General features: G+C 55.3%; 53 protein-coding genes (2 of these 53 only partly in view). 50 read left to right on the forward strand and 3 right to left on the reverse strand.

The features are described 5' to 3' along the window. The 45 genes from DFP98_RS05540 to DFP98_RS05760 all read left to right on the forward strand — a co-directional run. Positions 1-1,560: the end of a PolC-type DNA polymerase III gene (locus DFP98_RS05540; RefSeq protein WP_116059555.1), read on the forward strand. Its footprint begins 2,754 nt before the window's first position; the window shows 1,560 of its 4,314 coding nt (coding positions 2,755-4,314); its start codon lies beyond the left edge, outside the window; its stop codon occupies positions 1,558-1,560. Between the two features lie 204 nt (positions 1,561-1,764). Continuing rightward, positions 1,765-2,226: a ribosome maturation factor RimP gene (gene rimP / locus DFP98_RS05545; protein ID WP_116059556.1), complete on the forward strand. Its 462-nt coding sequence runs from the start codon at positions 1,765-1,767 to the stop codon at positions 2,224-2,226. 71 nt (positions 2,227-2,297) lie between these two features. Further along, on the forward strand, positions 2,298-3,395 hold the full coding sequence (gene nusA, locus DFP98_RS05550) for a transcription termination factor NusA (RefSeq protein ID WP_116059557.1): 1,098 nt from the start codon (positions 2,298-2,300) through the stop codon (positions 3,393-3,395). 11 nt (positions 3,396-3,406) lie between these two features. Continuing rightward, on the forward strand, positions 3,407-3,727 hold the full coding sequence (gene rnpM, locus DFP98_RS05555; protein ID WP_116059558.1) for an RNase P modulator RnpM: 321 nt from the start codon (positions 3,407-3,409) through the stop codon (positions 3,725-3,727). Next, positions 3,711-4,043, forward strand: a complete 333-nt coding sequence (locus DFP98_RS05560; RefSeq protein ID WP_116059559.1) for a YlxQ family RNA-binding protein — start codon at positions 3,711-3,713, stop codon at positions 4,041-4,043. Before rnpM ends, DFP98_RS05560 begins: the two co-directional genes overlap by 17 nt. After that, entirely contained in the window at positions 4,036-7,242 is a 3,207-nt protein-coding gene (gene infB, locus DFP98_RS05565) for a translation initiation factor IF-2 (RefSeq protein WP_116059560.1), read from the forward strand. Before DFP98_RS05560 ends, infB begins: the two co-directional genes overlap by 8 nt. Positions 7,243-7,271: 29 nt before the next feature. Continuing rightward, positions 7,272-7,628, forward strand: a complete 357-nt coding sequence (gene rbfA / locus DFP98_RS05570) for a 30S ribosome-binding factor RbfA (protein WP_116059561.1) — start codon at positions 7,272-7,274, stop codon at positions 7,626-7,628. A 21-nt stretch (positions 7,629-7,649) separates the two neighbouring features. After that, complete coding sequence (locus tag DFP98_RS05575; protein ID WP_116059562.1) at positions 7,650-8,648, forward strand: DHH family phosphoesterase; 999 nt, start codon at positions 7,650-7,652, stop codon at positions 8,646-8,648. Then, complete coding sequence (truB, locus tag DFP98_RS05580; RefSeq protein ID WP_116059563.1) at positions 8,645-9,604, forward strand: tRNA pseudouridine(55) synthase TruB; 960 nt, start codon at positions 8,645-8,647, stop codon at positions 9,602-9,604. The genes DFP98_RS05575 and truB overlap by 4 nt, the downstream gene beginning before the upstream one ends. 15 nt (positions 9,605-9,619) lie before the next feature. Next, positions 9,620-10,594, forward strand: coding sequence for a bifunctional riboflavin kinase/FAD synthetase (locus DFP98_RS05585; RefSeq protein ID WP_116059564.1), 975 nt, complete (start codon positions 9,620-9,622; stop codon positions 10,592-10,594). 161 nt (positions 10,595-10,755) lie between these two features. Beyond that, a complete protein-coding gene (rpsO, locus tag DFP98_RS05590) occupies positions 10,756-11,025 on the forward strand; it encodes a 30S ribosomal protein S15 (protein ID WP_116059565.1) in 270 nt (89 codons plus the stop codon). A 221-nt stretch (positions 11,026-11,246) separates the two neighbouring features. Next, positions 11,247-13,346, forward strand: coding sequence for a polyribonucleotide nucleotidyltransferase (locus DFP98_RS05595; RefSeq protein WP_116059566.1), 2,100 nt, complete (start codon positions 11,247-11,249; stop codon positions 13,344-13,346). A gap of 161 nt (positions 13,347-13,507) precedes the next feature. Beyond that, entirely contained in the window at positions 13,508-14,500 is a 993-nt protein-coding gene (locus tag DFP98_RS05600) for a polysaccharide deacetylase family protein (RefSeq protein WP_246016425.1), read from the forward strand. 65 nt (positions 14,501-14,565) lie between these two features. Next, complete coding sequence (locus tag DFP98_RS05605; protein WP_116059568.1) at positions 14,566-15,846, forward strand: M16 family metallopeptidase; 1,281 nt, start codon at positions 14,566-14,568, stop codon at positions 15,844-15,846. Further along, positions 15,809-16,252, forward strand: coding sequence for a dUTP diphosphatase (gene dut, locus DFP98_RS05610; protein WP_116059569.1), 444 nt, complete (start codon positions 15,809-15,811; stop codon positions 16,250-16,252). The genes DFP98_RS05605 and dut overlap by 38 nt, the downstream gene beginning before the upstream one ends. 384 nt (positions 16,253-16,636) lie before the next feature. After that, positions 16,637-17,536, forward strand: a complete 900-nt coding sequence (gene dpsA, locus DFP98_RS05615) for a dipicolinate synthase subunit DpsA (protein ID WP_116059722.1) — start codon at positions 16,637-16,639, stop codon at positions 17,534-17,536. Next, on the forward strand, positions 17,533-18,129 hold the full coding sequence (locus DFP98_RS05620; RefSeq protein WP_116059570.1) for a dipicolinate synthase subunit B: 597 nt from the start codon (positions 17,533-17,535) through the stop codon (positions 18,127-18,129). The genes dpsA and DFP98_RS05620 overlap by 4 nt, the downstream gene beginning before the upstream one ends. A gap of 40 nt (positions 18,130-18,169) precedes the next feature. Then, the gene (gene dapG / locus DFP98_RS05625) at positions 18,170-19,402 is read left to right on the forward strand and encodes an aspartate kinase (protein WP_116059571.1); all 1,233 of its coding nucleotides are present in this window, start codon (positions 18,170-18,172) and stop codon (positions 19,400-19,402) included. A gap of 15 nt (positions 19,403-19,417) precedes the next feature. Then, the gene (dapA, locus tag DFP98_RS05630) at positions 19,418-20,296 is read left to right on the forward strand and encodes a 4-hydroxy-tetrahydrodipicolinate synthase (protein WP_116059572.1); all 879 of its coding nucleotides are present in this window, start codon (positions 19,418-19,420) and stop codon (positions 20,294-20,296) included. A 199-nt stretch (positions 20,297-20,495) separates the two neighbouring features. Next, the gene (locus DFP98_RS05635; protein WP_116059573.1) at positions 20,496-22,175 is read left to right on the forward strand and encodes a ribonuclease J; all 1,680 of its coding nucleotides are present in this window, start codon (positions 20,496-20,498) and stop codon (positions 22,173-22,175) included. 120 nt (positions 22,176-22,295) lie between these two features. Next, a complete protein-coding gene (locus DFP98_RS05640) occupies positions 22,296-23,045 on the forward strand; it encodes a ClpP family protease (protein ID WP_116059574.1) in 750 nt (249 codons plus the stop codon). Then, complete coding sequence (locus tag DFP98_RS05645; protein WP_116059575.1) at positions 23,042-23,341, forward strand: YlzJ-like family protein; 300 nt, start codon at positions 23,042-23,044, stop codon at positions 23,339-23,341. Before DFP98_RS05640 ends, DFP98_RS05645 begins: the two co-directional genes overlap by 4 nt. 64 nt (positions 23,342-23,405) lie before the next feature. After that, positions 23,406-26,201, forward strand: coding sequence for an FtsK/SpoIIIE family DNA translocase (locus DFP98_RS05650; RefSeq protein ID WP_116059576.1), 2,796 nt, complete (start codon positions 23,406-23,408; stop codon positions 26,199-26,201). 98 nt (positions 26,202-26,299) lie between these two features. Continuing rightward, the gene (sleB, locus tag DFP98_RS05655) at positions 26,300-27,085 is read left to right on the forward strand and encodes a spore cortex-lytic enzyme (RefSeq protein WP_116059577.1); all 786 of its coding nucleotides are present in this window, start codon (positions 26,300-26,302) and stop codon (positions 27,083-27,085) included. Between the two features lie 182 nt (positions 27,086-27,267). After that, positions 27,268-28,551, forward strand: a complete 1,284-nt coding sequence (gene yfmF / locus DFP98_RS05660) for an EF-P 5-aminopentanol modification-associated protein YfmF (protein ID WP_116059578.1) — start codon at positions 27,268-27,270, stop codon at positions 28,549-28,551. Between the two features lie 2 nt (positions 28,552-28,553). Further along, a complete protein-coding gene (gene yfmH / locus DFP98_RS05665; RefSeq protein WP_116059579.1) occupies positions 28,554-29,834 on the forward strand; it encodes an EF-P 5-aminopentanol modification-associated protein YfmH in 1,281 nt (426 codons plus the stop codon). After that, positions 29,831-30,565, forward strand: a complete 735-nt coding sequence (gene ymfI / locus DFP98_RS05670) for an elongation factor P 5-aminopentanone reductase (RefSeq protein WP_116059580.1) — start codon at positions 29,831-29,833, stop codon at positions 30,563-30,565. Before yfmH ends, ymfI begins: the two co-directional genes overlap by 4 nt. A 119-nt stretch (positions 30,566-30,684) precedes the next feature. Continuing rightward, complete coding sequence (locus tag DFP98_RS05675) at positions 30,685-30,939, forward strand: DUF3243 domain-containing protein (RefSeq protein ID WP_116059581.1); 255 nt, start codon at positions 30,685-30,687, stop codon at positions 30,937-30,939. A 226-nt stretch (positions 30,940-31,165) separates the two neighbouring features. After that, entirely contained in the window at positions 31,166-31,936 is a 771-nt protein-coding gene (locus DFP98_RS05680) for a DUF3388 domain-containing protein (RefSeq protein WP_116059582.1), read from the forward strand. Between the two features lie 30 nt (positions 31,937-31,966). Next, a complete protein-coding gene (locus tag DFP98_RS05685) occupies positions 31,967-32,830 on the forward strand; it encodes a RodZ domain-containing protein (protein ID WP_116059583.1) in 864 nt (287 codons plus the stop codon). A gap of 104 nt (positions 32,831-32,934) precedes the next feature. Next, positions 32,935-33,426 (forward strand): YajQ family cyclic di-GMP-binding protein, encoded by a 492-nt coding sequence (locus DFP98_RS05690; RefSeq protein ID WP_116059584.1) that lies wholly within the window; start codon positions 32,935-32,937, stop codon positions 33,424-33,426. Between the two features lie 85 nt (positions 33,427-33,511). Then, positions 33,512-34,840, forward strand: coding sequence for a 30S ribosomal protein S12 methylthiotransferase RimO (gene rimO, locus DFP98_RS05695; protein WP_116059585.1), 1,329 nt, complete (start codon positions 33,512-33,514; stop codon positions 34,838-34,840). After that, positions 34,837-35,415 carry a CDP-diacylglycerol--glycerol-3-phosphate 3-phosphatidyltransferase gene (pgsA, locus tag DFP98_RS05700; RefSeq protein ID WP_116059586.1) on the forward strand — a complete coding sequence of 193 codons (579 nt, stop codon included), beginning with the start codon at positions 34,837-34,839 and terminating at the stop codon, positions 35,413-35,415. The genes rimO and pgsA overlap by 4 nt, the downstream gene beginning before the upstream one ends. A 65-nt stretch (positions 35,416-35,480) precedes the next feature. Next, the gene (locus DFP98_RS05705; protein WP_116059587.1) at positions 35,481-36,740 is read left to right on the forward strand and encodes a competence/damage-inducible protein A; all 1,260 of its coding nucleotides are present in this window, start codon (positions 35,481-35,483) and stop codon (positions 36,738-36,740) included. Positions 36,741-37,515: 775 nt separating this feature from the next. Beyond that, the gene (gene recA / locus DFP98_RS05710; protein WP_116059588.1) at positions 37,516-38,580 is read left to right on the forward strand and encodes a recombinase RecA; all 1,065 of its coding nucleotides are present in this window, start codon (positions 37,516-37,518) and stop codon (positions 38,578-38,580) included. An 81-nt stretch (positions 38,581-38,661) separates the two neighbouring features. Continuing rightward, positions 38,662-39,606 (forward strand): regulatory protein RecX, encoded by a 945-nt coding sequence (locus tag DFP98_RS05715; protein WP_116059589.1) that lies wholly within the window; start codon positions 38,662-38,664, stop codon positions 39,604-39,606. A 267-nt stretch (positions 39,607-39,873) separates the two neighbouring features. Then, a complete protein-coding gene (gene rny / locus DFP98_RS05720; protein ID WP_116059723.1) occupies positions 39,874-41,415 on the forward strand; it encodes a ribonuclease Y in 1,542 nt (513 codons plus the stop codon). 96 nt (positions 41,416-41,511) lie between these two features. Next, positions 41,512-42,306: a TIGR00282 family metallophosphoesterase gene (locus DFP98_RS05725; protein ID WP_181917500.1), complete on the forward strand. Its 795-nt coding sequence runs from the start codon at positions 41,512-41,514 to the stop codon at positions 42,304-42,306. 172 nt (positions 42,307-42,478) lie between these two features. Continuing rightward, positions 42,479-42,739, forward strand: a complete 261-nt coding sequence (spoVS, locus tag DFP98_RS05730) for a stage V sporulation protein SpoVS (protein WP_027084382.1) — start codon at positions 42,479-42,481, stop codon at positions 42,737-42,739. Positions 42,740-42,883: 144 nt separating this feature from the next. Beyond that, positions 42,884-43,828, forward strand: coding sequence for a dipeptidase (locus tag DFP98_RS05735; protein ID WP_116059590.1), 945 nt, complete (start codon positions 42,884-42,886; stop codon positions 43,826-43,828). A 182-nt stretch (positions 43,829-44,010) separates the two neighbouring features. Then, the gene (locus tag DFP98_RS05740; protein ID WP_116059591.1) at positions 44,011-45,747 is read left to right on the forward strand and encodes a 2-oxoacid:acceptor oxidoreductase subunit alpha; all 1,737 of its coding nucleotides are present in this window, start codon (positions 44,011-44,013) and stop codon (positions 45,745-45,747) included. Between the two features lies 1 nt (position 45,748). Then, entirely contained in the window at positions 45,749-46,615 is an 867-nt protein-coding gene (locus tag DFP98_RS05745) for a 2-oxoacid:ferredoxin oxidoreductase subunit beta (protein WP_116059592.1), read from the forward strand. A gap of 102 nt (positions 46,616-46,717) precedes the next feature. Next, on the forward strand, positions 46,718-47,302 hold the full coding sequence (locus DFP98_RS05750) for a phosphate propanoyltransferase (protein ID WP_116059725.1): 585 nt from the start codon (positions 46,718-46,720) through the stop codon (positions 47,300-47,302). 231 nt (positions 47,303-47,533) lie between these two features. Next, on the forward strand, positions 47,534-49,126 hold the full coding sequence (miaB, locus tag DFP98_RS05755; protein WP_116059593.1) for a tRNA (N6-isopentenyl adenosine(37)-C2)-methylthiotransferase MiaB: 1,593 nt from the start codon (positions 47,534-47,536) through the stop codon (positions 49,124-49,126). A 59-nt stretch (positions 49,127-49,185) separates the two neighbouring features. Further along, positions 49,186-49,671, forward strand: coding sequence for a YlbF/YmcA family competence regulator (locus DFP98_RS05760; protein WP_116059594.1), 486 nt, complete (start codon positions 49,186-49,188; stop codon positions 49,669-49,671). Positions 49,672-49,836: 165 nt separating this feature from the next. Here the strand turns inward: DFP98_RS05760 and DFP98_RS05765 are convergent, their stop codons facing one another. Next, a complete protein-coding gene (locus DFP98_RS05765) occupies positions 49,837-50,445 on the reverse strand; it encodes a hypothetical protein (protein WP_116059595.1) in 609 nt (202 codons plus the stop codon). Between the two features lie 146 nt (positions 50,446-50,591). Further along, entirely contained in the window at positions 50,592-51,251 is a 660-nt protein-coding gene (locus DFP98_RS05770; RefSeq protein ID WP_116059596.1) for a biotin transporter BioY, read from the reverse strand. Between the two features lie 98 nt (positions 51,252-51,349). Here DFP98_RS05770 and DFP98_RS05775 point away from each other — a divergent pair, with 98 nt between their 5' ends. The 3 genes from DFP98_RS05775 (at position 51,350) to DFP98_RS05785 (ending at position 55,444) form a co-directional block, all read left to right on the forward strand. Beyond that, a complete protein-coding gene (locus DFP98_RS05775; RefSeq protein WP_181917501.1) occupies positions 51,350-52,375 on the forward strand; it encodes an energy-coupling factor ABC transporter ATP-binding protein in 1,026 nt (341 codons plus the stop codon). Further along, complete coding sequence (locus DFP98_RS05780) at positions 52,368-54,062, forward strand: ATP-binding cassette domain-containing protein (RefSeq protein ID WP_116059598.1); 1,695 nt, start codon at positions 52,368-52,370, stop codon at positions 54,060-54,062. The genes DFP98_RS05775 and DFP98_RS05780 overlap by 8 nt, the downstream gene beginning before the upstream one ends. Before the next feature lie 167 nt (positions 54,063-54,229). Then, positions 54,230-55,444: a TerD family protein gene (locus tag DFP98_RS05785; RefSeq protein WP_116059599.1), complete on the forward strand. Its 1,215-nt coding sequence runs from the start codon at positions 54,230-54,232 to the stop codon at positions 55,442-55,444. 19 nt (positions 55,445-55,463) lie between these two features. On the opposite strand, the gene DFP98_RS05790 is transcribed toward DFP98_RS05785, so the two are convergent. After that, positions 55,464-56,687, reverse strand: a complete 1,224-nt coding sequence (locus DFP98_RS05790) for an MFS transporter (protein ID WP_116059600.1) — start codon at positions 56,685-56,687, stop codon at positions 55,464-55,466. A gap of 243 nt (positions 56,688-56,930) precedes the next feature. On the opposite strand from DFP98_RS05790, the gene DFP98_RS05795 reads away from it, so the two are divergent. Both DFP98_RS05795 and DFP98_RS05800 read left to right on the forward strand, forming a co-directional pair. Further along, the gene (locus DFP98_RS05795) at positions 56,931-57,440 is read left to right on the forward strand and encodes a DUF1572 family protein (RefSeq protein ID WP_116059601.1); all 510 of its coding nucleotides are present in this window, start codon (positions 56,931-56,933) and stop codon (positions 57,438-57,440) included. A gap of 47 nt (positions 57,441-57,487) precedes the next feature. After that, positions 57,488-57,671 carry the 5' portion of a zinc-ribbon domain-containing protein gene (locus DFP98_RS05800; protein ID WP_116059602.1) on the forward strand. Its footprint extends 5 nt past the window's final position, so 184 of the gene's 189 nt are visible here — the first part of the coding sequence; it begins with the start codon at positions 57,488-57,490; its stop codon lies beyond the right edge, outside the window.

A 57,671-nucleotide genomic window follows, 5' to 3' on the forward strand; every position in this document is an offset into this window, starting at 1 on the left:
TGGTTTCTCGACGGCAGCGTGCCCAGCGGCTTCGACTTGCCGGACAAGGCGTGCCCGAACTGCGGCACGATGATGCGCGGGGAAGGGCAGGACATTCCGTTCGAGACGTTCCTTGGCTTTAAAGGGGACAAGGTGCCCGACATCGACTTGAACTTCTCGGGCGAGTATCAACCGAATGCGCACAACTACACGAAGGTCATGTTCGGTGAGAAAAGCGTGTTCCGCGCGGGCACGATCGGCACGGTTGCCGAGAAAACCGCGTATGGATTTACGAAGAAATACGAGGAAGAGCACGCCAAGTCGTGGCGCGGCGCGGAGGTGGGCCGGCTTGCAGCGGGCTGCACAGGCGTTAAGAGAAGTACCGGACAGCACCCGGGCGGTATCGTCGTTGTGCCGGATTATATGGAAGTGGAAGATATTACGCCGGTGCAGTACCCGGCCGACGATACAAGCGCGGAGTGGAAAACGACGCACTTCGATTACCACGCCTTCGACGCGAATCTGCTCAAACTCGATATTCTGGGACACGACGATCCGACGATGATGCGGATGCTGCAGGATTTGACCGGCGTCGATCCGACGACGATTCCGATGAACGATCCGAAGGTCATGAGCCTGTTCAATTCCGTCGAAGCGCTCGGCGTGTCGCCGCAGCAGATTCGTTCGCCCGTGGCGACGTTCGGCGTGCCGGAGATGGGAACGCGCTTCGTGCGCCAGATGCTGGAAGAGACGAAGCCGGCCTCGTTCGCCGACCTGCTGCAAATATCGGGGCTGTCGCACGGAACCGGCGTGTGGCTCGGCAACGCGCAAGAGCTGATCAAGAACAATACGTGTACGATCAAGACGGTTATCGGCTGTCGCGACGATATTATGCTTTTCCTCATTTATAAGGCGGGCATGGACGCCTCGCTGGCGTTCAAAATTACGGAAAGCGTGCGTAAGGGCAAGGGGCTTACTCCGGAGTGGATCGAGGAGATGAAGCGCTGCAAGGTGCCGCAGTGGTACATCGATTCGTGCTTGCGCATCGAGTACATGTTCCCGAAAGCGCACGCCGCGGCCTACGTTATTTCTGCAGTGAGAACGGCCTACTTCAAATTGTATTATCCGATCGAATATTATGCGACGTACTTCTCGGTGCGCGCGGGCGACTTCGACGTCGAGCTGTTCTGTCAAGGTTACGATGCGATTTTGAAAATGCTGCTCGAAATCGAGGAGAAGGGCTTCCAGGCGACGACGAAAGAGAAGAACATGATCTCGATACTCGAGATGGGGCTGGAAATGACCGCGCGGGGCTTCAAGTTCAAAACGGTCGATCTGTACCGCTCCGAAGCGACTCGTTTTATCGTAGACGGAGACAGCTTGATTCCTCCGTTCGGCGCCATTCCCGGCGTCGGCGAGAACGCGGCGCGCAATATTGCCGCTTCGCGCGAAGATGGCGATTTCCTGTCGATCGAGGACTTCCAGCAGCGTTCCCGGGCAAGTAAAACGATCGTCGAGCTGCTGACCGGACTCGGCGCGTTCCGGGGGCTGCCGGAGTCGAACCAGCTTAGTCTGTTCTAGGGACGATGGCGGGCGCTCAGGAAAGTTGTGGTTGCCAGAGGCTGTAAGGTTATGTTATATTATTTTTGGTAATCATGTGGATAACACTGTCTGCAGAAGAGTGGGGAAACCCACTCTTTCCGTTTTGTCTACGGGTCTGTAAGGCTGCGAGGACGTCGCGGAAGGCTGCGGCCATCCATTTGGAACATCGGGAGGTATACCTTTTTGAATTCACCGCAAATCAAATCCATCGTGGAAAACTGCGCGACCTCCTACCTGGAGGAGAACGGGTTGGAACTGGTGGACGTGGAATACGTGAAAGAGGGAAGCAACTGGTTTTTGCGTATTTACGTGGATAAGGAAGGCGGCATCGACATCGACGATTGCGGCCGTTTTTCCGAATTCATCAGCGTTAAGCTGGATGAGCTGGACCCGATCACAGACGCGTATTTTCTGGAGGTCAGCTCGCCCGGCGCGGAGCGTCCGCTCAAGAACGCGCAGGACGTCGTCAAGGCGGTAGGCAAGCACGTTTTCGTGACGACCTACGAGAAGCTTGACGGAGCCAAGGAGTTTGAAGGACGTCTAGAGGAATTCGACGGCACGACATTGATTGTGACGGTCGGACGCCGCAAGCAGGCGATCCCTTACGATAAAGTGGCTTCCGCAAGGCTGGCCATCGTTTTCTAATCTATTAACGAGGACGCGGGCTGCAGCAATAGCTGCGGCAGCCGCGTATATTGAGGAGGAATTAGGGAGCCATGAGCATGGAGTTTATCGAGGCGCTGTCCGAAATCGAGCGAGATAAGGGCATTAGCAAGGATGTCCTGATCGAAGCTATCGAAGCGGCACTTATCTCCAGCTACAAACGCAACTTTAATACGGCGCAGAACGTTCGCGTGGACATCAACCGGACGACGGGCTTGATTAAAGTGTACGCGCGCAAGACGATCGTGGAAGAGGTGCTGGATCCGCGCATGGAAATCTCTCTGGAGACGGCCAGAGCGATCAATCCGCACTATCAGATCGACGACATCGCCGAGATTGAAGTGACGCCGCGCGACTTCGGAAGGATTGCCGCGCAGACGGCGAAGCAGGTCGTCACGCAGCGCATCCGCGAGGCGGAGCGCGGATTGATCTACCATGCGTTCGTAGACAAAGAGCAGGACATCGTTACCGGAATCGTGCAGCGGATGGACTTGCGCAACCTTTACGTCGATCTTGGCAAGGTCGAAGCGGCGCTGCCGATCACCGAGCTGATGCCGACCGACAAGTTCAAGCAAGGGGATCGCGTCAAATCTTTCATTACGAAGGTTGAAAACACGAGCAAAGGCCCGCAGATCATTTTGTCGCGCACTCATCCCGGCCTGCTGAAGCGGCTGTTCGAACTCGAGGTTCCGGAAATCTTCGACGGCACGGTCGAAATTCGTTCGGTCGCGCGGGAAGCCGGCTTCCGTTCGAAGATCGCCGTATACTCCCGCAACGAGGAAGTGGATCCGGTAGGCTCCTGCGTCGGGCAGCGCGGCACTCGCGTGCAGTCGATCGTCACGGAGCTGAAAGGCGAGAAAATCGACATTGTCCGTTGGTCCGAAGCGATTGACGAATATGTGGCGAACGCGCTCAGCCCTTCCAAGGTGCTGGAGGTTATCGTGTTCGAAGCGGAGAAGATGGCGCGGGTAATCGTGCCGGACTATCAGCTTTCCCTCGCGATCGGCATTAAGGGCCAGAACGCTCGTTTGGCTGCGAAGCTGACCGGCTGGAAAATCGATATTAAGAGCGAGACGCAGGCTGAGCAGGAATACGGACGTCCGAAATCGAGCGGAGCTACGATGCACCAGGACAGCGTATCCATCGACTGAGGGGGATCGCCGTGAGACCAAGGAAAATTCCGCAGCGCAAATGCGTCGCTTGTCAGGAAATGATGGCGAAGAAAGAACTGATCCGAATCGTGCGCTCTCCGGAGGGAGAGATCCACATCGATCTGACCGGCAAAAAGCCGGGCCGCGGCGCATATCTGTGCGGCAAGGTCGCTTGCTTTAAGCTGGCGAAGAAGTCGAAAGCGTTCGAGCGCGCCTTGAAGACGCCGGTCGGCGCGGATATCTACGATCGTTTGGAAGCCGACTTCATTCAGGTGGAAGAGGAATTCCAGGCGAACAAGGAGCTGGTGGGCGACGATGAAGATGGCCAATAAGGCGTTGTCCCGGTTAGGTCTGGCGACAAGGGCGGGCAAGCTGATCAGCGGGGAAGAGATTGTGCTGAAGGCGATCCGCTCGGGCGAAGCCAAGCTTGTACTGCTCGCCGGCGACGCTTCGGATAATACGAGAAAAAAAGTTACAGATAAATGCAACAGTTACGGTGTACCATTGCTAGTCGGTTTTACGCGATTCGAACTGGGATCGGCTGTAGGCAAACCCGAACGCGTTCTGTTCGCGGTAACGGATCGAGGATTCGCCGATATGCTGGCCGCCGGTTGGAATCAACACTCGGAGGTGGAGAATATTGAGTAAGCAAGATCAAACGGATAACAAGGATAAGCTAAGGGTTTACGAATACGCCAAGCAGCTCAATATGAGCAGCAAGGAAGTTATTACGATTTTGAAAAGAATGAACATGCCGGTTAACAATCACATGAGCGTGATGGAAGACGGCATGACGGGCGCGGTGGAGAAGTTCTTCCGCGATATTAAAGCGAACGCGGCCGCGAAAATGGCCCAAGCCTCCGCCAAGCCGGCGGCGGCTCCCGCTCCTGAGCGGGAGCGTCGTTCGCAGCCGAGCGGACAGAGCGCAGCTTCTGGCAGCCAGCAGCAACAGCAACCGCGTCCTGCGGCTCAGGTTCAAGCTTCGACGCCGCAACAAAGTCCTGCGGCGCCAGCTCCGGCAGCTTCAGAGTCGGCAGCGCCAACGGCTAAGGTGTCTTCGGCGCCTGCGCAGGATACGAGCGCTTCTTCGTCCGCACAACAGCCGCAGTCTGAGTCGCGCCCACAAGGGCAAAGCGAGGGCGGCAGCGGTCAAGGCGGCTCCAGCAACCGCGATGGCAACCGTCCGCAAGGCGGAGGCCAAGGCGGCTATGGCAATCGCGATGGCAACCGTCCGCAGGGCGGAGGCCAAGGTGGGTACGGCAATCGCGATGGCAACCGTCCGCAGGGCGGGGGCCAAGGCGGGTACGGCAATCGCGATGGCAACCGTCCGCAGGGCGGAGGCCAAGGCGGGTACGGCAATCGCGACGGCAACCGTCCGCAGGGCGGAGGTCAAGGCGGCTACGGCAACCGTCCGCAAGGCAGCGGTCAAGGCGGAGGCCAGGGCGGCTACGGCAACCGTCCGCAAGGCAGCGGTCAAGGCGGAGGCCAAGGCGGCTACGGCAACCGTCCGCAAGGCGGAGGCCAGGGCGGTTACGGCAACCGTCCGCAAGGTAGCGGTCAAGGCGGAGGCCAAGGCGGCTACGGCAACCGTCCGCAAGGCAGCGGTCAAGGCGGAGGCCAGGGTGGCTACGGCAACCGTCCGCAAGGCAGCGGTCAAGGCGGAGGCCAAGGCGGTTACGGCAACCGTCCGCAAGGCGGAGGCCAAGGCGGCAGCTACGGCAATCGTCCGCAAGGCAGCGGTCAAGGCGGAGGCCAAGGCGGCTACGGCAACCGTCCGCAAGGCGGGGGTCAAGGCGGCAGCTTCGGCAATCGTCCGCAAAGCGGAGGTCAAGGCGGCGCGGCGACGCGTCCGGGCCAAGGATTCGGCGCAGGCCGCAGTCCGGCTCCATCGGCTGCGGGGGCCAGAGGCGGTCGCCCGGGAGACAGCAGCAGACCGGCGGGCCGCGATGGCAAAGGGCGTCCGGGCGAGAGTGATTTCAAACGTAAAGAAAACAACCGGTTCGACGACGGCAGAACGAATTTCAGAGGACCGAGAGGCAAAGGCGGCAAGAACGCTCGCAAGAGCAACCAGCCTCCGCGCGAGAAAATCGACAATACGCCGAAGAAGGTTATCGTTCGCGGCAATATGACGGTAGGCGAATTGGCGAAGTTGCTGCACAAGGACGCCTCCGAAGTGATCAAGAAGCTGCTGCTGATGGGCGTTATGGCCACGATCAACCAGGATCTGGATCTGGATACGGTTCTGCTCGTCGTTTCCGATTACGGCGTCGAAGCCGAAGTGAAAATCGTCGTCGAGGATACGCAGTTCGAGACGACCGAAGAGAACGACGATCCGGACGATCTCGTTAACCGTCCTCCTGTCGTTACGATCATGGGTCACGTCGATCACGGTAAAACGACATTGCTCGACGCGATTCGCGAGACGAAAGTTGCAAGCGGCGAAGCCGGCGGAATTACGCAGCACATCGGCGCTTACCAAGTCGAAATCAATGGCAAAAAAATTACGTTCCTCGATACGCCGGGTCACGAAGCGTTCACGACGATGCGTGCCCGCGGAGCGCAGGTTACCGATATTACGATTCTCGTAGTTGCTGCCGACGACGGCGTCATGCCGCAGACGGTAGAGGCGATCGCTCACGCGAAAGCGGCCAACGTGCCGATTATCGTAGCAGTCAACAAGATCGACAAGCCGAGCGCCAACCCGGATAAAGTCAAGCAAGAGCTGACCGAGTACGGTCTTGTACAAGAGGCATGGGGCGGAGACACGATTTTCGTCGAAGTGTCCGCGAAGCAGCGCTTGAACTTGGACGGCTTGCTGGAGATGATCCTGCTCGTCGCCGAGGTGAACGACTACAAGGCGAACCCGGACAAACGGGCGCGCGGTACGGTTATGGAAGCCGAGCTGGACAAAGGAAAAGGGCCGGTTGCCCGCATCCTCGTTCAGAACGGTACGCTCAAAGTGGGCGATGCGTTTGTCGCAGGCGACTGCTTTGGTCGAATTCGCGCCATGACGAATGACCGCGGACGCCGGATCAAGGAAGCGGGACCGTCGACCCCGGTGGAAATTACCGGTTTGACGGAAGTGCCGCAAGCAGGCGATCCGTTCATGGTATTCGAGGACGAGCGCAAAGCGCGGGAAATTTCCGACAAGCGTTCGATCAAGACTCGTCAATCGCAGATGAAAGCGAACCAGGCGGTTACGCTGGAAGATCTGTTCAGCAAAATCAAAGAAGGCGACATCAAGGAGCTCAACGTTATCCTCAAGGCCGACGTTCAAGGTTCTCTGGAAGCCCTCAAAGGCTCGCTTGAGAAAATCGAGATCGAAGGCGTTCGCGTTCGTACGATTTACAGCGGCGTAGGCGCGGTTACGGAATCCGATATTATTCTTGCATCGGCTTCCTCCGCAATCGTCATCGGCTTTAACGTACGTCCGGAGCCGCGTGCTCAATCGATCGCCGAGCAGGAGAAGGTCGACGTCCGACTGCACTCGATCATCTACAAAGTGATCGAAGAGATCGAGTACGCGATGAAGGGAATGCTCGATCCGATCTTCAAGGAGAAGGTGACCGGCCACGCGGAAGTTCGCGATATGTTCAAGGTGACGAAGGTGGGCACGATTGCCGGCTGTATGGTCACCGACGGCAAAATATTGCGGAACGCGGAAGCTCGCCTGCTGCGCGGCGGAATCGTCGTCTACACGGGCAAGATCGACTCGCTCAAGCGCTTCAAGGATGACGCGAAGGAAGTTTCGGAAGGCTATGAATGCGGAATTACGCTTGATAAATTCAATGACATTCAACTGGGCGACGTTATCGAAGCCTTCGTCATGGAGTCCGTTGAGCGTTAATCCCAGCAGCACGTGAAGGTGGGATCTGAATGGCTAAGTTTCGAGTCGGACGGGTCGGCGAACAAATTAAAAAAGAAATCAGCAACGTCATCCAGACGGAGCTGAAAGACCCGCGCATTGGTTTTATAACGGTAACGGGAGTGGATCTAACCAACGATCTCTCCCTTGCCCGAGTTTATTTGAGCATTCTCGGCAGCGAGGAGCAGAAGGAAGAGACGCTGAAGGCGCTCGGCCGCGCGAACGGATTTCTGCGCTCGGAGTTGGGGCGGCGGGTGAAGCTGCGTCATACGCCGGCGATCGAGTTCCGCTTCGATAGCTCCATCGCGTATGGAAGCCATATTGAAGATCTGCTGCAGCAGATCAATCAACAATCTCAAGAGTCTTAAAGCCCGAGGGGAGGGAACGGCATGTGGGCCGAGCAATTAAAGGAAGCGGCCGCTTTTATCCGCGATAGGGACGACTTTCTGATCGTTTCTCACGTGCAACCCGACGGCGATGCGATTAGCTCGACGGTAACCGTAGCTTGGATGCTGGAAAAGCTGGGGAAGCGGTACACGATGCTGAACGAGGGCGCCGTGCCTTCCCGGCTACGGTTTCTATGGAAAAGCTCTGACATCCATGCAATGGACAACAACGACCAGCCGGAAGGAAATTCGCCGGTCAGACAGTATCGGAACGTCATTTGCGTCGATTGCGCCGATTATGCGAGGGTTGGGCGCACGGCGGCATGGTTCGCTCCGGATGCCGAGCTGCTCAATATCGATCATCATCCGACGAACAACGGCTTCGGCCGAGTGAATCTGATGAAGTTCCATGCGGCCGCCACAGCGGAAATTTTGTTCGAGCTGCTGGATGAGCTGGGAATGGAGCCGGACGCCGATGTGGCGACCGCAATCTATACGGGTTTGCTGACCGATACTGGCGGCTTCCGCTATTCCAGTACGTCTCCGCTCGTCATGGCGATGGCTTCGCGGCTGCTTCAGGCCGGCGCGAACGGGCCGGAGCTGGCGGAACATCTGCTGGAGCGGATGACGCCTGGACAACTGCGTATATTGCAGCGCGGCCTGTCCAGACTTGAGCTGAGCGAGGACGAGCGAATCGCCTGGCTCTGGGTCACTTCGGAGGATTTGGAGGAGACCGGAGCGACGAATGAAGATCTGGAAGGTCTCGTTAACTATCCGCGCAATATCGAAGGCGTCGAGGTCGGTCTGCTCTTCAAACAAAATGGAGAGCAATCGGTTAAAGTCAGTATGAGATCCGCCGGCAAGGTGAACGTGGCGGAAGTGGCCCAACGTTTCGGCGGAGGCGGCCATGTCCGCGCTGCGGGATGCAGGTTCACGGATCCGTTGCCGGAGGTTATCCGACTGACGATCGAAGAGGTGCGGAAAGCGTTGGAGGCATTATGACGGACGGCAAGCGGAACTGGGAAGGCGTGCTTGCCATTTGGAAGCCTGCCGGCTGGACGTCGCACGACGTTGTCGCCAAAGCGAGGCGGCTGCTACGCGAGCGCCGCATCGGCCATACGGGAACGCTGGATCCGGCCGTCACAGGGGTTCTGCCGTTGTGCGTCGGTCGTGCGACCCGTCTGGTCGAATATTTGCAGGAAGCGCCCAAAACGTATCGAGCCAAACTTAGATTCGGCATCGCGACAGATAGCGAAGATCTGAGCGGCGAAATTATCGAACGGAAGGACGCTTCGTTCCTGACCGAACCCGCGATCAGGGAAGCCGTGTTTTCCTTTGTCGGCGAGATCGATCAGATTCCGCCGATGGTATCGGCCGTAAAGGTCGACGGTAAACGTCTGTATGAACTGGCCAGACAGGGGATAACCGTCGAGCGCAAAGCTCGCCGGGTAACCATTCACCGAATCGACGTGGACGAGGTGACAGCCGGCACGGACGAGCCCGAAGTGACGTTTACGGTCGCCTGCTCCAAAGGCACTTATATTCGTACATTATGCGTGGACATCGGACGGAAGCTCGGCGTTCCGGCGGTGATGGCGGAGCTCGTTCGCCTTGAAAGCGCCGGAATAAGCCAGGAGCACTGCGTAACGCTTGAGGAGATTCCGGGGCTGATCGAGAAGGGCGAGATGGACGGCAAGCTGCTTGCAGCGGATAGGCTGCTTACTCAGCTGCCTTCGACGAGCGCCGCGGAGCAGGAATCGCGATACGCGCTTCAAGGCAAAGGAATTCGGACAGAGCGGCTGCGGCCCGTTCCGGACCGGCAAGGGTTGTGGAAGCTCTACCGCTCGGACGGCGTTTTTCTCGGTTTGTTTTCCGTGGACGAGACGACGGAGTGGATCCGCCCCGTTAAGGTGTTTCATCCTTCGGAAGATCAGCCGCATGACAGTCAGTCCGATTAAGCAGGAGGGCATCAGGTGGAACGGATTCAATTATCAGTTGCGAATGTAACGGAAGGCTTGCCCGAAGGTGCGGCCAAAAACGGACTCTCGCTCGCAATCGGCTTTTTCGACGGCGTTCATCTGGGACATCAGGAAGTGATTCGTCAGGCCGTTGCATCGGCGAGGGAGAACGGCTGGGCGTCGGCCGTCATGACGTTCGATCCGCATCCGAGAGTCGTTCTAGGGCACGGCTCGCAATACGACGGAGTGTTAACCCCTCTGGAGGACAAGCTGGCTCTGATCGCCGAGTTGGGCGTGGATACGGCTTACGTTATTCGTTTTGATCGCGAGTTCTCCGAGGTAACCGCCGAGCAATTTGTGAAATCGATCATTGTTCCTCTTGGCGTCAGGGAGACCATCGTCGGGTTTGATTTTTCGTTCGGTCATCGCGGTCAAGGCAAAGCGGAGACTCTCAGGAATGTCGGAGAGCTTCAGGTACAAGTTGTTTCCCCGGTGTTTTTGAACGACAGCAAAGTGAGCAGCACGCGGATTCGCGCGCGGCTTGAAGAAGGGGATTGCTCCTCTGCTTCCCGGCTAATGGGCAGGCCTTACCTGCTGAAGGGACTTGTCGTTCACGGAGATGCGAGAGGCCGTCAGCTCGGGTATCCGACGGCTAACCTGGAGCTGATCCAACCTTATGTAATCCCGCAACGGGGCGTGTATGCGATTGAAATCGATGTGCTGTCTGATGCGGGAACGGCGGAAAGCCGTCATAACGGAGTGTTGAACGTGGGCTATCGGCCTACGTTTGACGCCCCGGGAGGCGCACTGAAGCTGGAAGCGCATCTGTTCGACTTCGACGGCGATTTGTACGGGCGACATTTGGCGTTGCGATTTCATTCCTTCCTGCGTCCCGAGAAAAAATTCGAATCGATCAACCAACTGATTGAGCAAATTGCCAGCGATTCGGCGAAGGCGCGCGAGATCTTCTCGGTGAAAGCTCGCGATTAATGCATTGTGAATGTACTTTAAGTTGTGTTATAATATACAACGTTGTCATCGAGAGGCAGCCGCCTATCGTTGCGACACGCAATGTGAACCTTAGCTTGGCGAAACGTTCTCACCGACGTCAGCTCGGCTACAGGCGATTTTTAAGAAGGAGGTGAACAAGGATGGCATTGACGCAAGAACGCAAACAAGAATTGATCGAAGAGCACAAGTTGCACGCTACGGACACCGGTTCGCCGGAAGTTCAAATCGCTATCCTTACGCAGAACATCAACAATCTGACAGCACACTTCAGGGAGCACAAGAAAGACCATCACTCCCGTCGCGGTCTGCTTATGATGGTTGGTCAACGCCGTAAGCTGCTGGCATACTTGAAAGCGAAAGACGTTAGCCGCTACAGCGCCCTGATTGCCAAATTGGGTCTGCGTCGTTAATTTGTATTCGAATGAAAGCAACCTGGCCACTTCGTACGGGGCTTATCGCCCTAACAGGCGCTCAGGTTGCTTTTTCCCTATATATGAGCGGGGAAACAATGAAACAATGAACATGATGCCTAAGACAAGGCTTGGCAGGAAATAATGGGAACAGTGTCGAAAGTACATAGGATTGCAAGACGTGACGAGCGCAAGCTCGCATTTAGAGGAGGGAATTGGTTTTGGAACAAAGCGTGGATATGCAGCTTGGCGGCCGCCCGTTTTCTTTGGAAACCGGACGATTGGCCAAACAGGCCAACGGCGCCGTCGTTGTACGTTATGGTGAAACGGTAGTACTCTCTACCGTGACGGCTTCCAGCGAGCCGAAGGATCTGGATTTCTTCCCGTTGACCGTGAACTATGAAGAGCGGTTGTACGCGGTAGGCAAAATTCCTGGAGGATTCATTAAACGGGAAGGAAGACCGAGCGAAAAGGCGATATTGGCCAGCCGTTTAACGGACCGCCCGATTCGTCCGTTGTTCCCGGAAGGCTTCCGGAATGACATTCAGATCGTTAACCTGGTGCTCAGCGTGGATCAGGATTGCTCTCCGGAAATCGCGGCGATGATCGGAACCTCCGCAGCGCTGTCGATCTCCAACGTGCCGTTTAGCGGACCCGTCGGAGGCGTTATCGTCGGAAGAATCAACGGCGAGTTTATCGTAAACCCGACGCAGGAGCAGGAAGTGATCAGCGATTTGTACGTCGTCGTAGCGGGTACCCGCGATGCGATCATGATGGTTGAAGCGGAAGCGAACGAAGTGTCCGAGACGGACATGCTGGAAGCGATCATGTTCGGCCATGATGAGATCAAGAAGATCGTTGATACGATCGATCGTCTCGTAGAGGTCGCCGGTCAGCCGAAAATGGAAGTGAAGCTGCACAGCGTGGACGCAGATGTCGAAGCCGCAGTCAAATCGTACGCGCAGGATCGACTGGTCGAAGCTGTACGAATAGCCGAGAAACATGCGCGCCAGGAAGCGATTGACGCGATCAACGCCGAAACGGTCGAGCATTTCACCGGAGTGTATGCCGAAGCGCCGGAGAAGCTGGGCGACGTTAAAGAAGTGCTGTACGACATCGTCAAGAACGAAGTTCGTCGTTTGATTACGCACGACAAGGTGCGTCCGGACGGCCGCGGACTATCGGAGATTCGTCCGATTTCCTCGGATACCGCGATTCTGCCGCGGACTCACGGATCCGGCTTGTTCACGCGCGGACAGACGCAGGCGCTTAGCGTATGTACGCTCGGACCGCTTGGAGAAGTTCAGATTCTCGACGGCATCAGTCCGCAGGAATCGAAGCGCTTCATGCATCACTATAACTTCCCGCCGTTCTCGGTCGGGGAAGCTCGCCCGCTTCGTCCGCCAGGACGCCGCGAAATCGGCCACGGCGCATTAGGCGAACGCGCGCTGCTTAAAGTGCTTCCTTCGGAAGTGGAATTCCCGTACACGATTCGTCTCGTGTCGGAAGTATTGGAGTCGAACGGCTCTACGTCTCAGGCGAGCATTTGTGCAAGCACGCTGGCGATGATGGATGCGGGCGTACCGATCAAAGCGCCGGTAGCAGGCGTCGCGATGGGCTTGATCAAGGACGGCGACCATACGTCGATTCTGACCGATATTCAAGGGATGGAAGACCATCTCGGCGATATGGACTTTAAGGTTGCGGGCACATCTGCCGGTATTACGGCAATTCAGATGGACATCAAAATCGACGGCATCGACCGCTCCATTTTGACGGAAGCTCTGGATCAAGCCAAAGAGGGTCGGATGTTCATTCTCGGCAAAATGCTTGAGACGATCACCGAGCCACGCAAAGAGCTGAGCAAATACGCTCCGAAAATTTTGTCGCTCAAGATCAACCCGGACAAAATTCGCGACGTTATCGGTTCCGGCGGCAAGATCATCAACAAAATTATCGAAGATACCGGCGTCAAAATCGATATCGAGCAAGACGGCACCGTGTACATCGCTTCGACGGACGAAGCGGCGAACCAACGCGCCCGCGCGATTATCGAGGGCATCGTTCGGGAAGTCGTCGTTGGCGAAGTGTATACCGGAACGGTCAAGCGTATCGAGAAGTTCGGCTGCTTCGTGGAAATTTTGCCGAACAAGGACGGGCTGATCCACATTAGCCAGTTGGCGAACGAGCGCGTGGCTAAAGTCGAAGACGTCGTCAACATCGGCGATCAGATTGAAGTCAAGGTGACCGAGATCGACAATATGGGCCGAATCAATCTGTCGCGCAAAGCGCTGTTGAATTCCGAACAAGTGTCGGTGTAATCAAACGCGATAACGCCATATGATGGACAAAAGAGACTCCTAAGCGAAGGTCTCTTTTTGTTTGTATAAATCATCGCATACTATGGGATGCTCACTCATAAAAGCCGTTTTCCGGGCATAAGATGAAGGCAAGGAATCGGACAAGACGGGGTGAGCGAATCGTGGCGAGAAAAATCCCGGCAGGCCTGCTGGCTGCTATGGCGGTATGTTTGGCTGCGGTGCTGCTGGCCGGAACATACGGGCCGATCGGACCGTTCGTCCATACGGTCAAGCAGGCGGCTGCGATGGAGGCGCTGACGGGCGATAAGCAAGGAGACAAGCTGCTGGAGTGGATCGAAGCCGAGGCGGCCAAACGCAGCCAGCCGCCGATTGACGCAGTCATTGACCGGGTTTGGAAAGCGATCCCGGAATACGAGGGGCGGATCGTCGACATTCGGGCAACCTACTTGAAGGCGAAGCTGATCGGTTCCGCTCCCAATTCAGGAGAAGGATTTCCTTGGGTATATCGGATCGTTCGGCCGAAGGTGTCTCTTAAGGACTTGCCGACCCATCCGATTTACAGGGGCAATGCCGCCAAGCCGGCTGTCGGGCTAATGATCAACGTGGCATGGGGAGAAGAGTATTTGCCGGAAATTCTTCGTATTTTGCAGGAGGAAGGCGTTAAGGCTACCTTTTTCTTCGATGGCACCTGGTTGTCCAAAAACATGGATACGGCCAAAAAGATGATCGCACAGGGGCATGAGGCATCCAACCATGCATATACCCATCCGGATATGAGCAAGCTTGGCGCCGAGCGCCAAAGACAGGAGATCGGCAAGACAGAGCAACTGCTTAAACAGCTTGGCGTGAAGAACGTATGGTTTGCACCTCCTTCCGGGAGCTACAACGACCAGACGGTCCGCGTATCTGCGGAATACGGACTGACAACGGTATTGTGGACGCTAGATACGATCGATTGGCAGAAACCCGCTCCCGAATCCGTCGTGGCCAAAGTGTCGAGAAAGGTCGGGCCGGGCAGTTTGATTTTGATGCATCCGACGTCTACTACAGCAGGAGCGCTGCGGGGCATGATCAAGACGATCAAAGCCAGAGGCTATATTCCCGGGACCGTATCGCAGACGCTTTCGCCCGAACGGCTTGAGGATCGGTTGTGACGATTGTCGGAATTTGTTATAGTGGTATCACTGTTCATTTATCCATATGAAAAGGGGGGAGTCGGATGAACAAATATACGCTGAAGAATGGTCTTCGCGTGATGATCGAATCGATTCCGACGTACCGTTCGGTTTCGTTCGGCATCTGGGTCAAGACCGGTTCCCGGTATGAAAATCTCGAAACTAACGGGACTTCCCATTTTATTGAACATATGCTGTTCAAAGGGACGAGCCGGCACAGCGCCAAGGATATTGCAGATCGCTTTGACGGAATCGGCGGCAATGTGAACGCCTTTACGTCCAAAGAGTATACGTGCTACTATGCCAAAGTGCTCGATCAGCATTTGCCGATTGCGGTTGATATTTTATCGGATATGTTTTTCGAATCGCAGATGGCCGAGGAAGAGCTGGCCAAAGAAAAAAATGTCATCCTAGAAGAGATTTCGATGTATGAGGATACTCCGGACGACACGGTACACGATTTGGCGTCCCGCGCCGCCTATAACGATCATCCGCTTGCCTACTCCATACTTGGCACGGCAGACAGTCTGGAACCGATGGGGCCGGATCATTTGCGGAAGTATATGCGGGAGAGGTATCGGATCGATAATACGGTCATCAGCATTGCCGGCAATGTCGGCGAAGAGGTGCTCGAGCTGTTGGAACAGCATTTCGGGCGGTTCGATATCGTAGGTCAAGACACGGAGCTTGAAGTTCCGGCGTTCCATTCCCGTGCGCTGTTTCATCGCAAGAAAACCGAACAGAACCATCTTTGCTTAACGTTTCCCGGTTTTTCCAGCAAAGCTCCGAATCTGTATGCGATGATTCTGCTCAACAATACGATTGGCGGCGGCATGAGTTCGCGTCTGTTCCAGGAGATTCGCGAGAAGCGCGGGTTGGCCTACTCGGTGTACTCCTACCATACTTCTTATGCGGATAGCGGTTTGTTTACCGTATATGCGGGAACCGCGCCAAAGCAGACGAAGGAAGTATACGATATCACGATGGAATTGCTTGGCGAGCTTGCGGCTCAAGGGCTGAGCGAAGCCGAGCTGCATCGAGGCAAAGAGCAGCTTAAAGGCAATTTGATTTTGAGTCTGGAGAGCACGAGCAGCCGCATGAATCGTTTGGGGAAAAACGAGTTGATGCTCGGACGTCATTATACGCTGGATGAAATGCTGGCGCGTATCGATCAGGTAGAGCTATCCGACCTTCATGAAATTATGGTCTCCATGATGGCGCAACCTTGCGCGGTCGCTTTAGTTGGAGCAGACAATAAAGTGTTGTCCGGAATCGGGAGGGAATTCATTGTATCCAATTCAGTTGAAGAGACTTCCGGGGAATGAGGATATTTCTCTGCCCCGTCAAATGTCAGAATGGGCCGCGGGCTTCGATCTACATGCCGCGGTATCGGAGCCTGTCGTTCTTGCTCCGGGAGAAAGAGCATTAATTCCAAGCGGTTTTGCGATGGCGATGCCTAGAGAGCTCGAGGCGCAAATTCGCCCTCGCAGCGGCCTTGCCTATAAGCACGGAATCACCTGCCTGAACTCGCCGGGCACAATCGACGCCGATTATCGCGGCGAAGTGAAGGTTTTGCTCATTAACCTCGGGCAGGAGGCGTTCACGATCGAGCGCGGAGAGCGTATCGCCCAAATGGTATTCCAGCGCGTTCCTCAGGTGAGTCTTGAGGAAGTGGAGGAGTTGTCCGATACTTCTCGCGGCGAGGGCGGCTTCGGGCACACAGGCAAGTAATAAGGCGCCTTACAGCGCAGCCCTTAGGTGTGGTCGTCCCTTCCTAACGGCCTCTAATAGAGGCCGCTCTGGCGCTTATTGGAACGCTGACGTGGGCTTTGATTTTTATAGAACCAAACCGGTTTTTTCCTTTTTATGGGGGGAGGGGACTTGGTTTGGTTCTTTTTTTGTTCTTCACTGAAAAGTAGGATAGTGCTATGAGAAGGCTCGGGGGAAGTGGAGAGCTGAGTTGTTGGGATAATGGCCATAGGCGGCAAAAAGATGCAGTCACGTCAGGGGCGTTCTGACTAAACGGGATAACTGAAGGAGAATTTGGTCGGCACCCCCGCTTAGGCGGTTGCATACGATGTGCTATGCGAAGTATGCCGAGAGGAGGGGGCTGCGATACTTACGGGAGTTCAAATCGTGCTAGCGGGCGGAGATGCCCGGCAGTTGGAAGTGATCCGTCAGCTAACGGAGAAAGACGCCTCGTTGACGATCGTCGGCTTCGACAGGTTGGACACTTCCTTTAGCGGGGCCGCGAAAGGAGAGTGGCTGCCGGAGCTGCTGATCGAGGCGGATGCTCTCATATTGCCTGCAGTCGGCACAGATGACGAGGGGATAATTCCGGCGTTGTTCACGGATGCGGAGCTTAGGCTGACGGACGCTCACGTGGCTGCGCTGCCGAAGGCAAGCAAGGTGATTTCCGGCATGGCAAAGCCCTATCTCCGCAAGCTGTGCGAGAAGCACAGAATCGAGCTTGTCGAGCTGTTTGAGAGGGACGACGTTGCTATCTACAACTCGATACCGACTGCGGAAGGCGCGTTGATGATGGCTATTCAGAATACGGATATTACGATTCACGGCTCGAATTGTATCGTGCTCGGGCTCGGGAGAACGGGCTTTACAATGGCTCGTACGCTGCAGGCTCTGGGGGCCAAAGTGAAGGTCGGAGTGCGCCGCGACGAGATGTTCGCCCGCGCCTTCGAGATGGGCTTCGAGCCCTTCTACATGTCTGATTTGGCGCGTCAGGCGGGGAATATCGACTTGATTTTTAACACAATTCCGACTATGATAATCACAGCGCAAGTGATCGCACAACTCCCCCAACGCGCATGTATTATCGACCTGGCTTCGAAGCCCGGAGGAACCGATTTTCGCTTCGCGGAGAAGCGTGGAATCAAGGCTCATCTGGCTCCGGGGCTGCCCGGAATTGTGGCGCCGAAGACGGCCGGTCGAATCATCGCGAACAGTCTGACCCAGGTTATTCTGGGAGACAACCGATTACGGGGGAATCAACCATGAACTGGCAAGGAATCACGGTCGGGTATGCGCTGTCCGGTTCTCATTGCACGCTTGAGGAGATTATGCCGCAGATCAAGCGTTTCGTGGATGCGGGCGCCAATGTCGTGCCGATTGTCTCGACGACGATTATGACGACGGATACGAGATTCGGAACTTCGAGCCATTGGCAGCAAACTTTGCGTCAAATTACAGGCAACGAGATCATATCTTCTATAGTAGACGCCGAGCCGTTGGGACCTTCCAAACGACTGGACGTTCTAGCGATTGCCCCCTGTACGGGCAACACGACGAGCAAGCTGGCAAACGCGATGACGGACGGTCCGGTGCTGATGGCCGCGAAGGCGCAGATGCGCAACCAGCGTCCGCTTGTGCTGGCGATTTCGACGAACGACGGTCTCGGTCTTAACGCCGCGAATATCGCCAAGCTGCTCATCATGAAGAATATTTACTTCGTGCCGTTCGGACAGGATAATCCGATCGCCAAGCCGAACTCTCTCGTCGCGAGAATGGATCTCGTGATGGAGACGTGCGAGGCTGCACTGCAAGGCAAGCAATTGCAACCTTTGCTCATAGAGCGTTTTACGCACGTTTGAGATAGAATTACCGCAACGTCTGGTCCACGGAGGAAACAAGATGGAACTGGTCGTGCAGAAATTCGGCGGGACGTCGCTGACCGATGAGCAAAGTCGGAGCCACGTCCTCCGTCATATTATCCGGGAATTTGCGGCGGGCAGCAAAGTTGTCGTGGTCGTGTCGGCTATGGGAAGAAGCGGAGACGCTTACGCGACCGATTCTTTACTAGAGTTGATTCGCCGCAACGGCGATGCGTTGGCTCCGCGGGAGAAGGATCTGCTGCTCTCCTGCGGAGAGTTGATTTCAGCTGCCGTCCTGTGCAGTCTACTGCTGGCCGAGGGGATTCCTTCCGTGGCTTTGACGGGAGGACAGGCCGGAATTGTGACAGATGATCGTTACGGCTCGGCCAGAATTGTCGAGATAGATTGCGCTCGCGTTCATCGGCATTTAACCGCTGGCGAGGTCGTTATTGTTACCGGATTTCAAGGAAGGACGAAGGACGGCGAGATAACGACGCTTGGCCGAGGCGGAAGCGATACGTCGGCGACGGCTTTGGGAGCGGCGCTAAGGGCGGATATTGTCGATATCTATACGGATGTGGACGGGATTCTGACTGCTGATCCCCGATGGGTGACCAACGCGCGTCCGCTCGCGGCAGTAAGCTACGAGGAAATCTGCAACATGGCGCAGAACGGAGCGAAAGTCATTCATCCCCGCGCCGTCGAGCTTGCGATGAAAGCGGGCATTCCCGTGCGCGTCCGCTCGACGTTCTCGGACGGGGAAGGCACGTTGGTCACCCATGCGCAGGCGCTGCGAAGCCAAGGCATTTGGTACGATAAGGCGGTAACCGGTCTGGCACACGTTCGCGACGTTACACAGTTGGCGGTGACCGATCTCGACGGGCCGGCGGATTTGCAGCTGCGCGTTTTTCGCGCAATGGCGTCGCACGGAATCAGCGTAGACTTTATTAACGTAATGCCGACAGGCGTGCATTATACCGTTGCCGAGAACGATGCGCCGCTGGCGGTGGAGCTGCTGCGGGAGCTCGGCTTCGAACCTCGGGTGCGCAGGGAATGCGCCAAAGTGTCCGTTATCGGAGGCGGAATGAACGGCGAACCGGGGGTAATGGCCATTATTGTGGAGGCTTTGACCGGCTCGGGAATTCCGATTCTGCAATCAGCGGATTCCAACACGACAATCTGGGTGCTCATTCCTCAGAAGGATTTGGCGGCTGCGCTTCAGGCTCTGCACACGGCATTCGGGCTTCATCTCTCTCCGGTCGGGGGAAATTAGAGGAGGAAATTGGGAATGAGTTTCGGTCGTTTGATTACTGCAATGGTCACTCCTTTTGACGAAAATTTGAATATCGATTGGGATACGACGGCGAAATTGATCGACTATTTGATTGATGAGCAAAAAACAGACAGCTTGGTCGTCTCCGGAACGACAGGAGAATCTCCGACTCTGACGGATGACGAGAAAGTCGCATTGTTCAGCTTCTCGGTAAAGCACGCAGCAGGGCGCTGCAAAATTATCGCCGGAACGGGCAGCAACGAAACGGCTCACTCTGTCCAACTGACGAAAAAAGCCCAAGAAGTCGGAGTGGACGGCATCCTTCTCGTTGCCCCTTACTATAACAAACCGAGCCAGGAAGGCATCTATCAGCATTTCCGCACAATTGCCGAAGCGACGACGCTGCCGGTTATTTTGTACAACGTGCCTTCCCGCACGGTAGTCAGCGTAACGGCTGAGACGACGCTTCGCCTGGCGCAAATTCCGAACATTGTTGCAACGAAGGAATGCGCTTCACTGGAGCAAATGACCGAGATTGTCGCGAACGCCCCGGAAAACTTCGTGCTGTATAGCGGCGATGACGGGGTAACGCTGCCGACGCTGTCGGTCGGTGGATACGGAATCATCAGCGTGGCCAGTCATATCGTCGGCGCGCAAATGAAAGATTTGATTGCGGCCTATTTGGAAGGCAGAGTGCAGGAGGCGCAAGCTTTGAACGCGAAGTTGTTCCCCGTGTTCAAAGGGTTGTTCAACTGTCCGAATCCGGTGCCTAATCCGGTTGCGGTCAAGTATGCGCTCACGCTGCGCGGGTTGCCGGTAGGCGGCGTTCGTCTGCCTCTCGTACAAGCGACCGAAGCGGAGAAGAAGTTTCTGCAAAACCTGCTGGACGGATAATAACGAGGTTTGTCGGTCGCTTGGATTTGTTAGGGAACCGATGTCCTCCGGACATCGGTTTTCGTGTTACATAACCTTCTTGTTTTTCCTGAATTGCTTCATGTATAATGATTGAGAGTGATTGGGTGCGGCAAATTTTAAAGCAAATTGAAAACTTCATATCGATCGGGTGCGTCGAATGATCTAGGAGGTACTAGTAGTGTCAAAGAAAAACAACCAAGATAAATTACTGATTTTCGCGCTCGGTGGAGTCGGCGAAATCGGCAAAAACATGTACTGTATCCAGTATGGCAGCGACATTATCGTCGTTGATGCCGGATTGAAATTCCCGGAAGAGGAAATGCTGGGCATCGACGTCGTTATCCCTGATATCGGATACTTGCTTGATAATCGCGACAAAGTGCGGGCGATCCTGCTCACGCACGGTCACGAGGATCACATCGGCGGACTGCCTTACGTGCTTAAGCAATTAAACGTGCCGATCTACGGCACGAAGCTGACGCTCGGCTTGGTCGAAAACAAGCTGAAAGAAGCCGGACTGCTCGGAGATACGAAGCGTCACCTGATTAACGAGGAAACGACGCTGACGTTCGGAACGATTAAAGCAAGCTTCTTCCGCACAAACCACAGCATTCCCGATTCGGTCGGGGTATGTCTGGAAACGCCGGAAGGCAACGTTGTCCATACGGGCGACTTCAAATTCGACCACACGCCGGTGAACGACCAATTCGCCGACTTGCAACGAATGGCAGAGATCGGAAGCCGGGGCGTCCTGGCTCTTCTGTCTGATAGCACCAACGCGGAGCGTCCGGGCTTTACGCCGTCCGAGAGCAATATCGGCAAAGAGTTCGAATCGCTGTTCCGCAGCGCGAAGCAGCGCGTGGTCGTTGCGACGTTCGCCTCGAACGTGCATCGGATTCAGCAGGTGATTAACGCTGCGGCGGAGACTCGCCGTAAAATGACGGTTATCGGACGCAGTATGGTGAACGTCGTCGGCATCGCTTCGGAGCTTGGCTACTTAACCATTCCGGAAGGCATGATTATTGAGCCTGAGGAAGTGAACAAGCTGCCGGCTGACCGCGTTGTCATTCTGTCGACGGGAAGCCAAGGCGAACCGATGTCTGCGCTTACGCGTATGGCTCGTTCCACGCATCGCAAGGTCGACATCCTGCCGGGCGATACGGTCATCATCGCAGCAACTCCGATTCCGGGCAACGAGAAGTATGTTGGCAGAACGGTCGACGAACTGATGAGACTCGGAGCTCACGTGATTTACGGTCCGGGTTCCATCTCGGGCGTACACGTCTCGGGTCACGGAAGCCAGGAAGAGCTGAAGTTGATGTTAAACCTGATGAAGCCGGAATACTTCATTCCGATTCACGGCGAATACAGAATGCTTCGCCACCACGGCTTGCTGGGTGAGCAGGTCGGCATTCCGAAAGAAAACATTTTCCTGATCGACAACGGCGATACGGTCGAAATTCAGGGCGGAACGGCGCGCAAAGGCGGCAAAATTCCGGCGGGCAATGTGCTGATCGACGGCCTTGGCGTCGGAGATGTCGGCAACATCGTGCTTCGCGACCGCAAGCTGCTGTCTCAGGACGGTATCCTCGTCGTCGTCGTTACGCTAAGCAAGCAGGACGGCACGATTATGTCCGGCCCGGACATCATTTCGCGCGGCTTTGTCTACGTACGCGAATCGGAAGGGCTTCTGGAAGAAGCGAACCGTATCGTGACAAACACGTTGCATAAGCTGATGAACGACAATGTGAACGAGTGGGCGTCGCTGAAGACAAACGTCAAGGATGCGCTTGGCCGTTTCCTGTACGAGCAAACAAGAAGAAGACCGATGATCCTGCCGATCATCATGGAAGTATAGAAAAACGAACCCACACTCATCGAAAAACCGTTTTCCACCGCTTCGGCGGCCGGGAGACGGTTTTTTTTGTGCGTTAAGCCGATACTAGTCATGCTGTTAAGCTGACAAGGGGCTGATGTGATGAGCGATAAGGAAAAACCGGACCAACCGTCGGAGCAGCCGGGCCCGCCATCTGAGGAAGCGCGCAAGTCATCGACTACGGAGGCGATCGTTCAGCTTGGCCAGACGACCGTTCCTACGGCCGAGAGCAATATTTTCTGCTTAACGATCATCGGACAGATCGAAGGCCATTTGATTTTGCCTCCGCAAAACAAGACGACAAAGTACGAGCATGTCATTCCTCAACTGATCGCGGCCGAGCAAAACGCCAAAATCGAAGGGCTGCTGATCGTGCTGAATACGGTCGGAGGGGATGTAGAGGCGGGGCTGGCGATCGCGGAAATGATTTCGTCGCTAACCAAGCCGACGGTAACGCTTGTTCTTGGAGGAGGTCATTCCATTGGCGTGCCGATTGCGGTGTCGGCCGACGTTTCTTATATTGCGGAGACGGCGACGATGACGATCCATCCGATTCGAATGAACGGTCTCGTTATTGGCGTGCCGCAGACGTTTGATTATTTGGAGAAGATGCAGGAGCGGGTTACGCGTTTCGTCACGGGGCATTCCAAAGTTTCGGAGCAAACGTTTAAAGAGTTGATGTTCAAAACCGGCGAGTTGACGCGCGATATCGGGACAACGGTAATCGGTCAGGATGCGGTGAAGCACGGTCTGATCGATTCGGTAGGGGGTGTCGGCGAAGCGCTGCGCGAGCTGAATCGCCTTATCCGGGATCGCAGGCCTGCAGCAGGGGGAGGAGCGGACGCGAGATGACGATATATACGGCAATGCCGCTGGAGCTGGTGTTCGACGGCTTTCACAACGAGCCCGGTCCTTTTGTGGAAACGACGGTCAAAGGAGCGACGGTTCAACTCGTTCCCGTAGCTCCGGGAATCGGCCGGATCGTCCGTCTGCTGTCCGCTCCGTTGGACTATTATTTAATGCCCGAGTATGCGCCCGGCCAACTGCTCGGTTACGCGCCACACACGCCGCAAACATTCCAAGCGCCTCCAGGCGCGCCTATTCTCCCAGGTTCGAGCCTCTCCGACGCTGCCGACTTAGGCATGTAGGTCGGAGCGTTCATGCCAACCTCCCTTCAACTGTGATATAATGTTGAACCGGGAGGTGGCAAATTTGGCCAAGCGCAAGAAGAAGCGGGCATCGTTCGCGTCAAGCTTGAAATATGAAATATACGGCATCGTTCTGATCACTTTATCTGTTATTGCCATCTCCGGGGAAGCTGCAGTAGGACGCTCGCTATCGAAGCTGTTCGGGTTCCTGCTTGGCAAGCACTACTATTTGCTCGCGTTGGCCGGCATCTGGTTCGGCCTCTATGTCATGGTTAAACGCACATGGCCGCGCGGATGGACGGCGAGACGCTCGGGGTTTGTGCTTGTCTCGCTAATTATGACTTTGTGGAGCGCAATGGCGTCGATCGATAGCAGTCTCGGGGCGCTGGATGCAATTACGCCGTCCGGCATTGTGAGCCAGACGATGAATCAGTTGAAGGAGCTGCTATGGCAAGCGCCTTCACTGGACAATATAAAGGTGTTTAACGCCGATGTCGGCGGAGGAATGGTCGGCGCTATGCAGTATTCGGTGCTTTATTGGCTGTTCGGCTATTATGGCGCCAAATTTGTGCTCATTATCGAGATCGCGATTGCGTTTATGCTTGTAACGAACCGTTCTTATGTGGAGATCGGGCGCTCGGTGCGCTTATTCGTCATGAGGGCGGCCCCGCTGCTGGCTGCTAGACTCTCTTCGGGTCGCAAGCTGTTGTCGATCAAAGCGATTCCGGTTCAAGGAGCCGGGCGAAAAGGAAGAGGAGGCACCGTGGCGGTAGCGGAGCCGGCCGAATACGCTAACGGTTCACGGCCGCAGAAGCCGATTATAGCCGATGAAGGAATGGAGGAACCGGCGCTTATCCCAGTCCCGCAGAAAACGCCGCTGTTTTTCCAACTGTTTCACGGCAAGTCGGAGAAGGAATACGAGCCAACCCAGGAGGACGAGTACTGGGAGGAAGAGGAAGCGCTGCCGTTCTCTGCGAAGGATACGCTGTCGCGCAGAACGTTCAAAGTGCGAACGGGCGTTCATCGCAGAACGAACCTGCCTGTCTCGGAAGAGCCTGTTCTCGTTAATCCTTCTTCTCTAGCGGAGACCGAGGAAATGAACGAGGCAGAAGAGACGGCCGAAGAGGTGAATATGCCGCGCTTTACAGATTTTACGGCGCAGGCATATGTGGATGAGCCCGAATTTACGGAGGGCGAGACAATAGGAGACTACGAAGACGAGGGTGCGCTGGCGATGCCCGGAGTCTACGGGGAAGGCGCGGATGAGATTGATCCCGCTTCCGAGGCTGAGTGGGCGAATGGAGAAGGGGAGGCTTCGGAAACGCTTGACCGCGAAGAAGCTCAGGGCGGCGCGGCTCCGAATCTGCCGGCTGCTGCCGAGAGCGTTGGGTCCGTCGAGGCAGCTCCCAAGCCGGTGAAGAAGGTGCCGAAGCCGTATAAGCTCCCGGCTGTTAATCTGCTAGACAAGCCTAACGGCGGAGGGAAATCCGGCAACCCGAACGATTATATGAATACGGCGCGCAAGCTGGAAGCGACGCTGGAAAGCTTCGGCGTCCGGGCGAAGGTGCTTGATGTGGCCAGAGGCCCGGCCGTAACCCGCTACGAGCTGCAGCCGGATACGGGAGTAAAAGTAAGCCGTATCGTCAGTCTGACGGACGACATTGCATTGGCGCTGGCAGCGAAGGACATTCGCATGGAAGCGCCGATTCCGGGCAAGTCGGCAATCGGCATCGAGGTGCCGAACAACGAGGTCAGCGTCGTGACGCTGCGCGAAGTGCTGGAGACGCAGCCGTTTCAGGAATCGCAGGCGAAGTTGACGATTGCGTTCGGCCGCGATATCTCGGGCCAGCCGATCGTCGGCAATCTGGCTAAGATGCCGCATTTGCTCGTAGCCGGAGCGACGGGATCGGGCAAGTCGGTATGTATTAACGGCATTATAACGAGTTTGTTGTATAAGGCGAAGCCTGAGGAAGTTAAGTTTCTGATGATCGATCCTAAAATGGTCGAACTGAATGTATACAACGGTATTCCGCATCTGCTGGCTCCGGTAGTGACGGACCCGCGCAGAGCTTCGCTCGCGCTGAAGAAAATCGTCGTGGAGATGGAGAAGCGCTACGAGAAATTCTCCAAATCCGGCACGCGCAACATTGAAGGCTACAACTCGCTCATGTTGGGCGGCAACAATCCGGATGCGGTCCTGCCTTATATCGTCGTTATCGTGGACGAGCTCGCCGATCTGATGATGGTGGCGGCCGGGGACGTCGAGGATGCGATATGCCGCTTGGCGCAAATGGCGAGGGCTGCGGGCATACATCTGATTATCGCGACGCAGCGTCCGTCCGTTGACGTCATTACCGGCGTCATCAAGGCGAATATTCCGAGCCGGATCGCGTTCGGTGTATCGTCCCAGGTCGATTCGCGGACGATTCTCGATATGGTCGGGGCGGAGAAGCTGCTCGGTCGCGGGGACATGCTGTTCCTGCCGATGGGCGCGTCCAAGCCTATCCGCGTACAAGGAGCGTTCCTGTCGGACGGCGAGGTCGAATCGGTCGTCGGCTACTGCCGCGGTCAAGCGGAAGCGGAGTATAACGAAGAGCTGGTGCCGGAAATTGACGACAGCGCCTTAGACGCCGCTGACGAAATCATCGACGAATTGTTCGATCAAGCGGTGCAGATCGTGCTGGAAGCAAAGCAGGCTTCCGTATCGCTGCTGCAAAGGCGCATGCGCATCGGCTACACGCGTGCCGCGAGGCTGATCGATACGATGGAGGCCAAAGGCGTCGTCGGCCCTTACGAAGGAAGCAAGCCGCGCGAGGTGCTGATGACGATGGAGCAGTATCAGCAGCGAATTCCGTCCTGATTTTGAAGCGATGCAGCAAAAATGGGTATAAGAGGCTAACGCCTTTCTCATACTAACGGTCGAAGACCTAACATGTATGCAGAAAGGCGTGACCTTAGGTGAGTTATCGTCTCGTGATCGTAACCGTATGCGTCGTATTCGGCTTGCTGGGGTTATATACATTGCAGCAACACACCCAAACGAAAGAAACGTTCAGCAATGCGATTTTGAAGCAAGGCTCCTCTGGCAAGGATATTTACGAGCTGCAGGGGCGATTGAAGGCTCTTGGCTACTATAACGGCAAAGTCGACGGGGATTTCGGACCGAAAACGAAAAATGCGGTTACCTGGTTCCAGTGGAAGTTCGGCATGAAGTCGGATGGAGTTGTCGGAGCGAAAACAAAGCTGAAGCTGTGGCAGGCGACGAAGGATTGGAAGCCGACCGCCGAAGAAGCGCCGCAAGGAGCGACAGGCGGCCAAGGAGGAACCGGCGGCGGAGGAGGCTCCTCGGGGGGCAACAACAACCTTCCCGCTTCGAACAATTTGGGCTTGACCGAGAAGGACATGAAGCTGATGGCCAATGCGGTATACGGAGAAGCGCGCGGCGAGCCCTATGAAGGACAGGTTGCGGTAGCCGCGGTTATTCTGAACCGCGTCAAGTCGTCGGAGTTTCCGAATACGGCCTCCGGCGTTATTTTCCAGCCGGGAGCGTTCACGGCCGTAGCCGACGGACAGATTTATCTGGAACCTAACGAAAAAGCCTTCAAGGCGGTTAAGGACGCGATTAGCGGGTGGGATCCTAGCGACGGCTGCCTGTATTACTTTAATCCCGTAACGGCGACTTCCAAGTGGATCTGGTCGCGTCCGCAATACAAGACGATCGGCAAGCATATTTTCTGCAGATAGCCGCCGTCGTCGCAACGATTTGTTTATGGCAACCAACCGGCGCCCGCAGCGACGCGGTTGGTTGTTGTTTTTTCGGCGGCGCGGAATAGGAATTTGCTTCCTGTTCGTCCAATCAGGTAGAATGGGGCTGGAAAGCTGCGGTTTGCAGCGAGTTGAAATTATGTCGTTTAAAGGAGCATGAGATGATGTCCGAACAGTTCCAAAGAGGCTTGTTGGGGCGACTGCGGCTGCATGTGCTGCCCACGAAACGTTTTAAAACGTTCGCATTGTCGTTGTTCGCGGGCGTTCCCCTGTCGGAAGACCGCGTCACTTCCGTCGCTCTGACTCCTTTCGTGCTTAGACGCGGAACGCGCTCTTATCCGGAGACGATTTCCTTTCGGGAACGGTTGGACGATCTGTACGGGGCCGGTTTCGGCTTCGATCTGTACAAGAGAGGCGACCATCAGATCGTTCAGTTCAGACTGGACATGATCAATGATCGCTTCGTATCGTCTTCCGAGTCGCTGCTCGGGGAGGCAATGGCTTTTCTTGGCGAAGTGTTGACCGCGCCGGCTCAGGAGGAGGGGCACTTCAAAGCGAAGTACGTAGAAGCGGAGAAAACGACGGTCGCCAAACGAATCGACGCGATTATCAACGATAAAATCCGTTACGCGGCAGAACGCTGCGTCGAGGAGATGTGCAAGGACGAACCGTTCCGGTTGCTGGCTTTGGGAAAAAAAGAACAGTTGGCCCATTACGATGCCGCCAAGCTATACGAGGCTTATCAAAGCTGGCTTCAGGAGGCTTCCTTTGATTTGTACGTATCGGGCGATACGACGCTGGAGGAGGTGCAGGCTCTGGCCGAGAAAGCATTCCGGCTTCCGGCGGGAGAGCCTTCGGCTTATGCCAAACCCGAGCTCAGAGAGGCTCGTTCGGATGTACAGACAATCGTCGAGCGGCTGGATGTCGGGCAGGGCAAGCTGAATATGGGGTTGCGCGTCGGGGCGACGTACGGCAGCGATCAGTACGCTTCGCTGCTCGTCTACAACGGGCTGCTGGGCGGATTTCCGCATTCGAAGCTGTTCGTGAACGTGCGGGAGAAAGCAAGTCTCGCTTATTATGCCTCTTCAAGGCTGGACGGCCATAAAGGCATTATGACGCTGCAATCCGGCATCGAAATCGCCAACTATGAGAAAGCGGTGCAGATCATTAAGGAGCAGCTTGAAGCGATGAAAAGAGGCGACTTTGCGGAAGAGGATCTGAAACGGACGCAAGCCATGATCGTAGGTCAACTGCGGGAAATACAGGACTCGGCGTTCGAGAGAATCGCTTTCGATTTCAGCAACGTGATTTCAGGCGCCAATCGTACGGGAGAAAGCTTTATCGCGGAGATTATGGCGGTAACGCCGCAGATGGCGACGGAAGCAGCTCAAGGCGTTGCGCTCGACACGATCTACTTCCTGCGCGACCGGAAGGAGGAGGGGTGAGCATGGCAAAGCAAGCTTATCCGAAGCTGCAGGAGACGCTGTGGCACGAGAAGCTGGATAACGGCTTGGAAGTGTTCGTGCTGCCTAAGCCTGGCTTTACAAAGACGTACGCGATATTTACGACGAAGTACGGCTCGGTAGATAATCATTTTACGCGTCCTGACGGCGAGACGATTAAGGTGCCGGACGGCATAGCGCACTTTCTCGAGCATAAGATGTTCGAAGAGCCTGAGGGAGACATTTTCACCCGATTCGCTTCACAGGGCGCTTCAGCTAACGCGTACACGAGCTTCGACCGGACGGCGTATCTGTTTACGGCGACCGGCGAGGTAGAAGCGAATTTGGACACCTTGCTGCACTTCGTGCAAAATCCTTATTTTACGGACGAGAACGTGGAAAAGGAAAAAGGCATTATCGTGCAGGAGATCGATATGTACAAGGACAATCCGGATTGGCGCGTTTACTTCGGGTTGATCGAGGCGATGTATAATCGTCATCCGGTGCATATCGATATCGCGGGAACGGCCGATTCCGTCCGCTCGATTACGAAGGAAATGCTGTACGATTGCTACAATACGTTTTATCATCCGTCGAACATGACGCTCTTTGTCGTCGGCGGGGTCGATCCGGAAGAGACGCTGGCTCGCGTCAAGAAGGATCAGGCCGGCAAAACGTTCCCTCCCGGCGGGGAGATCAAGCGTCATTTCGAGTCGGAGCCACTGCAGGTGAAGCAGGAACGGAAAGAGCTGCAACTGCCCGTCTCGCTGCCGAAATGCTTATTTGGATTCAAGGATGAGCCTCACGACAGCAACGAGGCGATGCGTCGCGAGCTTGCCACCAAGCTGATGCTGGAGGCGGTGCTCGGCTCGAGTACGGCGCTGTACCAGCAGCTGTATGACGAAAATCTAATTTCCGACGGGTTCGGTCACGAGTACAATACGGGACCGGGCTATGCGTTTTCGATGATCGGAGGCGAGACGCGCGATCCCGACGAAATGGTGAAGCGCGTCAGCGATGCGTTGTATGCGGCAGCTAACGAGGGAATCGCTGAGGAAATTTTCGAGCGTGCGCGCCGCAAGAAGATCGGGGCGTTCCTGAGGATGATGAACAGCCCGGAAGCGATCGCCGGTGAATTTACCCGATACCGCCATCGGGGCGGTGATCTGTTTACGGTCGTCGAGACGTACGAGAGCCTGACGTTGGACGAAATTAACGAACGCGCCAAGGAGCACGCCCGTTCCGAACGGCGCGCCGTCTCCGTCGTACAAAGCGGTACGACTTGAAGCGTATTGCCCTTGTGACGGGCGCCTCTCGCGGCATTGGCGCCGCGATTGTCCGGCAATTGGCGGCGGAGGGCGCAGACGTCGCTCTGCAGTACCACGCGGCTGCGGGCGCTGCGGAAGAGGTGGCTGCGCAGTGCCGCAGCTTCGGCGTCCAAGCTGCGGTTCTGCAAGCAGACTTGCGTTCAAGCGCGGCGGTCGCAGAGCTAAAGGAGCGACTGGACGGTCTGGGCTGGAAGCCGAATGTCGTTGTACACTGCGCTGGCCTGGCTCATTACGGGTTGCTTGACGATACGGAGCAGCAGGTCTGGGACGATCTAATGAGCGTGAATTTAAGAAGCGCATACGACCTTGCCCGTCATTTCGGACCATCGATGAGATGGGCCAGATGGGGAAGACTCGTGCTGCTCTCGAGCATCTGGGGCGAGAGCGGCGCTGCCGGCGAGGCGGTGTACGCTGCAACCAAAGGCGGGCTAAACGCGCTGGCAAAATCGCTGGCCCGGGAGTGGGCTTCGGCCGGGGTGACGGTTAATGCCGTCAGCCCGGGCGCGATCGAGACGGATATGCTGGCTGCGCTCGATCCCGAGGACAAGCGGGCGCTGTGCGAGGAAATCCCGGCAGGCAGATTAGGTGCTCCGGAAGAAGTGGCGCAGCTGGTACGTTATCTCGTATCGGAGGAAGCCGGATACGTCACTGGACAGACGTTAGGACTGAACGGCGGCTGGCGTATGTAAGCGTCTGTCGGAACGGTTTGCCGAAATGGTGAACGGGACAGCAGAACGCATGAAACCCCCGAATTGCGGGTACATTACCATTGGGCGATTTTATTCCAACCCCGCAAGGAGGCTGCTCAATGTCAACCGTACTCAGTAATTTCGATGCATGGAAGAAGTTTTTGGGCGATCGCGTGGAGGCGGCCAAGAAGCTTGGAATCAGCGAGGATGCCATCTCCAAGCTGGCATATGAAATCGGCGAGTTTTTGGATCAGAAGGTCGATCCGAAAAACGACGAGCAGCGGATTCTGAAGGAGCTTTGGGATGTAGGCGACGAAACCGAGCGCAAGACGATGGCCCGGATGATGGTGAAACTCGCCGACAGCAGCACTTAAGCCGAGCCATAGCTCGGGAAAGCCTCCGTGTGGAGGCTTTTCTGTCCATACGGGCTTTTATCGTTTTTTCGAATTTTATAGGACTTTTGGATTAATAATCGGTTTTATTTTGCAGGATATTGAGGAGCGTTGTAGAATAAGGGAGAAGGGCGGACGAACAGGAACATCCGTCGCCGAAGATTGCTATATTCAGCATTATTTTCCGTAATTTATAATGAGGTGTAAGATGGAACCCAAACAATGGTACATGGAATACAAAATTCATAAAAATCGCCCGGGGTTGCTAGGCGATATCGCTTCATTGCTTGGGATGCTGGAAGTCAACATCATAACGATTAACGGCGTAGAGGATCGGACGCGAGGGATGCTTCTGCAAACCGATGACGATGAGAAGATCGAGTTGCTGGGCAAGATGCTTCGCAAGGTCGATAACATTACCGTCAACAAGCTTCGCGAGCCCAAGCTGACCGACATATTGGCGGTGCGTCACGGCCGTTATATCGAGCGCGATTCGGACGATAAGAAGACGTTTCGTTTCACCAGAGACGAGCTGGGACTTTTGGTCGATTTTCTCGGAGAGATTTTCAAAAAAGACGGCAATCAGACAATCGGGCTCAGGGGCATGCCGCGGGTCGGCAAGACGGAATCGATCATCGCGGGCAGCGTGTGCGCGAACAAACGCTGGGCATTTGTTTCATCGACGTTGCTCAGACAGACGGTTAGAAGCCAACTGTCCGAAGATGAGATGAACCCGAACAACGTCTTTATTATTGATGGAATCGTGAGCACGATCCGTTCGAACGAGAAGCATTATACGCTGCTGCAGGAGATTATGGCGATGCCGTCGACGAAGGTCATCGAGCACCCGGACATTTTTGTTAGGGAGTCCCAATTCGATTACGACGTGTTCGACTGTATCGTGGAGCTGCGCAATACGCCGGACGAAGAGATTACATACGAGAAGTTTACAACCGCCGGGTTAGGCGACGATTTCTAGAGTATATGATGATGCCGGGAGGTGAGACGCATGTCCGATTTGGGCGCTTTGCTGCGCAAAGCGCGAGAGCAGCGCGGATACTCGCTGGACGATATTCAGGAGTACACGAAAATCCGCAAAAGATATTTGGAAGCGATTGAAACGGGCGAATACAAAGTGCTCCCGGGTTCTTTTTACGTCCGTGCATTCGTGAAAACGTACGCTGAGACGGTGGGGCTGGATGCCGAAGAGGTGCTTCGCCTTTATCAAAAGGAGCTGCCGCAGCCGCCATCGTCGGAGACGGTGATTCCCGAGCCGATGATCAAGCCGAGACGCCGAAGCGTGCAGCATAACGATCGATGGGGCAAAGTCGCGGTCTCGATCTTGATGTGGGCTTTTCCAATCTTGATCGCCGCCGTTATTTATGTGTATTGGACCAACAATAAAGAGCCGGATACGCCGGAACTCAACTCCAATCCTCCGATTTCGACGGAAACGACCACTCCAAGCTTGCCTTCCGAGACGACGAGCGTTACGCCTTCTTCAACTCCGTCTTTGACGCCTTCGGCCGATCCGGTCGCACTGACTTTTGTGAAGAAGGTCGGAAGCATCAATTATTATGACGTTACATCGGGAGCGGGACGGCAGCTTAGACTGGAGGTTACCGGACGGGCATGGATTGAAGTGCGGGAGAACGATCGAAACGGGAAAAAGCTGTTTTCCGAAAACGTAACCGGGACGGAACCGCTGAATTTCGACTTGACGACGCCGCTCTACGTCAACGTAGGACGGACGGATTTGGTGACGTTCTATGTGGACGATGCAACGTTCGACGACGGTAATGCCGCAGGCTCGACGAAGTATATTTTTACGCCTGTCGAGGGCTCGACGGCCGGAACGCAAGGAAACGATTAGAAGCAAAAGCCTTCTGCGGAGGGCTTTTTGTTTTAATCCTAGTGAGCAATCATGATATAATAAAGCTATAAATGGGCAATAGATGATGAGAGGAAGAGGATCAGATGGCATCGGAATACTCGTTTGACGTCGTATCGAAAGTGGATATGCAGGAAATGAACAACGCGGTTCAGCAAGCTTTGAAAGAAATTGAAACTCGTTTCGATTTTAAAGGAAGCAAGAGCGACATCAAGCTGGAGAACGATCAATTGATCGTGGTGTCGGATAGCGATTTTAAGCTGCAGAGCGTCGTGGATATTCTGCAATCGAAAATGATCAAGCGCGGCGTGCCTATTCTTAATCTGGATTACGGCAAGATTGAACCGGCTTCCGGAGGCACGGTGCGTCAGGTAATCAAGCTCAGGCAGGGAATCGACCAGGAGAACGCGAAGAAGATCAATATATTGATTCGCGACTCCAAATTAAAGATCAAAAGCCAAATCCAAGGCGAACAGCTCAGAATTACGGGCAAAAGCAAGGATGACTTGCAATCGGTCATGGCGCTGCTTAAAGGAGCGGGATTGCCGTTGGAGTTGCAATTTACGAATTATCGTTAACTGCGTCTGTTTTTGACACCGTTCAACGGGTTCGTTTATACTGTTGTGGATATCACAACGGACGTACGTTTGGGGGAAGTCATCGATGGTAGAGAAGGTCAGTGTCGTCACGCTGGGTTGCGAGAAAAATTTGGTCGACTCCGAGATTATGTCGGGACTCGTCCACCAAAGAGGCTTTAAGCTGGTAGAGAAGCCTGAGGATGCGACAGTCGTTATCGTAAATACGTGCGGGTTTATCGACGCGGCTAAGGAAGAGTCGGTAAATACGATTTTGAATTTGGCAGAGTTGAAAGAGACGGCTCGCCTTAAGGCGCTCATCGTGTCGGGCTGCTTAACGCAGCGTTACAAGAAGGAACTGATGGATGAGATGCCGGAGATTGACGGAATCGTCGGAACGGGCGATTTCTTCCGGATCAACGATATTATCGATGAAGCGCTTCGGGGAGCGAAGCCGGTCTATGTCGGCAACCCCGTGTTCAACTACGAAGAAGCGATGCCGCGAATTTTGAGCACGGCGCGTCATACGGCATTCGTCAAAATTGCCGAAGGCTGCGACAACGCTTGCACGTTCTGCAGCATTCCGATTATGCGGGGGAAATTCCGCAGCCGCTCGATCGAATCGATTTTGGCCGAGGTAGACAATCTTGCAAAGCAGGGCGTTAAGGAAGTCAGCCTGATTGCACAGGACTCTACGAATTATGGGACCGATCTGTACGAAGGCTTCAGGTTGCCAGAGCTGCTCAATCGGGTAAGCGAAGTGCCGGGCATCGAGTGGGTGCGCTTGCATTATGCCTATCCGGGCTTTTTCACGGACGAGTTGATCGAGACGATCGCCGCCAACCCTAAGGTGTGCGACTATATCGACATGCCTCTGCAGCACAGCGAGGATGCGATTCTGAAAAGAATGCGCCGGCCTGGCCGTCAGCGCGACGTACGCGAATTGGTCGGTAAAATTCGCTCCCGAATTCCGGATGTGGCGCTGCGCACATCGATGATTGTCGGCTTCCCCGGAGAGACGGAGGAGGAATTCGAGCGGCTGTGCGAGTTTGTGCGCGAGATCAAGTTCGACCGGCTGGGCGTGTTCACGTATTCTCAGGAAGAGGATACTCCGGCGAACCGGCTGCCGAACCAGGTGCCGGACGAGGTGAAGCAATTCCGCGCCAATACGTTGATGGAAATTCAACGAGAGGTTGCCAAGGAGAACGCTGCGAAATATGTCGGCCGGACGATGGACGTGTTGGTTGAGCGTTACGACGGTCGCAGCGATGTATACATCGGCCGCAGCCAATACGACGCGCCGGAAGTGGATGGGGAAGTGTTCATTACGAACTGCCCTGTGGAGATTGGGCAAATGAGCAAGGTGCGGATTACGCATGCATACGAGTACGATTTGTCAGGGGAGGGAATCGCGTGAATCTCGCGAATCGGATCACGCTTGCCAGAATCTTTCTCGTGCCGATCGTCACGATTTTCCTGTTGGTTAAGCTGGACCTGGGATCGCTCACGATCGGCGAATATTCGATTTCGTACAATCAGGTGTGCGCTTTGCTGCTGTTCATTATCGCAGCTAGCACCGACGGCTTAGACGGTTATATCGCGCGGAAGCGCAAAATCGTAACTAATCTCGGCAAGCTGCTCGATCCGCTCGCAGACAAGCTGCTGATGGCCGCCGTCTTGATCGCCCTTGTAGAGATGGAGAAGCTCGGCGCTTGGGTGGCGATCATCATTATTAGCCGGGAATGGGCGGTAACCGGTCTCAGGCAGGTCGCGCTGCTGGAAGGGGCTGTGCTGGCCGCAAGCAAATGGGGCAAATGGAAGACGGCGATCCAGATTACGATGATTATCGTGCTGCTGCTTAACAATTTTCCGTTTAACTTCATCGATCTTCGCATCGACCTTGTTGTCGTGTGGGCAGCCGTGCTGATTACCGTCTATTCGGGCATCGATTACTTCCTGAAAAACAAAAATTTGATTCCGGTCTCGGACTGAGCGAGGCGGCCTTCGAGTTCGTCTACGTATCGGGATTCGCCCCGGATTGCATGAGGTGCGGTTTTATGAGAGCAGAGATTATTGCCGTAGGTACGGAGCTGCTTCTCGGTCAAATCGTAAACACAAACGCCCAGTATCTGTCGCGAGGTTTGGCAGAGCTGGGCATTGATGTTTATTACCAGACCGTGGTAGGCGACAATAAACGGCGGTTGATAGAAGCAATCGGCATTGCGCGCGGTAGAGCGGACCTGCTCGTGTTCACGGGCGGTTTGGGGCCGACTCAGGACGACTTGACCAGGGACGCGCTTGCCGAATATTTGGGCAGAGGAATCGAGCTGCACGAACCGACGATGGACAAGATTATGAAAATGTTCGCGGGCAGGGGAGGCGCCTTTATCGAAAGCAACCGGCGCCAGGCGCTGCTGGTCGAAGGGGCCACGCCTCTGCGCAATGATACGGGCTTGGCGGTCGGCAACGCCCTTAACGCGGACGGAACGTTTTATTTGCTGCTGCCGGGCCCGCCGCGAGAGATGAAGCCGATGTTCGACAACGACGGCTCTGCGTGGCTGCGCGAGCAATTAGGACCGGCGTATTCGCTGCATTCCGTTATGTTGAAATTTGCGGGAATCGGCGAGTCGATGCTGGAGGATCTGCTGCTTGATCTGATTGAGGCGCAGCAGGACCCTACGATCGCTCCTTACGCCAAGGAAGGAGAGGTCGCGGTTCGCGTGTCGACGAAAGCGGCGAGCATTGAGGAGGCTGCGCTTAAGCTGGAGCCGACGCTTGTGAAGATCCGTGATCGCACGGAGGCCTATTTGTTCGCTGAGGAGGACGTGCCGATCGAAGCGGCCGTGGTGAGGCTGCTGACGGCGCAGCAGAGGACGCTGGCGCTTGCGGAAAGCTGTACCGGCGGTATGGTGTCGGAGTTGGTCACGACGGTTCCAGGAAGCGCTGTGGTGTACCGAGGGGGCATCGTTTCGTACAGCAACGAGGTGAAAATGAGGCAGCTCGGCGTATCTCGGGAACTGCTGGAGGGAGATGGCGCTCCCGGAGCGATTAGCGCCGAGACGGCTTTGGCGATGGCGGAAGGCGCGCGGTCGGCCCTCGATACGGACTTTGCGCTGTCCGTGACAGGTAATGCGGGGCCGGCTGCCGCAGAGGATAAGCCGGTTGGTCTTGTTTACGTCGGCTTGGCCGAGCGCGGGCGCGAAACTCGGGTGGAGAAGCTGCAGCTGTCCGGCGATCGGGAGGGCATTCGACTTCGGGCGACGAAACGTGCTCTATATATGCTGTGGCAGTCTCTGTCAGGACAACGGCGAGATTAAGTTGCTGGGCGGCTGAGTTGGGAATGCAGGCGGGTAAGGGGGGGCGTTAATTACGCCTCTTTTGGCCATTATCCCTCTCGGTCAGGATGACCGTGTGTGGGGCGCGGTAGTCGTATTTTAGGCGTCTTATGGCCATTATCCCGTTCGGTCAGGATGGCTGTGTTATGGGGCGTGGTAGACGTGTTTTAGGCGCCTTATGGTCATTATCCCGTTCGGTCAGGATGGCTGTGTGTATGGGGAATGTTAGACGTGTTTTAGGCGCCTTATGGTCATTATCCCGTTCGGTCAGGATGACCGTGGTCGAGGCAGGCTGTCGAGTTGCAGCCTCTTTCGTCAATATCCCGTTCGTTCAGAAAGGGTATATGTGTTCCGTTGCTTAGTTTCAGGCGAGGGTGTCAGTCCAAGCTTGTTACTTTTGCCGGCGGGCAGAAGAGAGAGGTACGGAGAATGGTATCCTTATCTGAGCCGCGGGGATAATGGCCATAAGCTGATGAAGACGGGATACTTGCGCGAGTTGCCGGAGCTACCTGACCCACCAGAGTTACCTGACTTACCGGAACGGCGGGAAAAATTGTGACAGATTTTTGTCGAGGGTTGTCAATCTTCGGTCCGGTATGTTAAAGTTTACTAGAAAGTTGCGGAAGAACCGTAGCGAAGATTACTTTGCTGCGGTTCTTTTTTGCAAATTTATCGAACAAATGTTCTTAAAAAGCTTGGCAAACGAATAGAAAAGCGGTATGATAAAACTATCAAAAGAGATAAGGATGTGGGTGTGTTGTCGGATCGTCGCGCCGCATTAGACATGGCTTTGCGCCAAATCGAGAAGCAATTCGGTAAAGGTTCTGTTATGAAATTGGGAGAAAGTGCTCAGCGTGCGGTAGAGTCAGTATCCAGCGGTGTGCTGGCGCTCGATATCGCACTCGGCATCGGCGGTTATCCGCGCGGGCGGATTATAGAAGTGTACGGTCCGGAATCATCGGGTAAAACGACGGTGACGCTGCACGCCATTGCGGAAGTTCAGCGTGCGGGCGGCACGGCGGCATTTATCGATGCCGAGCATGCGCTCGATCCTACGTACGCGAGAAATTTGGGCGTCAACATCGACGAGTTGCTGCTGTCTCAGCCGGATACGGGGGAGCAAGCGCTGGAAATCGCGGAAGCTCTCGTACGTAGCGGCGCGGTTGACATTATTGTCGTGGACTCGGTAGCTGCACTCGTTCCGAAAGCGGAAATTGAAGGAGACATGGGCGATTCGTTCGTCGGCTTGCAGGCGCGTTTGATGTCTCAGGCAATGCGGAAGCTGTCCGGGGCCATCAGCAAGTCGAAGTGTCTGGCAATCTTCATTAACCAGTTGCGCGAGAAGGTTGGCGTTATGTTCGGGAATCCGGAGGTTACTCCGGGCGGACGGGCGCTGAAGTTCTATGCGAGCGTACGTCTTGACGTGCGTCGCGTAGAGGCAATCAAGCAAGGCAACGACGTAGTGGGCAACCGGACAAAGATCAAGGTCGTGAAAAACAAGGTGGCTCCTCCGTTTAAGCAGGCGGAAGTGGACATCATGTACGGCGAAGGGATCTCCAAGGTCGGCAGCATCGTCGACATCGGGACCGAGCAGGAAATCATTCAGAAGAGCGGCGCTTGGTTCTCCTATAATAGCGAACGTTTGGGTCAGGGCCGCGAGAATGCGAAGCAGTATTTGAAGGATAATGTGGAAATTTCCGACAAAATCGAAAAGCAGATTCGTGATCTGTTGCTTAGTCCGGCGGCTGTGGTCAACCAATCCGCAACTTCGTTCTCCGCCGACGAAGACGAAGATGATGAGGAATTTGCGGAAGAGCAGTAAGATGAGAAAGCGGGTTAATCGAATATAACCGAGGGCGGCACATTGGATGCCGCCCTTTGCGTTTGGAGGGAGGGGCAACCGATGGATAAGGACAAGCACATAGACCTGCCAATTGCAGGAGCGGTCGTGACGGGTGTAGAGGCGCACCCGAAGAAACCTCATATGTACCGTGTAACGCTTAAGCTCGATTTTGGCACGGAACCGGGACTGGAAACGGAAGATAACTTTGGAGAAACTGCGCACGAAAATGCGGATGCCGACGAAAGATATGGGGATTGGAACTCGGAGGTCGATGCGCTAATTGTCGGGGCGCAGACTGCGAAGCGTGCGAAGAAGGCGGATTTGGTCCATTCCGAAGGAAGCGCAGCTACTGGGCATGAATCGACAGCCCGCTCCTTGCATGAAGAAACGGTGCTTACCATACACGAGGATACGCTGGTGAGCCGACGACTGCTGAGGGGGCGTAGGCTGACGGCGGAAGAGGTGGAGGTGCTCAGGCAGGACGAGCAGAAGGAGGAGGCTTACAGAGCTGCTCTGCTCATGCTGGAGAGGAAGGCGCGCACGACTGCGGAGTTGATGATGGCATTAAAGCGGAAAGGGTATGCAGCGGAGGTCGCAGAGGCGTGCGCAGAGCGTCTGAGGAAGATGAAAATGCTGGATGACTCGGCCTACGCTAAAAGGTTTACGGAGCAGCGAGCGGTCGGGCAGCGAAAAGGGCGGATGCTGATTCGGCAGGAGCTTCTGCAGCGGGGCGTCGATCGTCAAGATGTGGAGCAAGCGATTGGCGAGCTGGATGGCGATGTAGAGCGGGAAGCCGCGCTGGCACTGGCCCGCAAGCGATGGCCGTCGACCAAAGGAAATGACCGGGAACGCCAGATGAAACTGATGGGGATGCTGCTTCGAAGGGGCTTTCCGAACAGTCTTGCGAGGATGGCGGCGCAGCAAGCGGCGGCGGAGGCTGGCGAGGCGCGGTCGGACGGAATGGATGAAGATGATTTTTATGAGGATTACGATCTGGAACAATAAGGGACCCCGAAGGGGCCAAGTTGTAACAAATGTGTATTTGCATTCGGACGTTGCTTGACAATCCATTTTCGCAAAAGATAAAATGATTTTGTATTCCATCTTCCCACTCCGGCCGCTTTTTCCTTCCAAGAAGCGATTCGGAGCGCGTTTTTACGACACTTTTTGCTTTGTTCACACGTATTTAGACGGTTTGGAAACCGGAAATCAATTGAATAAGTATCCCCAAGCGGTTGCCTTGGTGATGCAACGAGGAGGTGAAAGACCATGATGGAGCCATGGATCTGGATCTTGATCGTTCTCGTTGTTGGCGTCCTTTGCTTTGGGATCGGTTATGTCGTACGCAAATCCATTGCGGAAGCCAAAATCTCCAGCGCCGAAGCGGCTGCGGTACAGATCGTGGAAGCGGCTAAAAAAGAAGCGGAAGCGGTACGCAAGGAAACGGTGCTGGAAGCCAAAGACGAGGTGCACAAACTCCGTAACGAAGCGGAACGCGACATTCGCGAGCGCCGCAACGAAATTCAACGTCTTGAAAGGCGGCTGTTGCAGAAGGAAGAGTCGCTGGATCGCAAGCTCGAAGCGTTGGAGCGCAAAGAGGAGCAAGTCGCCAACAAAGAGAAGCGAGTCGAAGAGATTCAAGACCAGATCGAAGCGCTGCATAAGCAGCAAATTGCCGAGTTGGAGCGGATATCCAATCTGACGATGGAAGATGCCAAGCAGCTCATTCTGTCGAGCGTGGAGCAGGAAGTGCGCCACGAGACCGCGCAGATGATCAAGGAAATCGAGCAGCAGGCGAAGGAAGAAGGCGACAAGAAAGCACGCGACGTCATCTCGCTCGCGATCCAGCGCTGTGCCGCGGATCATGTGGCGGAGACGACGGTATCCGTCGTCGCCCTGCCGAACGAAGAGATGAAGGGACGAATTATCGGTCGGGAAGGCCGCAATATTCGCGCCCTGGAAACGTTGACCGGTATCGATCTGATTATCGACGATACGCCGGAAGCGGTTATCCTGTCGGGCTTTGACCCGATTCGTCGGGAGATCGCCAGAACTGCGCTAGAGAAGCTGGTTGCGGACGGGCGGATTCACCCGGCCCGCATCGAGGAAATGGTTGAGAAGTCCCGCAAGGAAGTGGACGAACGGATTCGGGAGTATGGCGAACAAGCGACGTTCGAAGTGGGCGTTCACGGTTTGCATCCGGATTTGATCAAAATTCTCGGCCGCTTGAAGTTCCGGACGAGCTATGGACAGAACGTGTTGAAGCATTCGATGGAAGTCGCCTATTTGACCGGTTTGATGGCCGGGGAGCTGGGAGAGGACATCACGCTTGCCAAGCGCGCGGGATTGCTTCATGATATCGGCAAAGCGCTCGACCACGAAGTGGAAGGCTCGCATGTCGAGATCGGCGTGGAGTTGGGCAAGAAATACAAGGAACATCCTGTAGTCATTAACAGTATCGCGTCTCACCACGGCGACGAGGAAGCGACTTCGGTTATCGCGATGCTCGTAGGAGCCGCGGATGCGCTTAGCGCAGCCCGCCCGGGAGCCCGTCGCGAAACGTTGGAAACTTACATTCGCCGGCTGGAGAAGCTGGAGGCGATCTCGGAGTCTTTCGAAGGCGTCGAGAAGTCTTACGCGATTCAAGCCGGACGCGAGGTTCGCGTAATGGTGCAGCCGGAGAAAATCGACGATACGGAGGCGTTCCGTCTCGCTCGGGATATTACGAAGAAGATCGAGGGTGAACTGGATTATCCGGGGCACATTAAAGTTACGGTCATTCGCGAGACCCGTGCGGTCGAATACGCCAAATAAGGCGCGAAATGCAGGGAAGGCGGAGAAGTGGCTGCGACAACACGCAGCCGCTTTTTCCCTTTTTATACGGAGTTACGGAAAGAGAGTGTGAAAGAAATGAAGGTCGTATTTATCGGTGATATCGTCGGCAATGTAGGCAGAGATACAGTCAAACGGCTGCTGCCATGGATTAAAGACAAGTATCAACCGCATATCATCATTGCCAACGGGGAAAACGCGGCGGGCGGACGGGGCATCAACACGGCGATCGCGCGAGAGCTGTACGAGTGGGGTGTACATGGCATCACGATGGGCAACCACACATGGGATAATCGCGATATTTTCGAGTTTATCGACGATGAGCCGCGCATCGTTCGGCCGGCTAATTTGCCGCCGGGTACGCCAGGGCGCGGAAGCATGATCGTTAAGGTCGGAAGCAAGGAGCTTGGCATTGTGAATTTGATCGGCCGAACGTTCCTGCCGCCAGCGGAATGCCCGTTTCGAACCGCGGACGAGGAGATCGAAGCTCTTCGCCGCCAAACGAAGTGCGTGCTGGTCGATTTTCACGCGGAGGCGACGAGCGAGAAAATTGCGATGGGCTGGCATCTGGACGGCTACGCATCTCTTGTCGTCGGCACGCATACGCATGTTCAGACGAACGATGCGAGAATTTTGCCCGAAGGAACCGCCTATTTGACCGACGCCGGTATGACCGGACCTCGCGACGGCGTGCTTGGCATGGAGAAGGAAACGGTGCTGCGTCGCTTTATTACCGGCATGCCGGGCCGCTTTACGGTGGCCGAAGGAAAATGGACGCTGAACGGCGTATTCGTGGATATCGACGAAGCGACCGGCAAAGCGGTTAAGGTGCAAAATATTAGCGTGGACGAGGATTCCTGGATCGCCGTTTAACCGACGAGAGCCGCTTAGGCGATTTCATGATCGTACCGTGCGGGAAAAGAAGGAATTATTGAAAGGGTTAACGAATAAGTATGCCTTAGTGGGCCCATCCTTCGATTTCCGATGAATTCCCGATGCAACCGATGAGCCGATAGGCGGGTTGTCATAAGAGGAGGTACTGGTCATGGAAGTATTAAAGGTTTCCGCAAAGTCCAATCCAAATTCCGTAGCAGGCGCACTGGCGGGCGTACTTCGCGAGCGAGGCGCTGCCGAACTGCAAGCGATCGGTGCCGGAGCGCTTAACCAGGCGGTCAAAGCGGTAGCGATCGCCCGAGGATTCGTGGCGCCGAGCGGAGTGGACCTGATCTGCATCCCGGCATTCACGGATATTGTGATCGACGGAGAAGACCGGACGGCGATTAAGCTGATCGTAGAGCCGAGATAATCCGCCGACGAGAAGCTGTTGACCTGTTGTTTGATGATGCGAGCGATTCGGCGGAAGCGCCGAGGCGGAGCATGATCGATGCGACAGGTTTTTTTGTGCACGTACGGCATGTACGGACAATGACGGGTTGGGGAGGAACGACAAATGAGAATCGTGGATTTGCACGCCGATGTCCTGTGCAAGCTGCTTGAGAACCCCGGTATAGAGTGGAAAGACCCGAAGCCAGGGGAGCAGACGCCGTTCGATGCGACTCCGGGAAGGCTGCGGCAGGCGGGCGTCTCCGTGCAAGTTTTTCCCTTGTTCCTGCCGGAGGAACTGCAAAATCCGGAAGCGCTATTCCACGGAGCGGAGCTGTTTTGGAGCGACGTTCTCGCGAAGCAAGGCTTTAAGTTGATACGTAGCGCAGCCGATCTGGCGGAGGCCGGTCAGCAGGGGCGGATCGGCGCGTTGTTTTCCTTGGAAGGAGTCGGGGCTTTGCAGGGCAAGATGTGGATGCTGCGGCTGCTTCACAGGCTGGGGCTGCGGTTGCTCGGACCGACCTGGAACGGCGCGAACTGGGCTTGCGACGGAGCGTTGGAGCCGCGAGGAGGCGGGTTTACGAAAGCAGGCAGGCAACTGATTACGGAATGTGAAAATCTGGGTATCCTATTAGATGTGTCCCATCTTTCCGACCGCGGCTTCTGGGAGTTGGCCGAGCGCGCAACCCGTCCATTCCTGGCTTCGCACTCGAATGCCCGGTCGATCGTAGATCATCCGCGGAATTTGACCGACGAGCAGATTCGGGCGCTTATTGCCGCGGATGGGCTTATCGGCATCACCTTTGTGCCGTGGTTTGCTGCGAAGACTGATCCGGCTCGAATTGAGGACGTTCTTCGCCATATCGATCATATGTGCGCATTGGGCGGCGAACAGCATGTGGCGTTGGGTTCGGATTTTGACGGCATTTCCAGCTATGTTCAGGGACTTGAGCATCCCGGCTGTTACCCGGATCTGATAGAAGCGATGCTGAAACGTTACCCGGAAACCTTTGTGCGCGGCATTTTGGAGGACAATGCCATCCGGTATTTGACAACAAATCTACCTAATTGAACTGTTCGAGGTAAAACGTTCTCTATTTGGGAACGTTTTCATCGCAAACTGTTATGTGTCGGCTGAGCGAATATGTCTTGCATTTTACGTTCGTAAAACATAAGATTTATACGGGTAATAAAATATCATTGGGTAAATCTGTCGAAATTGGACGAACCAGAGATTAAGAGGAGATGGGCACTGTGATCAGTCAACTGTCATGGAAAATTGGCGGCCAGCAAGGGGAAGGCGTGGAAAGCACAGACCGGATCTTCTCTACTGCCCTCAACCGTCTGGGTTACTACCTTTACGGGTACCGGCATTTTTCCTCGCGGATCAAGGGCGGACACACGAACAACAAAATTCGGATCAGCACAAAGCCGATTCGGGCGATATCCGACGATTTGGACATTTTGGTTGCCTTCGACCAAGAGACGATCGATCTGAACGCGGGCGAGCTTCGTCCCGGCGGCGTCGTGGTCGCGGATGCGAAGTTCTCTCCAACGATTCCGGAAGGCGTGCAAGCGCGTCTGTTCGCAGTTCCGATTACGGCTATCGCAGAAGAGTTGGGCACTTCTCTCATGAAGAATATGGTTGCTTCCGGGGCATCCTGGGGGCTGCTCGGCCTGCCCATGGAAGTATTTAATAAAGCGGTGGAAGAAGAATTCGGACGCAAAGGGCCGGCCGTCGTGGAGAAAAACGTGGAGGCGGTGCGGCGCGGAGCCGAGTTTATTTTGGAGCAGGCGGGAGGTCCGCTTGACGAATTCAAGCTGGAGGACGCGGACGGCAAGATCAAGCTGTTCATGATCGGCAACGAGGCGCTGGCGCTCGGCTCGATCGCGGGAGGCTGCCGCCTGATGTCGGCATATCCGATTACTCCGGCGTCCGAAATTATGGAATATTTGATCAAAAAGCTGCCGAAGTTCGGCGGAACGGTCGTGCAGACGGAGGACGAAATCGCTGCGGTGACGATGGCGATCGGCGCTAACTATGCGGGCGTTCGCACGATGACGGCTTCTGCGGGTCCGGGATTGTCGCTGATGATGGAGGCGATCGGCCTGGCCGGAATGACGGAGACGCCGCTCGTAATCGTCGATACGCAGCGCGGCGGTCCTTCCACAGGTCTGCCGACGAAGCAGGAGCAATCCGACATCAATGCTCTGATCAACGGCACGCACGGGGAAATTCCAAAGCTTGTCGTCGCTCCGAGCACGATTGAGGAATGCTTCTACGATATGATCGAAGCTTTTAACCTGTCTGAAGAGTATCAGATTCCCGTCATTGTCGCGACGGATTTGCAGCTCTCGCTCGGCAAGCAGACGTCCGAGCGGCTTGACTACGAGAGAATTGCCATCAAGCGCGGCAAGCTCGTCGCCGAGGAACTGCCGCCTAATGAAGATAACCGTCTGTTCAAACGGTACGAGTTTACGGAGGACGGTATTTCTCCTCGCGTGCTTCCGGGAGCCAAGCATGGACTTCACCACGTCACTGGCGTCGAGCACGATCAGGAGGGGCGGCCATCGGAGAACGCGCATAACCGTGAGAAAATGATGGACAAACGTCTTGGCAAAATCGCAAATTTGCGCATCACGGACGCGGTGAAGGTCGATGCCGCTCATGCGAATCCCGAACTGCTTATCGTCTCGATGGGATCGACGGGCGGAACGGTCGAGGAAGCTCGTTCCCGTATGGCGGCGGAGGGCATTACGACGAATCAGATGATGGTGCGCCAGATGCATCCGTTCCCGAGCGAGCAGCTTAAGCCTCATCTCGATGCGGCGAAGCAGATTGTCGTTCTGGAAAACAACGCGACTGGGCAGCTTGCCAATCTGATTAAGCTGAATCTCGGCTATCACGATAAAATCCGCAATATGCTGAAGTACGACGGAACGCCGTTCCTGCCTTCGGAAATCCACAAAGCGTGCAAGGAGCTGATTTAAGATGGCCACATTTAAAGAATTTCGCAACAATGTGAAGCCGAACTGGTGCCCGGGCTGCGGAGACTTCTCCGTTCAAGCCGCGATCCAGCGCGCTGCGGCGAATGTCGGCCTGGAGCCGGAACAGCTTGCGGTCATCTCGGGAATCGGCTGTTCGGGTCGAATTTCCGGATATATTAACGCTTATGGATTGCACGGTATTCATGGACGCGCGCTGCCGATCGCTCAAGGCGTTAAGCTGGCGAACCGCGAGTTGACGGTCATCGCCTCCGGAGGCGACGGAGACGGCTTCGCGATCGGCATGGGTCACACGGTACATGCGATCCGCCGCAACCTGGACATTACGTACATCGTCATGGACAACCAAATTTACGGCTTGACGAAGGGCCAGACCTCTCCGCGCAGCGCCGAGGGCTTTAAGACGAAGTCGACGCCGGAAGGCTCGATTGAGACGACGCTGTCGCCGCTGGAGATTGCGCTGTCGGCCGGCGCGACGTTTGTCGCCCAGTCGTTCTCAAGCGATCTGAAGCAGCTCACTTCCTTGATTGAGCAAGGACTTGCCCATAAAGGGTTTTCGTTGATCAACGTGTTTAGCCCTTGCGTCACCTTCAATAAGATCAATACTTACGACTGGTTCAAGGAGAACATCGTCAATCTCGACCAGTTCCCGGACTACGATCCGTCCAATCGGGTTGCCGCAATGAACAAGATCATGGAAACGCACGGCATGCTGACCGGTCTGATCTACCAGAACAAGGAACGCAAGTCGTACGAGGATTTGGCGGTCGGGTTCGGTACGGAGGCGCTGGCGAAGCAGGATTTGACCCTGTCGCACGAAGACTTTGACAAATTGTTGGCGGAATTCAAATAAGGCCCGTTTTGGGCCGCTCGGAAGAGGCGCGCGGGTTTGTCCCGCGCGTTTCTTGCGTTATACTGGGGTTATATCCTAGTTTGTGAGAAAGGTTGGTTGTTCATGAGCGAAGCGGAGAGCAAAAAAGTACCCGTAGGCGTATCGGCGCGTCATATTCATTTGTCCCAGGAGCATGTGGAGGTATTGTTCGGAGCTGGAGCAAAGCTGACGGAGTTCAAGCCGCTGTCGCAGCCAGGACAATTCGCCGCGAATGAAACGGTTGCCGTATTCGGGCCGAAGGGCTCTTTTCCTAAAGTGCGCATTCTTGGACCGGCCCGCAAAGCGACGCAGCTGGAAGTGTCTCGCACCGACGCTTTCTCGCTCGGCTTAAACCCGCCTGTACGGGAGTCCGGCAACATCGAGAACACCCCGGGCATTCGCATCGTAGGGCCGGCAGGCGAAGTAACCGTCGATCACGGCGTGATCGTGGCCGCGCGCCATATTCATTTTCATACGTCGGATGCGGAACGTTGGGGCATTGGCGATAAGCAGCTTCTGAAAGTGCGAGTCGGCGGAGAGAGGGGCGTTGTGTTCGAGCAGGTGGTGGCCCGCGTCTCGGATAGCTTCGCGCTGGACATGCATATCGATACCGACGAGGGCAACGCGGCAGGCGTGAATACCGGCGATTTCGGGGAAATCGTGGACTAATCGACTTTGAAGCCGGTGAAAGCGGAATAGCCTAGCGGAAGACCTTCCCCTTGTTTCGTTCAGGGAGAAGGTCTTCTCGCAAGTGCATGGATTCAAGTGATGCATTGTGCTATAATTTTTTATTGATGCTTTCATTTCATTACGTCTTCAAATGCGGAATCGATTATATGGTGAGTTCAGAGGTTCGGCGGACTTTTTGAATCACCTTTACTAAAGGAAGTGGGAACGCTCATGACGCAGGAGGCCTCCAACAAGCCGAAGTCGGCAGATCAAGCCAAAGATTACAGCAAGTACTTTGACTTCTCCGGCGCCAAAGTCATTTCCGAAGATGCCAGCGGCCGAACGATCCGTCTGAACGGACGGGATATTCATATCGTCTCCGAACCGGACTACAGGCAGGAGAAGCAGCGTGGCAAGGAAGAGGTCAAAGTTCTTTACGAGAACGCCGTGCCGGACGAGCTGAAGACGCTGGGTCTCGGGAGAAAATATTTGATCTATACGTACGGCTGTCAGATGAACGAGCACGACACGGAAGTGATGCGCGGCTTGTTCGAGGAGATGGGCTACGAGCCGACGGAGGAGCGGATGGACGCCGATGTCATTCTGCTTAATACGTGCGCGGTACGGGAGAATGCGGAGGATAAGGTGTTCGGCGAGCTCGGACATTTGAAGGTGCTGAAGCAGCAACGTCCCGAGCTGATTCTCGGCGTGTGCGGCTGCATGTCGCAGGAAGCGTCGGTCGTGAATCGGCTGATGCAGAAGCATTCGCATGTGGATCTGATTTTCGGCACGCATAATATTCATCGTCTGCCGCATCTGCTGCAGGAGGCTCACTTCGGTAAGGAGATGGTGATCGACGTCTGGTCCAAGGAAGGCGACATCATCGAAAACCTGCCGAAGAAGCGGACCGAAGGGCTGCGCGCCTGGGTCAACATTATGTACGGCTGCGACAAGTTCTGTACGTACTGCATCGTGCCGTATACGCGGGGGAAAGAGCGGAGCCGGCTGCCCGAGGATGTCATCGCCGAGGTGCGCGACCTGGCACGCCAGGGCTTTAAGGAAATTACGCTGCTGGGGCAGAACGTCAACGCCTATGGCAAAGATTTTGAGGAACGGGATTATCGGTTCGGGGATTTGATGGACGATATTCGCAAAATCGATATTCCCCGTATTCGGTTCACGACTTCGCATCCGCGCGACTTCGACGATCACTTGATCGAAGTGCTGGCCAAAGGCGGCAATCTGGTGGAGCATATTCATCTGCCGATGCAGTCCGGAAGCACGGAGGTACTCAAGCGGATGAGCCGCAAGTATACGAGAGAGCGTTTTCTGGATCTGGCGTTGCGGATTCGGCAGAACATTCCGAATGCGGTACTGACGACCGACATTATTGTCGGGTTCCCGGGAGAGACGGAAGAGCAGTTCGAGGAGACGCTGTCTCTTGTGCGTGAGGCGGGAATCACGTCGGCCTTTACGTATATTTACTCGCCGCGCGAAGGGACTCCGGCGTTCGATATGCTCGACAACGTGCCTTACGAGGCAAAGCAGAAGCGGCTTGCCCGCCTGAACGAGGTTATCGGAGAGCTGTCGCTTGAGCATCATCGATCTCTTGTCGGCCAGGTGATCGAGGTGCTTGTAGAGGGAGAAAGCAAGAACAAGGCGAACGTGTTGTCCGGTCGCAGCCGCTCGAACAAGCTGATTCATTTTGAAGGGAATAAGGAATGGATCGGACAGTTTGTCCAAGTGAAAATTACGTATGCGCAGACTTGGTACTTAAAAGCGGAAGTTGTAGCGGAACCTGCGATGCCAAGCCAAGCGGGATAAACCGAGGTTTAAACGAGACTTAAGCGAGAGATGAGACGAAAGCCGGGAGGAAGAAGGATATGTCAGCACATGCACACGGTCACGACCATGACCACGACCACGATCACCACGGAGGGGCTTGCTCCATGCCGTCGTTTGACAATCGGGAGCTGATTCTTCGCGAGGATATTTTGAACAGAGCCCGCGAGTTGGCCAATCTGATTACGACGGCGGAAGAAGTTAACGTCTACCAGCAAGCGGAGAAACGGATTCAATCGCATGAACGGGTTCAGGGACTGATTGTCCAAATCAAGAAAAAGCAAAAGGAACTCGTGGCGTTCCAGAATACGTTCAAAAATCCGGCGATGGTCGAGAAGATCGAAGCGGAAATCAGCGTGCTTCAGGACGAGTTGGACGGCATACCTATCGTGCAGCAGTTCCAGCAGAGTCAGGTGGACGTTAACTATATGCTTCAGTCGATTATCTCGATTATTCGCGATACCGTGTCGGAGAAAATCGACGTGGAAGCGGCGAAACCTGCGGAAGCGCCGGAACAGTGCGATTGATCGCAGGGCGACAGGGTCAGATGGCTTGATTGGCATCTAACGGCGCGATAAAAATAGGTTGATGAAATTGGCGGCATTAGGGAAATCCTTGTGCCGCCATTTGTTTGTTCAGGGGCTTCGACCGATGTTGTTTCGAGCCCCGTTATTTACGACTATACTGGGCGGTCAACGACCGATGCTTGAAGCGGAGGCGATGCTCAGCGTGAAAGTACGCTGATCGAATTGCAGCATGTGGTTCTGGTTCGGAGCGAGCTTCCACCTCTGCAGCCATTGTGAAGACAGACGGAGCCGGTCGTCCGACAGATTGGCCGGAACATGCAGATGAAGCTTGACGAGGTGCTTGCCGCTGCGGACTTTGATGATGGAGCCCTGACGCTCGGGAATGCCGAGCCTGGACAACAGCTCGTATCCGACGGACAAGCTGCCAGCGGCGATCGGTCCGGAAGCGATCAAGGCGACCGTCTCGCTGAGAGGAGCGGGGTTGATCGTTAATGACTGATCGTTCGGATTGTAATCAAGCGTGTATCTGCGCAGAGCGGTAAGCCGAAATCGGCGAGCAAGCGCGTAGTTCATCTCCATGAAGTCGGCGAAGCATTCCCGACCTTCTAGAAATTGCAGTTGAATTTGCTGCTTGATGCCGCCCCGTTTTAACGTCAGCTTCGTATTGCGGGGAATCGACAGCAGATCGGAGGCCTTCTCCGAGCAATTCAAGGTAAGTACGACGGTATGAAGAGGCAGCTTGGCGATAAATAAATCGAGTCGACCGCTTGCCATAAGATAGGGCACTCTCCTTCAGGACAAAAAAACTAAATGAATCCTTCCACTGTATGCGAGGAAAGAGATGCCTGTTTGTATGATCGTCCCGAGAGGAAAAGGAAATGAACTCCCGTCACGCGCGGCGAAGGGAGTTCTTGCTGGAATCAGCGTTTGGTTTTGCCGGAAGGGCGCACAAGCGGCAAGACGGGACGAAGCGCGACAATAACGAGGGTGGCCGCGACGGCTTTAATGGCGTCTCCCGGCAAATAAGGGAACATGCCGGCGCGCAGCGCTCCCCCAAACGTGTCGTACTTCTCGCTGTCTACGACATGCGCGAGCCAAGGGACGCCGGTTATGTACACGATCAACGAACCGAAAACAAACACCGAGACGAGCAGCAGAGCTTGGCGCGAGCGGCTGATTTTGCGCGCGGTGCCGTAAATCCGGTCGGTTGCCCAACCGACCAGGAAGGCCGAGATCGGGAACATCCAGATAAATCCGCCGGTAGGACCGGTGATCTGAGCGATCCCGCCGGAGCCGTTCATTAGCGGCAAGCCGATGGCGGTTAAGGCGACGACAAGGAAAATGCTCCAAAATCCGTAAGCGGCGCCGAGCAAGCCTCCGGCTAGCATGATGGCGAATTGCTGCAGAGAAATCGGAACCGGCGTGAAGCCAAGATTGATCTTGACGAAGCTGCCGGCGATGAATAGCGCGCCGAATAAGGCGATGTAGACGATTCCGCGGATCCAGGAATTTGAACGGCGAGTAACAGCTGCGCCTGCAGCTTCGGATGAAGCGGGTGATGATGTTGATGAATTCGACATTGTCAAAAAGCCTCCTAAATGTTAACCTTGATTTGCAGTTGTGGTTAACAATTGAGATTGTAGCACGGGATGTCCAGGTTGAAAAGAGGGATTTTTACGTGAGCGAGAACCGTCCGGTGTGGAATGCGGCAATTGGGAATACAGTAGAGAAGGATTCGAGGCCTGGCCGGATCGATTATGGACAGGGGATTGAGCCTCTTGAAATAGACCGCGTTACGATTTATGGAGAAGACGAGACCGATGAGCAGGGTGTACGATTGCGGGCGGCGTCGTTGACGCTTAAGGCCGGGGAATGGCTGACCGTTGTCGGCGTAAACGGGAGCGGTAAATCGACGCTGGCTCGACTGCTGGCGGGGCTGTTGCCCGAACGAATGAGCGGCGTTATCCGGCGCGGGTTCGCAGGCGAGGGAGTCAGCCCAATCGTGCTGCAGCAGCCGAAGGCTCAGCTGTTCGGTGAAACGCCGCGCGAAGAGATTGTATTCGCATTGGAATGGCGAAACGTTCCGGCGGAACGGATGGTTGAGGCCGCGGAGCAGGCATTGCGTAGCGCAGGTTTGACGGCTCTGGCGGATGAATCGTGGGAGCGGCTATCCGGGGGGCAGCGCCAGATGGCTGCGTTCGCGGCGGCAACGGCTTTCTCTTCGCCGCTTCTTGTTATGGACGAAGCCACATCGATGCTGGATGAGGACAATCGGGATGCAGTCATGCGCAGGGCCAGAGAGCTTCATTCGTGCGGAACCGCCGTTGTCTGGGTGACTCAGAGGCTGGACGAGCTCAGTCCGGACGATCGCGTCGTCGCGGTTCAAGAAGGCCGTATCGTGTACGATGGCGACGGACGCGAGTTTCTGTATGGTTCGGCGAGGGCAGAAGCTGAGAGAGGCTGGCTAGGGACAGAAGAAGCCGAGAACGGCGAGAGGATGGAGGGGGGCGGGGCCAGTGAGAGTGATATGGGGCATGCCGACAGCGCCTTATGGCCATTATCCCCGTGCCTCAGGGCTGGACTTAGATTGCCTTATTTGATGGAACTGGCGCTAGAGCTGAGAAAGCTGGGCAAGCTGCGCGATCCGCTGCCGATGACGGAGCGGGAATGGGAACAAGTGTGGGGGAACGCGGGTCATGGCTAAGGTTATAAAGCCGCACGGAATTCCGCTTCGGCTGGAGGGGATTCGCTGGCGGCGCGGCGAGGAAGGGGCCGGAGAGGGCCGTCTGGAAGAGTTGACTTTAACTCCGGGCAAAATCGTTCTGCTGATGGGAGCGAATGGCGCGGGTAAATCGACGCTGCTTGAGAAAATCGCCGGCTTGCGCCCCCCGGAAGGCTTGCAGGCAACCTACGGGCAGGAAGCGCTTTGGATGAGACGCCGCGGGATAGGCAGAGGTCGGCTGCGCCTGAACGAGCGGGCGCTGCTCTGCTACAGCTATGCGAGCCAGTCGCCGGAAGAGGGGCTGTTCGCACGCAGCATTAGCGACGAACTCGATTATTCGCTGCGACCGTATCGGCTGCCGCCGGAGGTGCAAGCGGAGCGTCGAGGAGATGCGCTTGGTGCGGTAGGTTGGGAGAGCGAGCAATGGTTGGCTCGAGATCCGTATTTACTGAGCGGCGGAGAGCGGCGCCGAACGGCGCTGGCCGCGGTGTTCGCCGCTCCCGCGCCGTGGCTGCTGCTAGATGAGCCGACGGCGGGGCTGGACGGCGCGGGACATCTGGTTATTGCGCGCAAGCTGAAGGAGCTCCGTTCCGAGGGAAGCGGAGTCGTGCTTGTCTCGCACGATTCCGACTGGGCGCTGCCGCTCGCCGACGAGGTGCTGCTCCTTGATTGTGCAGGGATGCTGCGGCTATGTTCCCGGGAGCAGTTGATCCAGCATCCCGAGTGGTTGGCGGAAGCGGGAATGCGCGTGCCGGCATGGCTGCGTACGGTCCATCGGCTGTGGCTCAGCGGGGCGCGGCTGGACCGTCTGGGAGACCCGCTAGCGGCAGCAATGGCGTGGCCTTCCGAGAACGAACGCGGTGAAGCGGCCGAGAGCGCTGCTGCTGTGGAGGTTCAGTCTCCTGTAGCCGACTCGCCAAGTCGTGAGCGCGGAATTCGGCATCGCCTGGCGGGATTCGATCCCCGCTCGATCTGGCTGGCGTACGTGCTGATCAGCGTCGGGCTTTTTACATTGCGAGATTGGAGCGGAATCGCGATTGGGGCAGCAGCGGTTGCCGCCTTGCTGCTCGCCGGCCGCGTGTCGTTGCGTCGCTGGCGAGGAGTAATTGCCAACTACGCGATTTTCTCGATCCTCACTTCGGCAATTTTTGCTTCGGGTGCGGGAGGAGATTGGGCGCTGCGTGGGGAAGCTTTTGCCGATACGTCGTTTGCTTTTACACGTACCCTGTTGATATTGCTGTTAGGCTTGGCCATCCCGCTGGTGATGTCGCCCTTGTCGTTAAGACGGTCGCTGGAGCGAATGACTTCGTTTCGAAACGCGAGCCCGCTGTGGGCGCAGAGAGGGATTTTGGCGGTGACGCTTATGATGCGTTTCGTGCCGGTGCTGTTGGAGCTATGGGAACGCTTCGCCAAAATAATCCGAGCCCGCGGCAAAAAAATGGCGCGAAATCCCGTCGCTTTTGTCCGAAGACTGCGAGATATTGCTCTCCCTTTTTTACTGGCATTGTTTCGCCTTGGGGACGAGGTGACGCTTGCGCTGGAAAGCAGGGGCGTAGGAGACGGGAAGGCTGTTGTTCATACGCAGCAAATGAAATGGCGGCTCCGGGATTATGGGTTGGCGGCTGGAGGCGCTCTGCTCGCTTGTGGACTGTGGCTGTTAGGGCGTTAACGTTTAAGAGACGAAAGAGGCTGTTTCATTGGCAAAGGCAACTTGGCTTTTGCAGATGAGACGGTCTCTTTCGTTGTCGGAATTGCTCGTAAAATACGAAATGGGAGTACGATGTATGATATAATCTGGTAATAGAGTGATGATTATCCGGGAGGAGAGAAAGAGAATTGATCCTAGCCAAAGGTCAAAAAGCGGATCTCACCAAGGGAAGAAGCGTTAGCGCGATTTCATTTGGACTGAGCTGGCGTTCCGCAGATTCGGAGATTGATATTAACGCCTCGGCATTTCTGTTAAATGCAGGCGGAGTGTGCGTCCGCGACGAGGATTTTATTTTCTACGGGCAACAAGAGAGCCGGAATGGGGCTATCGTTCACGCCCAGCAGTCGGGAGACATTCGCGAGGTAATCCGGATCGACATCTCGCGGATTCCGGCAGATATTGAGCGGATTGCGATCACGCTGACGATTCATGACGGCGAAATAATCGGAAAATCCTTCGGTCTGGTGTCCGAAGCGGCGTGCACGATTACCGATTGCGGCAGCGGCGAGCAGTTGGGCGATTTTCGATTTGGCGAGGACCTTAGTCTGGAAACCGCGATTGTCGTGGGAGAGTTTTACTTACATAAAGGCGATTGGAAGTTCAATGCGGTGGGCAGCGGGTTTAACGGCGGGTTGCCAAAGCTGGTGACCAATTTCGGACTGGAGGTCGAAGAGGAGGTTGCGGCTGCAGCGGAACCCGTGACAAAACCGGCGGCTCCGATCGAGAAATCGCCTCCGGAACCTGTTCACAAACCTGCACCTGCGGCAGAGAGCTCTTCTCCTGTACAGCTTAGTAAGGTGAGCTTGGAGAAACAGGGCAGCGTAAACATTCGGAAATCGGGCAAGGTTACGGCAAGGTTGGAGTGGGAATCCGCCAAAGATTTGGATCTCTATTGTTTCTATGTGACGGCAAACAATGAGGTAGGAAAGATTTATTATCGCAACATGGGATCGCCGCAAAAATCTCCGTACATTCAGCTCGATGGAGATTCTAAAGGAAAAGGCCAAGAAACGATTACGATCCATAAGCCGGAAGAGCTGAAATATGTGTTGTTCGCCGCGTATAGCGCAATTAGCAATGGAATCGGCAGCTTCTATTCCATGAAAGCGAGGGCTGTCGTCGATAACCATCAAGGGCAGCAAGTCGTGTCTTCCCTGTACGAGAAAAACAACTACTCTTATTGGGTCGCTATCGCGCATATCGATTTTACGTCCCCGTCGGAGATGAAAGTCAGCCACGTAGAGCAATATTCCAAACGGTTCACGGAAAAAAGCCCGCTGCTCTATGAGGATGGGTCATTTAAGATGAACGTGGGCAAGGCCGAGTTCAAGAGCTGGAGATAGAGAGCGTAACGGCTTGAAGCTAGTCTTCAAGCCGTTTGTTCAGCAATACGATGAGAGCCGCTGCTACGCCAAGGGCCGAACCGAAAAGAAAGCCTGCTTGCAGGCCGCCAATGGCGTTAAGTCCGCCTGCGATATAAGGGCCGAGGAACATGCCAAGCGAGTAAACGGACTGATACAGTCCCATAGCGGTCGCTCGTTCGGAGGTTTGAAAGCTCCGGATGGCCAAGCTGAGCAGGAGCGGGAAATACATCGCCTGGGCGAATCCGTTAAGCACCTGCGTCAGAGCCAGAACGGCGAGGCTCTGAGTGAACGGGATAACGGCAGTAAAGCAGGCAGCGAGCAGGAAGCCGATGACAATGGTAGCGCGCGTACCGAAGCGGGGAGCGAGATAGCGTCCGCTCCAGAGCGAGACAAGAGCGTGCGGAACCATAAACGCAATGACGATGCCGGTAAGCTGCGCTTCGCTGGCGCCCAGTTCGACCGCTTGCAGCGGTGTAAAGCCGAACATCGTAATGAAGAGAATGCCGTGCGCGAGCACGGAAAGGGTCGAAACGAGCCATAGCGACCGTGAACGCAGCACCTTGGCGACGATGGTTTTATCGATTGTCGCGGCGGCGGATTTGGCCGGTTTTGACGACTGCGCTTGCGGTTCGTAGACGAAGAGTGCGACCAGCGTACCGACCGCGGCAACGCCAACTCCGGAAAGAAAAGCGGTATCCCAGCCGCCAGAGTAGGCGAGCCATCCGCTAAGGCTCATCCCGGTGAGCTGTCCGAATACGGTCAGGAAGCTAAGCGTACCCATCGCCTGATGGGTCTGGTTGGACGGATAATAGGAAGCATACAGCACGGTGAAAGGAACCCAAGCCGCTGCACATACGCCCGCCATTAACCGTCCGGCTAAAGGTCCGCCCCATGTCCCCGGCAGCAGAAAAAAGAGGCAGCTAACGAGCCCCGCCAGCATTCCGATAATCAGAAACGGCTTGCGGCGAGTCATCGCGTCCGAGTAGATGCCGAGAGGAAACCGGATAATGATCTGCGTAATGCCGTAGCTGCCAAGAATAAAGCCGATCCAGCCCAACGATAATCCCCGTTCATGGAGATAAGGACTTAGGATCGGCACGTATATATACAGAGTCGTCCAATACAGAATCGTCGCGACCGCGAAGATAAGGTGCTTGCTTCGGACGGACGGTTCGTCTTGTCGCTGCTGTAACTGTTGCGTCAATTCGGATCTCGGGTGCATCGTTGCGGAAGTCCTCCTGAAGGGGTTATTTTTACGAAGTGCGTGTTATTTGGACCCTTTCTTAATGTAACGGATTCTTAGTGGGATGGGAAGAGTGTAACGCATAGGAAGGTAACGCATCGAGAGAATGGGGCAATCAATAGGATAGGCCTTTTTTTTATTTTCACCTATGTTTAGGGTTATTTGGTAAAATAAGATGACGGCAATTAACGGAAGTTATTTATCATTTTTAGGAGTGTGCCTATGGAAATAGCGTCCGAAGTAATCGAGAGTATGCTGGTTAAATTTAAGTCGGAAAGGAAATGGACTCTTCAAGCGATTGAGCAGCTGACGGATGAGGATATAATGTGGTCTTCGAACGCGGATAGCAATAGCATAGCGAATTTGGTTGCTCATATTCACGGGTGCGTTCATTCAAGAATTGAAACTATTTTTCGGGATATCCCGGACACCAGGAACAGGGATCGGGAATTTGAACGCGGGCTGAAAATGTCCAACGAGCAGGCTTACGGCATGACCAAGGAAGCATTCGATATCATAATTCAATATCTTGAACATCTGAGAGCGAAGCCTGATTTGTTGTTATCTCAGCCTTTTATCGAGCGGCCGCCCCTAACACATAGTCAAGTAAATAATGAGACGACGGTTCTGAATCTGATGATAGCGATGGTTAGAGAGGTTCATTACCATACCGGACAAATTATATATGCAGCGAAAATAAGAAAAGGGCAGCTGACGTGGAGATACGATTAAAATCAATGTACTGGGTTATTCCCATCTAAAGAAAAGAAGGAGATTATATGGCTACATTAATCAGTTGTCGTGTCTGTGAGAAACCTGTTTCTTCAAATGCCAAGTTTTGCCCGCATTGTGGGGAGAAATCGCCAGAACCTTATAAAGATACTCTGCGGTACGGGCTATTAGGTTTTGCGGTTATTGTTGTAGTTATATTGGTGTTTGTTTTTGTGATTAATTATCTGTTTT

The sequence above is a fragment of the Cohnella phaseoli genome (assembly GCF_003386235.1).
GTDB lineage: Bacteria > Bacillota > Bacilli > Paenibacillales > Paenibacillaceae > Cohnella > Cohnella phaseoli.

What these genes read in the sequence shown, in the direction of transcription:
- nusA (WP_116059557.1), top strand. Translation starts at nt 2,298, where the DNA reads ATGAGCATGGAGTTTATCGAGGCGCTGTCCGAAATCGAGCGAGATAAG.
- DFP98_RS05560 (WP_116059559.1), top strand. Translation starts at nt 3,711, where the DNA reads ATGAAGATGGCCAATAAGGCGTTGTCCCGGTTAGGTCTGGCGACAAGG.
- rbfA (WP_116059561.1), top strand. Translation starts at nt 7,272, where the DNA reads ATGGCTAAGTTTCGAGTCGGACGGGTCGGCGAACAAATTAAAAAAGAA.
- DFP98_RS05575 (WP_116059562.1), top strand. Translation starts at nt 7,650, where the DNA reads ATGTGGGCCGAGCAATTAAAGGAAGCGGCCGCTTTTATCCGCGATAGG.
- truB (WP_116059563.1), top strand. Translation starts at nt 8,645, where the DNA reads ATGACGGACGGCAAGCGGAACTGGGAAGGCGTGCTTGCCATTTGGAAG.
- rpsO (WP_116059565.1), top strand. Translation starts at nt 10,756, where the DNA reads ATGGCATTGACGCAAGAACGCAAACAAGAATTGATCGAAGAGCACAAG.
- DFP98_RS05605 (WP_116059568.1), top strand. Translation starts at nt 14,566, where the DNA reads ATGAACAAATATACGCTGAAGAATGGTCTTCGCGTGATGATCGAATCG.
- DFP98_RS05620 (WP_116059570.1), top strand. Translation starts at nt 17,533, where the DNA reads ATGAACTGGCAAGGAATCACGGTCGGGTATGCGCTGTCCGGTTCTCAT.
- dapG (WP_116059571.1), top strand. Translation starts at nt 18,170, where the DNA reads ATGGAACTGGTCGTGCAGAAATTCGGCGGGACGTCGCTGACCGATGAG.
- dapA (WP_116059572.1), top strand. Translation starts at nt 19,418, where the DNA reads ATGAGTTTCGGTCGTTTGATTACTGCAATGGTCACTCCTTTTGACGAA.
- DFP98_RS05640 (WP_116059574.1), top strand. Translation starts at nt 22,296, where the DNA reads ATGAGCGATAAGGAAAAACCGGACCAACCGTCGGAGCAGCCGGGCCCG.
- DFP98_RS05645 (WP_116059575.1), top strand. Translation starts at nt 23,042, where the DNA reads ATGACGATATATACGGCAATGCCGCTGGAGCTGGTGTTCGACGGCTTT.
- yfmF (WP_116059578.1), top strand. Translation starts at nt 27,268, where the DNA reads ATGATGTCCGAACAGTTCCAAAGAGGCTTGTTGGGGCGACTGCGGCTG.
- yfmH (WP_116059579.1), top strand. Translation starts at nt 28,554, where the DNA reads ATGGCAAAGCAAGCTTATCCGAAGCTGCAGGAGACGCTGTGGCACGAG.
- DFP98_RS05675 (WP_116059581.1), top strand. Translation starts at nt 30,685, where the DNA reads ATGTCAACCGTACTCAGTAATTTCGATGCATGGAAGAAGTTTTTGGGC.
- DFP98_RS05680 (WP_116059582.1), top strand. Translation starts at nt 31,166, where the DNA reads ATGGAACCCAAACAATGGTACATGGAATACAAAATTCATAAAAATCGC.
- DFP98_RS05685 (WP_116059583.1), top strand. Translation starts at nt 31,967, where the DNA reads ATGTCCGATTTGGGCGCTTTGCTGCGCAAAGCGCGAGAGCAGCGCGGA.
- DFP98_RS05690 (WP_116059584.1), top strand. Translation starts at nt 32,935, where the DNA reads ATGGCATCGGAATACTCGTTTGACGTCGTATCGAAAGTGGATATGCAG.
- rimO (WP_116059585.1), top strand. Translation starts at nt 33,512, where the DNA reads ATGGTAGAGAAGGTCAGTGTCGTCACGCTGGGTTGCGAGAAAAATTTG.
- DFP98_RS05705 (WP_116059587.1), top strand. Translation starts at nt 35,481, where the DNA reads ATGAGAGCAGAGATTATTGCCGTAGGTACGGAGCTGCTTCTCGGTCAA.
- DFP98_RS05715 (WP_116059589.1), top strand. Translation starts at nt 38,662, where the DNA reads ATGGATAAGGACAAGCACATAGACCTGCCAATTGCAGGAGCGGTCGTG.
- rny (WP_116059723.1), top strand. Translation starts at nt 39,874, where the DNA reads ATGGAGCCATGGATCTGGATCTTGATCGTTCTCGTTGTTGGCGTCCTT.
- DFP98_RS05725 (WP_181917500.1), top strand. Translation starts at nt 41,512, where the DNA reads ATGAAGGTCGTATTTATCGGTGATATCGTCGGCAATGTAGGCAGAGAT.
- spoVS (WP_027084382.1), top strand. Translation starts at nt 42,479, where the DNA reads ATGGAAGTATTAAAGGTTTCCGCAAAGTCCAATCCAAATTCCGTAGCA.
- DFP98_RS05735 (WP_116059590.1), top strand. Translation starts at nt 42,884, where the DNA reads ATGAGAATCGTGGATTTGCACGCCGATGTCCTGTGCAAGCTGCTTGAG.
- DFP98_RS05745 (WP_116059592.1), top strand. Translation starts at nt 45,749, where the DNA reads ATGGCCACATTTAAAGAATTTCGCAACAATGTGAAGCCGAACTGGTGC.
- DFP98_RS05750 (WP_116059725.1), top strand. Translation starts at nt 46,718, where the DNA reads ATGAGCGAAGCGGAGAGCAAAAAAGTACCCGTAGGCGTATCGGCGCGT.
- miaB (WP_116059593.1), top strand. Translation starts at nt 47,534, where the DNA reads ATGACGCAGGAGGCCTCCAACAAGCCGAAGTCGGCAGATCAAGCCAAA.
- DFP98_RS05760 (WP_116059594.1), top strand. Translation starts at nt 49,186, where the DNA reads ATGTCAGCACATGCACACGGTCACGACCATGACCACGACCACGATCAC.
- DFP98_RS05765 (WP_116059595.1), bottom strand. Translation starts at nt 50,445, where the DNA reads ATGGCAAGCGGTCGACTCGATTTATTTATCGCCAAGCTGCCTCTTCAT.
- DFP98_RS05770 (WP_116059596.1), bottom strand. Translation starts at nt 51,251, where the DNA reads ATGTCGAATTCATCAACATCATCACCCGCTTCATCCGAAGCTGCAGGC.
- DFP98_RS05780 (WP_116059598.1), top strand. Translation starts at nt 52,368, where the DNA reads ATGGCTAAGGTTATAAAGCCGCACGGAATTCCGCTTCGGCTGGAGGGG.
- DFP98_RS05790 (WP_116059600.1), bottom strand. Translation starts at nt 56,687, where the DNA reads ATGCACCCGAGATCCGAATTGACGCAACAGTTACAGCAGCGACAAGAC.
- DFP98_RS05795 (WP_116059601.1), top strand. Translation starts at nt 56,931, where the DNA reads ATGGAAATAGCGTCCGAAGTAATCGAGAGTATGCTGGTTAAATTTAAG.